This window comes from Photorhabdus noenieputensis (assembly GCF_018448935.1).
Lineage (GTDB): Bacteria > Pseudomonadota > Gammaproteobacteria > Enterobacterales > Enterobacteriaceae > Photorhabdus > Photorhabdus noenieputensis.
In genome coordinates, this window is record NZ_RCWC01000006.1 from 115,343 (window position 1) to 170,776 (window position 55,434).

44 protein-coding genes are annotated in these 55,434 nt (G+C 43.8%); 9 read left to right on the plus strand and 35 right to left on the minus strand.

Annotation, left to right across the window (positions count from 1 at the left end; translation table 11 throughout):
- Positions 1-34: 34 nt before the first annotated feature.
- Complete coding sequence (gene tyrP / locus EAE91_RS06915; protein ID WP_214087834.1) at positions 35-1,240, plus strand: tyrosine transporter TyrP; 1,206 nt, start codon at positions 35-37, stop codon at positions 1,238-1,240.
- 55 nt (positions 1,241-1,295) lie between these two features.
- Here tyrP and EAE91_RS06920 read toward each other — a convergent pair whose 3' ends face one another.
- Complete coding sequence (locus EAE91_RS06920) at positions 1,296-1,838, minus strand: YfaZ family outer membrane protein (RefSeq protein ID WP_214087835.1); 543 nt, start codon at positions 1,836-1,838, stop codon at positions 1,296-1,298.
- A gap of 310 nt (positions 1,839-2,148) precedes the next feature.
- On the opposite strand from EAE91_RS06920, the gene EAE91_RS06925 reads away from it, so the two are divergent.
- Positions 2,149-3,591 (plus strand): catalase, encoded by a 1,443-nt coding sequence (locus EAE91_RS06925; RefSeq protein WP_214087836.1) that lies wholly within the window; start codon positions 2,149-2,151, stop codon positions 3,589-3,591.
- Positions 3,592-3,676: 85 nt separating this feature from the next.
- Here EAE91_RS06925 and EAE91_RS06930 read toward each other — a convergent pair whose 3' ends face one another.
- From EAE91_RS06930 to menF, 8 genes are all read right to left on the minus strand, one after another.
- Entirely contained in the window at positions 3,677-4,120 is a 444-nt protein-coding gene (locus tag EAE91_RS06930; protein ID WP_214087837.1) for a helix-turn-helix domain-containing protein, read from the minus strand.
- Positions 4,121-4,130: 10 nt separating this feature from the next.
- Positions 4,131-4,472 (minus strand): DUF4258 domain-containing protein, encoded by a 342-nt coding sequence (locus tag EAE91_RS06935; RefSeq protein ID WP_036812032.1) that lies wholly within the window; start codon positions 4,470-4,472, stop codon positions 4,131-4,133.
- 53 nt (positions 4,473-4,525) lie between these two features.
- Complete coding sequence (gene menE / locus EAE91_RS06940; RefSeq protein WP_214087838.1) at positions 4,526-5,926, minus strand: o-succinylbenzoate--CoA ligase; 1,401 nt, start codon at positions 5,924-5,926, stop codon at positions 4,526-4,528.
- Positions 5,914-6,885: an o-succinylbenzoate synthase gene (gene menC, locus EAE91_RS06945; protein ID WP_214087839.1), complete on the minus strand. Its 972-nt coding sequence runs from the start codon at positions 6,883-6,885 to the stop codon at positions 5,914-5,916. Before menC ends, menE begins: the two co-directional genes overlap by 13 nt.
- Positions 6,885-7,742 (minus strand): 1,4-dihydroxy-2-naphthoyl-CoA synthase, encoded by an 858-nt coding sequence (menB, locus tag EAE91_RS06950; RefSeq protein ID WP_214087840.1) that lies wholly within the window; start codon positions 7,740-7,742, stop codon positions 6,885-6,887. The genes menC and menB overlap by 1 nt, the downstream gene beginning before the upstream one ends.
- 18 nt (positions 7,743-7,760) lie before the next feature.
- Positions 7,761-8,561, minus strand: a complete 801-nt coding sequence (menH, locus tag EAE91_RS06955; RefSeq protein WP_244868706.1) for a 2-succinyl-6-hydroxy-2,4-cyclohexadiene-1-carboxylate synthase — start codon at positions 8,559-8,561, stop codon at positions 7,761-7,763.
- A complete protein-coding gene (gene menD / locus EAE91_RS06960) occupies positions 8,522-10,216 on the minus strand; it encodes a 2-succinyl-5-enolpyruvyl-6-hydroxy-3-cyclohexene-1-carboxylic-acid synthase (RefSeq protein ID WP_214087841.1) in 1,695 nt (564 codons plus the stop codon). Before menD ends, menH begins: the two co-directional genes overlap by 40 nt.
- A gap of 104 nt (positions 10,217-10,320) precedes the next feature.
- Positions 10,321-11,640 (minus strand): isochorismate synthase MenF, encoded by a 1,320-nt coding sequence (gene menF, locus EAE91_RS06965; protein WP_214087879.1) that lies wholly within the window; start codon positions 11,638-11,640, stop codon positions 10,321-10,323.
- Between the two features lie 995 nt (positions 11,641-12,635).
- On the opposite strand from menF, the gene EAE91_RS06970 reads away from it, so the two are divergent.
- Positions 12,636-13,862: an alpha-xenorhabdolysin family binary toxin subunit A gene (locus tag EAE91_RS06970; protein ID WP_214087842.1), complete on the plus strand. Its 1,227-nt coding sequence runs from the start codon at positions 12,636-12,638 to the stop codon at positions 13,860-13,862.
- 45 nt (positions 13,863-13,907) lie between these two features.
- Positions 13,908-14,969 carry an alpha-xenorhabdolysin family binary toxin subunit B gene (locus EAE91_RS06975; protein ID WP_214087843.1) on the plus strand — a complete coding sequence of 354 codons (1,062 nt, stop codon included), beginning with the start codon at positions 13,908-13,910 and terminating at the stop codon, positions 14,967-14,969.
- A 98-nt stretch (positions 14,970-15,067) separates the two neighbouring features.
- Here the strand turns inward: EAE91_RS06975 and nuoN are convergent, their stop codons facing one another.
- The 14 genes from nuoN to hexA all read right to left on the minus strand — a co-directional run bounded on the left by nuoN (position 15,068) and on the right by hexA (position 31,714).
- Positions 15,068-16,525 (minus strand): NADH-quinone oxidoreductase subunit NuoN, encoded by a 1,458-nt coding sequence (nuoN, locus tag EAE91_RS06980; protein WP_214087844.1) that lies wholly within the window; start codon positions 16,523-16,525, stop codon positions 15,068-15,070.
- A 6-nt stretch (positions 16,526-16,531) separates the two neighbouring features.
- Complete coding sequence (gene nuoM, locus EAE91_RS06985) at positions 16,532-18,052, minus strand: NADH-quinone oxidoreductase subunit M (protein ID WP_214087845.1); 1,521 nt, start codon at positions 18,050-18,052, stop codon at positions 16,532-16,534.
- A gap of 20 nt (positions 18,053-18,072) precedes the next feature.
- Positions 18,073-19,920, minus strand: coding sequence for an NADH-quinone oxidoreductase subunit L (nuoL, locus tag EAE91_RS06990; protein ID WP_214087846.1), 1,848 nt, complete (start codon positions 19,918-19,920; stop codon positions 18,073-18,075).
- Positions 19,917-20,219 (minus strand): NADH-quinone oxidoreductase subunit NuoK, encoded by a 303-nt coding sequence (gene nuoK, locus EAE91_RS06995; RefSeq protein ID WP_011147297.1) that lies wholly within the window; start codon positions 20,217-20,219, stop codon positions 19,917-19,919. The genes nuoL and nuoK overlap by 4 nt, the downstream gene beginning before the upstream one ends.
- Positions 20,216-20,761 carry an NADH-quinone oxidoreductase subunit J gene (nuoJ, locus tag EAE91_RS07000; RefSeq protein WP_214087847.1) on the minus strand — a complete coding sequence of 182 codons (546 nt, stop codon included), beginning with the start codon at positions 20,759-20,761 and terminating at the stop codon, positions 20,216-20,218. The genes nuoK and nuoJ overlap by 4 nt, the downstream gene beginning before the upstream one ends.
- Before the next feature lie 12 nt (positions 20,762-20,773).
- The gene (gene nuoI, locus EAE91_RS07005) at positions 20,774-21,316 is read right to left on the minus strand and encodes an NADH-quinone oxidoreductase subunit NuoI (RefSeq protein ID WP_058588749.1); all 543 of its coding nucleotides are present in this window, start codon (positions 21,314-21,316) and stop codon (positions 20,774-20,776) included.
- Positions 21,317-21,330: 14 nt separating this feature from the next.
- Positions 21,331-22,308 carry an NADH-quinone oxidoreductase subunit NuoH gene (gene nuoH / locus EAE91_RS07010; RefSeq protein ID WP_214053824.1) on the minus strand — a complete coding sequence of 326 codons (978 nt, stop codon included), beginning with the start codon at positions 22,306-22,308 and terminating at the stop codon, positions 21,331-21,333.
- A complete protein-coding gene (gene nuoG / locus EAE91_RS07015; RefSeq protein ID WP_214087848.1) occupies positions 22,308-25,031 on the minus strand; it encodes an NADH-quinone oxidoreductase subunit NuoG in 2,724 nt (907 codons plus the stop codon). The genes nuoH and nuoG overlap by 1 nt, the downstream gene beginning before the upstream one ends.
- Before the next feature lie 75 nt (positions 25,032-25,106).
- A complete protein-coding gene (nuoF, locus tag EAE91_RS07020; RefSeq protein ID WP_036781369.1) occupies positions 25,107-26,471 on the minus strand; it encodes an NADH-quinone oxidoreductase subunit NuoF in 1,365 nt (454 codons plus the stop codon).
- Positions 26,468-27,016 (minus strand): NADH-quinone oxidoreductase subunit NuoE, encoded by a 549-nt coding sequence (gene nuoE, locus EAE91_RS07025; RefSeq protein ID WP_011147303.1) that lies wholly within the window; start codon positions 27,014-27,016, stop codon positions 26,468-26,470. The genes nuoF and nuoE overlap by 4 nt, the downstream gene beginning before the upstream one ends.
- A 2-nt stretch (positions 27,017-27,018) precedes the next feature.
- On the minus strand, positions 27,019-28,818 hold the full coding sequence (gene nuoC / locus EAE91_RS07030) for an NADH-quinone oxidoreductase subunit C/D (RefSeq protein ID WP_214087849.1): 1,800 nt from the start codon (positions 28,816-28,818) through the stop codon (positions 27,019-27,021).
- A gap of 118 nt (positions 28,819-28,936) precedes the next feature.
- Positions 28,937-29,611: a NuoB/complex I 20 kDa subunit family protein gene (locus EAE91_RS07035; RefSeq protein ID WP_214087850.1), complete on the minus strand. Its 675-nt coding sequence runs from the start codon at positions 29,609-29,611 to the stop codon at positions 28,937-28,939.
- Between the two features lie 17 nt (positions 29,612-29,628).
- On the minus strand, positions 29,629-30,078 hold the full coding sequence (locus EAE91_RS07040; protein ID WP_214087851.1) for an NADH-quinone oxidoreductase subunit A: 450 nt from the start codon (positions 30,076-30,078) through the stop codon (positions 29,629-29,631).
- A 706-nt stretch (positions 30,079-30,784) separates the two neighbouring features.
- Positions 30,785-31,714, minus strand: coding sequence for a transcriptional regulator HexA (gene hexA / locus EAE91_RS07045; protein ID WP_214087852.1), 930 nt, complete (start codon positions 31,712-31,714; stop codon positions 30,785-30,787).
- A gap of 812 nt (positions 31,715-32,526) precedes the next feature.
- Between hexA and EAE91_RS07050 the strand changes: the two genes are divergently transcribed.
- Both EAE91_RS07050 and yfbR read left to right on the plus strand, forming a co-directional pair.
- Positions 32,527-33,741: a pyridoxal phosphate-dependent aminotransferase gene (locus EAE91_RS07050; RefSeq protein WP_214087853.1), complete on the plus strand. Its 1,215-nt coding sequence runs from the start codon at positions 32,527-32,529 to the stop codon at positions 33,739-33,741.
- Between the two features lie 702 nt (positions 33,742-34,443).
- The gene (gene yfbR, locus EAE91_RS07055) at positions 34,444-35,037 is read left to right on the plus strand and encodes a 5'-deoxynucleotidase (protein WP_214087854.1); all 594 of its coding nucleotides are present in this window, start codon (positions 34,444-34,446) and stop codon (positions 35,035-35,037) included.
- On the opposite strand, the gene EAE91_RS07060 is transcribed toward yfbR, so the two are convergent.
- The gene (locus tag EAE91_RS07060) at positions 35,034-36,866 is read right to left on the minus strand and encodes an SLC13 family permease (protein WP_214087855.1); all 1,833 of its coding nucleotides are present in this window, start codon (positions 36,864-36,866) and stop codon (positions 35,034-35,036) included. The two genes, yfbR and EAE91_RS07060, sit on opposite strands and share 4 nt — an antisense overlap.
- A 195-nt stretch (positions 36,867-37,061) precedes the next feature.
- Complete coding sequence (gene yfbV, locus EAE91_RS07065) at positions 37,062-37,517, minus strand: terminus macrodomain insulation protein YfbV (protein ID WP_214087856.1); 456 nt, start codon at positions 37,515-37,517, stop codon at positions 37,062-37,064.
- 391 nt (positions 37,518-37,908) lie between these two features.
- Between yfbV and ackA the strand changes: the two genes are divergently transcribed.
- The 3 genes from ackA to EAE91_RS07080 all read left to right on the plus strand — a co-directional run bounded on the left by ackA (position 37,909) and on the right by EAE91_RS07080 (position 42,340).
- The gene (gene ackA, locus EAE91_RS07070) at positions 37,909-39,111 is read left to right on the plus strand and encodes an acetate kinase (protein WP_214087857.1); all 1,203 of its coding nucleotides are present in this window, start codon (positions 37,909-37,911) and stop codon (positions 39,109-39,111) included.
- Positions 39,112-39,183: 72 nt separating this feature from the next.
- Positions 39,184-41,325 carry a phosphate acetyltransferase gene (pta, locus tag EAE91_RS07075; protein WP_214087858.1) on the plus strand — a complete coding sequence of 714 codons (2,142 nt, stop codon included), beginning with the start codon at positions 39,184-39,186 and terminating at the stop codon, positions 41,323-41,325.
- A gap of 346 nt (positions 41,326-41,671) precedes the next feature.
- Positions 41,672-42,340: an RES family NAD+ phosphorylase gene (locus EAE91_RS07080; protein WP_132347255.1), complete on the plus strand. Its 669-nt coding sequence runs from the start codon at positions 41,672-41,674 to the stop codon at positions 42,338-42,340.
- Between the two features lie 35 nt (positions 42,341-42,375).
- Here the strand turns inward: EAE91_RS07080 and EAE91_RS07085 are convergent, their stop codons facing one another.
- The 10 genes from EAE91_RS07085 to EAE91_RS07130 all read right to left on the minus strand — a co-directional run.
- A complete protein-coding gene (locus EAE91_RS07085; protein WP_214087859.1) occupies positions 42,376-43,002 on the minus strand; it encodes a helix-turn-helix domain-containing protein in 627 nt (208 codons plus the stop codon).
- Positions 43,003-43,306: 304 nt separating this feature from the next.
- Positions 43,307-43,975, minus strand: a complete 669-nt coding sequence (locus tag EAE91_RS07090) for a hypothetical protein (protein ID WP_214087860.1) — start codon at positions 43,973-43,975, stop codon at positions 43,307-43,309.
- A 578-nt stretch (positions 43,976-44,553) separates the two neighbouring features.
- Entirely contained in the window at positions 44,554-45,204 is a 651-nt protein-coding gene (locus EAE91_RS07095) for a hypothetical protein (RefSeq protein ID WP_214087861.1), read from the minus strand.
- 749 nt (positions 45,205-45,953) lie between these two features.
- Positions 45,954-47,408: an amino acid permease gene (locus EAE91_RS07100; protein WP_214087862.1), complete on the minus strand. Its 1,455-nt coding sequence runs from the start codon at positions 47,406-47,408 to the stop codon at positions 45,954-45,956.
- 94 nt (positions 47,409-47,502) lie between these two features.
- A complete protein-coding gene (gene astE, locus EAE91_RS07105; RefSeq protein WP_214087863.1) occupies positions 47,503-48,480 on the minus strand; it encodes a succinylglutamate desuccinylase in 978 nt (325 codons plus the stop codon).
- A 12-nt stretch (positions 48,481-48,492) separates the two neighbouring features.
- Positions 48,493-49,836, minus strand: coding sequence for an N-succinylarginine dihydrolase (gene astB, locus EAE91_RS07110; RefSeq protein ID WP_214087864.1), 1,344 nt, complete (start codon positions 49,834-49,836; stop codon positions 48,493-48,495).
- Between the two features lie 44 nt (positions 49,837-49,880).
- Positions 49,881-51,356, minus strand: coding sequence for a succinylglutamate-semialdehyde dehydrogenase (astD, locus tag EAE91_RS07115; protein ID WP_214087865.1), 1,476 nt, complete (start codon positions 51,354-51,356; stop codon positions 49,881-49,883).
- A gap of 2 nt (positions 51,357-51,358) precedes the next feature.
- Positions 51,359-52,387, minus strand: coding sequence for an arginine N-succinyltransferase (astA, locus tag EAE91_RS07120; RefSeq protein ID WP_244868713.1), 1,029 nt, complete (start codon positions 52,385-52,387; stop codon positions 51,359-51,361).
- A gap of 38 nt (positions 52,388-52,425) precedes the next feature.
- Complete coding sequence (gene astC / locus EAE91_RS07125; protein ID WP_214087867.1) at positions 52,426-53,634, minus strand: aspartate aminotransferase family protein; 1,209 nt, start codon at positions 53,632-53,634, stop codon at positions 52,426-52,428.
- Between the two features lie 1,391 nt (positions 53,635-55,025).
- Positions 55,026-55,434, minus strand: a 409-nt coding sequence (locus tag EAE91_RS07130; protein ID WP_214087868.1) for an IS66 family transposase, incomplete at its 5' end; no start/stop codon positions are given.

The following is a 55,434-nucleotide window of genomic DNA, read 5'->3' on the forward strand; positions in this document are numbered from 1 at the left end:
ACGATTTCAATCAGTTCAGAAACTAGGGGAAAGCGTGAAGAATCGTACTCTTGGCAGTATTTTTATCGTAGCGGGCACGACAATTGGCGCAGGAATGCTGGCGATGCCGCTGGCAGCAGCCGGTGTCGGTTTTGGAACAACCTTCGTGATGTTAGTCGCTCTTTGGGTTTTGATGAGCTATACCGCTTTATTGCTGGTGGAAGTTTATCAATACAGCCCGGCCGATACGGGACTGGGAACGCTGGCAAAACGTTATCTTGGTCGAGGAGGACAATGGCTCACCGGTTTCAGTATGCTCTTCCTCATGTATGCCCTGACAACCGCTTATATCAGTGGTGCCGGTGAATTGCTGTCAGGCAGCCTCTCTTTATGGCTGGATAAACCTATTCCTGTCTCATTTGGCGTACTGATTTTCACCCTTGTCGCAGGTTGTGTTGTCACTATCGGCACTCAATCTGTCGATATGATTAATCGCCTGTTATTTACGGCAAAAATCATCTTCCTGGTTATTATGCTGACCGTCATGATGCCCCACATCAAAAGCACTAACCTGATGTCAATGCCTTTGGAACAAGGTTTGGTATTATCCGCTATTCCCGTGGTATTCACCTCTTTTGGTTTTCACGGCAGTGTGCCAAGTATCGTGAATTATATGGGGGGCGATACCCGTAAGTTACGCAAAATATTTGTTATCGGTAGTGCTATCCCATTAACTGCCTATATCTTATGGCAATTAGCCACACTGGGTGCCATCTCTTCTCATACTTTTGTCGGGATCTTAGCGGAACAATCAGGGCTGAATGGGCTGTTAAAAGCGGTGAGAGAGGTTGTCGCGACGCCTCGTGTAGAGCTTGCTGTCCGCCTGTTTGCCGATTTGGCGCTGGCAACCTCATTTCTTGGGGTCTCCTTAGGTTTGTTTGATTACATGGCAGATCTGTTCAAACGCCGTAATAATGCGACAGGCCGCCTGCAAACCGGCATCATTACTTTTGTTCCCCCACTACTTTGCTCTTTGTACTATCCAAACTTTGTTATGGCGTTAACTTTCGCCGCGGTAGCACTGTCCATTCTCGCCCTGTTACTGCCCTCCATGCTGGCATGGCGCAGCCGTCAAATTGAGCAAAGAGACTATCGGGTAAAAGGCGGAAAACCCGCTTTGATTCTGATATTTCTTTGCGGAATTACGGTAATTACTATCCAAATAGGTATTGTCAGTGGTTTACTGCCAGAAGTGGGTTAATTAGCAGTCGAAACTGTCCGCATCAGAAATGGTGCGGACAAAACACAAAAGTAAATTAGAAATTCAAACCGGCACCGATATAAAATCCGTCAGCCAATTTGTTATCTCTATTTCCTTCTTTCCCTCTCATGTTCATAACCCGATAACCGGCATCCACCGTCAACGGTTTAAATACAGTAAAACGTAAACCACCCGCAGCCTCAGCATAAGAATTAATACCCGAAGTTAATCTGGATGGCGCACCGTAAACTTCACCGTACAGAGTTAAAGAGGGCATAACAGCCCAACTCAAACCCACACCTGCCGCTAATGCCTCACCATTTTTCCCATCTTTAGGGGATAAATAGAGAGCCTTACCGCCAATGCTGGCCGTCAATGGACCGACAGGCAGGCTAAATGCGGTTCCCAAACTTCCTAACTGCCCGTTATGATCACTACGTGCCCAGTTACCATTGAAAGATAAGCCAGCACTGTTATCACCAATTGCCGCAGAAGTATTGGTGAAATGGCGACCAGCCTGAACATTCACGGAAATTGCATTCGCAGACTCAGCCATGAACAACAAACTGGTTGCTACCGCAGCAAGGTAAATCTTCATTACATTTCCTCTTTATTTACTTAATGTTACACATCTTACGTAAATACAACTAAACCGATAGACAACAAAAAGAAATGAATCATCTATACTTACTAAATATGTGTGAATTCTTCATTTCATGTATTTAATATTTAACTATGTAAATAAATTTCGCATTAAATAGTAAATAATAAAATAATAAAATAATAAAATAATAAAATAATAAATAAATTATAAAAAAACACAATATTTGCATTTCACCATTTGACCAGAATATTTTTCTTAATCAGCGATTCCGCTGTTTTTTTTCATGTAAAACAGGAGAAGTGTGATGAAAAAGAGAGGACTTACAACGAATGCTGGTGCCCCTGTCGTTGACAACAATAATGTCATGACCGCGGGTCAACGTGGTCCTATGTTGTTACAAGATGTTTGGTTCTTAGAAAAGCTTGCCCATTTTGATCGTGAAGTGATCCCAGAACGCCGTATGCATGCCAAAGGTTCTGGAGCTCATGGAATCTTTGTGGTTACTCACGATATTACTAAATACACCCGAGCTAAGATTTTTTCTGAAATAGGCAAAAAAACCGAGATGTTTGCCCGTTTCTCAACCGTCGCCGGTGAGCGCGGCGCAGCAGATGCTGAACGTGACATTCGTGGTTTTGCGCTTAAGTTCTATACTGAAGAGGGTAACTGGGATTTAGTCGGCAACAACACCCCCATATTCTATCTTCGTGATCCATTGAAGTTCCCAGATCTTAACCATGTTGTTAAACGCGATCCTCACACTAATTTACGTAATCCTGCCTATAAATGGGATTTCTTCTCTCATCAACCTGAAACACTGCACCAATTAACCATTGATTTCAGTGACCGTGGCGTACCTAAATCTTTCCGTCATATGCACGGTTTTGGTAGCCATGCTTTCAGCTTTATCAACGCAGATAATGAACGTTTCTGGGTGAAGTTCCATTTCCGCTGTCAGCAAGGCATTAAAAATCTGATGGACGAAGAGGCAGAAGCGCTGGTAGGTAAAGATCGTGAAAGTTCTCAACGTGACTTGTTTGCAGCAATTGAGCAAGGAGATTATCCACGCTGGAAATTAAAAGTCCAAATCATGCCAGAGAAAGAAGCTAATCTGTTACCGTACAACCCATTTGATTTGACCAAAGTATGGCCTCACGGCGACTACCCAATGATTGATGTCGGTTATTTCGAGCTAAACCGTAACCCTGATAACTATTTCTCAGATGTTGAACAGGCTGCTTTCAACCCCGCTAATGTCGTGCCAGGTATCAGTTTCTCCCCTGATAAGATGTTACAAGGCCGTCTGTTCTCTTATGGTGATGCTCAACGTTATCGTCTTGGTGTTAACCACCATCAAATTCCGGTCAATACACCTCGCTGTCCGTTCCATAATTACCACCGTGATGGGGCAATGCGTGTCGATGGCAACAGCGGAAATACAGTGACTTATGAACCAAACAATGCGGGATTGTTCCAGGAACAGCCTGAATTCAAACATCCATCATTAGCTTTAGAAGGAGATGCCGACCACTGGAACCATCGTCAAGATGAAGATTATTTCAGCCAGCCTCGTAAATTGTTTATGTTAATAAACAGTAAAGAGCATCAACGTATGTTTGATCGTATCGCCAGTGAGCTATCGCAAGCACATGAAGATACTCAACGCCGTCAGGTTGAGTTATTTAGAAAAGTTCACCCAGAATATGGTGCCGGTGTTGAAAACGCGCTGAAAAAAATGAAAGGATAATGTCTAACAACACTGTCTTTTAACCATCTCTGCCCATTATTACACGATAAATAATGGGCAGTACAAAGTGTTCAATTGAATATTTTCACCATGCCAGCTTTTGCCACATATTATCTTTTTCAGCAAAAACCAATTTTTCTGCTTGCTGCTGGATACTGGTTTCTGACAGCTTTCTCAGCATGTCACCAATATAACTTTGCTCATCAATTGATTCTGTGTAAAGAGAACGTAAAGCAACATCAGCAACCCTTGGAATACCCGATTGCCCCTTTTCCCAACGAGCAATTGTCTGAATATCAACGCCCAACAAGTTAGACAAGAGCTTTTGCGACATATTCATTTCAATACGTAAAAAACGAACTTCTTCTGCTGACAGTGGGCGTTTCAATGAAACTAATACCTTAGCAATTAAACGATGCAATTCATCAAGATTATCGATACTGATATAAACTTCATCATCAGTTATTTCCTGTTGAAATCCATTCGCTAACCAAATATTTGATAATCCACTTTCAACATAACGATACATAATATTATCCTTATTTAACTATTACCGTAATCACAAAACAAGACGGGTCATACTCACATCTTTTTAAAACAATAACGACTTCGATCAATTCTCCCGCCGCAATGCCTTGAAGATTGAATTTCCAATCACCACTCGCCGTTTGATGTGGTTGCTCTGTTATATGATTATGTCGGCTCTTTAATACGTTAATGATTTGCCGAGTCGTCACTCCTCGCTCAACCATTCTTTGTTTAACATGATGAGTATATTTAATACGCCCCGTGTGATTCTCAGCTAACTCACTGATAATTCTCTTTGCTGATACAGAATTCAGAGGAAATTCTCTGATTATAGGCAATCCATTTTCTTCCATGAAATCTCCTATCAAAAAGATATCTATCATTATGATAGTTTAATCGATATAGATCAAGAAAAACTGGGTAAATCCATCACCCATTTTTTAATTTGCTGGCGGGAAATTTTAATGCCGCTATTTTTAAACTGCTTAGGTAGCAGATAGTAAGCGATCGGGCGCTGAAAAGAAGCCAGTTTACCCATCAACCATTCAGGTAATGTATCAATAACCTCAGATGAATTACTGTCTATCACCGCGACAGGGCGATAACCAAATTCAGGATCGGGTACGGGAACAATAAAGTTTTGTGCGACCTGCGGGTAGGTGTTAATCACCCGTTCAATATCTTCCGGCTGAATCCCTTCTCCACCGCTGAAAAATTGATTATCCATCCGGCCAAGTATTTGTAACTCACCGTTTTGTATCACTCCTCGATCACGGGTATGAAACCAACCATCACGATCAGCTAACGGTTGTAATTTACCATCCAACCAATATCCATTGGCAAGGCTGCCAGAACGAATCTGAATTTCCTCATTTATCAGCCGAATTTCTTTGCCCGGTAAGGGATTGCCGACACCGGGAAGATCATTTGCCCGTTTAATGCATACTGTTGAAGCCAGTTCGGTCAAACCATAACTACACCAGCAATGAATACCTTGTTGCTCTGCCCTTTGAGTCAATTCAATGGGGATCATTGATCCACCTAACAGCACTTGTTTCAAATTCAATGACTGATTTTGTGACTGCTCCAGTAATCGCCAAAGCTGAGTCGGAACCAATGACGCGTGAGTACAATCAGCTAGAGCGTGATCCAACAGATTGCTATTTCCTAGCACCAAAGAGGCCCCTTTCATTAACCAGCGCCAAGTAATCCCCTGGCCCGATACATGAAACAACGGCAATGAGAGCAGCCAGCTATCTTGCTGCTGAAAATTGATTGCTGAAAGTACATCTTGCGCACTGGCAAGATGAGCATAAATCGAGTGAACAGCCGCTTTAGGCAATCCAGAAGAGCCAGAGGTCAGTATCATACTGGCCGGACGCATAGCATCCCATGCCACTGAATTATCATCAGAATTTAGTGGTTCACTTTGCCAATCGAGGGATCTGGCATCCATCACAGGCAAGTTGTCACCACAAAAATCAGCCACAAAATCGATATTCAAATGTGGCAGTAATTCAGCCAAGAGCATTTCAGGCAATTGAGGATTTAGTGGCAATACCCGCGCACCGCACTGTAAAGCCGCAAGATAACAAAACAACATCTCTTCGCTGTTCTTTCCTCGCAGCATTACGCCACTTCCTTCAACTACCCCCTGTTGGCGAAAATTGGCCGCTATGGTATCCAAAGAGATAGCTAATTGATGCCAGGTTAGGGAACGATCACACAACTTAACAGCAATATTTTCAGGGCTAAACGACGCCCAGTAGCGCCACGGCCACTGGGAAAATGGATTTAACTGCGCCATGCGATTTCTAACTCGTCCAATCTTGTTACTGGCATCGTGCTACCCGGCCAACGGCGCACCAACTGAGACTGAATCAATTCCAGCGTATCCAGTCCAGGAATAGTCGCTGGCGTCAGCCAATGAGCAATACGGGCAAGCTGAGTCAAACCGAAGCTGGTTTCAATACTGGAGCTGATCACTGCCTCTAATCCAGCATTGTGCGCGACTGAAATCAACTGACAGCAACGGGAAAGGCTTCCTATCAAAGTGGGTTTAATCACAATAGCCGTCACCCCTGCTTGCGCCTCTACGTTAAAACCTTCATCACGAACGCTTTCATCCCATGCAATGGCGATCCCTGTATCACGGGCAAAAGAGAGCGATTGTTCCGGGGTTTGACATGGTTCTTCCAAAAAGGCAATTCGGTTGCGGTAATCAGGATTGACATACTTAGCGAAATTGTCCGCTTTAGCACGGCTCCAACTGCGGTTAGCATCCAGCCGCAAAGACAAATCCGGCACCGCTTCCAGCAAAACGTTAACGACCATGCCATCACGTACAGCTTCATACAGCCCGATTTTCACTTTGGCAACTTTTTGCCCACTCATGTTACTGAGACGAACAATCAATTCATCAGGATCGCCATTACACAGTGGCGCTTTCCGGTAGTCAGCCTCTTCCGGTAATTTACCCTGCAATTCAGCTAATGCGCAGCTAATCCCAAATGCGACAGAAGGTAATTTACTTTCATCAGGTTCAGCGCCAAGGCACCTCTGTTTAAGCCATGCCACCGCTGCTTCACCGGCCTGTTCAACGGTTTCTTTGCTGAATTCCGGTAGTGGTGCAATTTCACCCCATCCCTGTTGACCATGTTCCTGTAAGTGAACCAAAAAACCATCACGGGTTTTAAGCCGCTGATATCGCAGGATAACACCGGCCTCCATTGGCAATCTGAACCGGTATAAAGTTGCAGTACGCATTATGGGTTACGTTTAAATTTACTGAAATCAGGATGGCGTTTCTCAACAAATGCATTACGTCCCTCCTGACCTTCTTCTGTCATATAGAAAAGCATGGTGGCGTTACCTGCCAGTTCCTGCAAGCCAGACTGACCATCACAATCCGCATTTAGAGCCGCTTTTAAGCAACGCAAGGCCATTGGGCTATTTTTCAGCATCTCACGACACCAGCGAACGGTCTCTTTTTCCAGATCCGCATAAGGCACAACTGTATTAACCAGCCCCATTTCCAACGCTTGTTTAGCGTCATATTGACGACACAAAAACCAGATTTCACGGGCCTTTTTCTGACCAACAATCCGCGCCATGTAAGATGCCCCCCAGCCACCGTCAAAAGAGCCCACTTTAGGCCCAGTCTGACCGAAAATAGCATTATCAGCCGCAATGGTCAGATCACATACCAAATGCAATACATGACCACCACCAATCGCATATCCAGCAACCATAGCAACAACGGGTTTTGGACAAGTGCGAATTTGGCGCTGGAAATCCAAGACATTCAGATGATGCATGCCGTTGTCATCCTTATAACCACCATGATCACCACGGACTTTTTGATCACCACCAGCACAAAAAGCTTTTTCACCCATCCCCGTCAGGATAATCACACCGATATTGTCATCATAACGGGCATCATCCAACGCCTGCATCATCTCTTTAACCGTCAATGGCCGGAATGCGTTACGTACTTGCGGGCGATTAATAGTGATTTTAGCCATACCATCGGTGGATTTGTGATAAAAAATATCTTCAAACCCTTCGGAGCAGTCCTGCCATGTAATTGGGGCATAAAGTTCTTCTTCGCTCGGGTAAATCATATTCGTATTCCTTATATATTAAAGAGTGATAAAAAAATGGTTTACTGCCGCAGCAAACGCTACTGCGTTCGCTCGGTGAGCATTATGCCCAACACGTGGAATGATTTGCAGCGGCAAAGTGCAACGTTTTGCCAATTGCTGAAATTTCTTATCATTCTCGCCACACAGATAAACAAAAGGTAACTTCAATTGTTGCAGTAAAGGGACCAACCAGGGTTGATATCCAAGTGACGTATTTTCCAGCATATTTGCCACACCATCGCCATTATTATGACGGCGTACTTTGATCAGTTGCTGACGCTGTTCAGGTAATAGATCAGAAAAAACCGGCTGTTGATACCAATCAGATAAAACCTGTTCAATCGGCTGAGAACGAAAACGTCGGGCCCAATTTCTATCGTGTTCGAGACGATTATTCCGCTCCTGTTGGGAAAATAACCCAGGATTTCCTCCTTCAATCAGTAACCCGCATAATCCCCGAATATCACCATAACAAGCATGATACATAGCAATACGGCCCCCTAAAGAGTAACCAATCAGCCAGTATTGACTAATTTGCTGCTCTGCTAGCGTTTCAGATAACAGACAACTCATCTCCATAAGATCTTTTACCCGCACGTCAGTGGAATCACCGTGACCGGGCAGATCGATGACCAATGAGGGATGTTGAGCACACAGATTCACTAACGGCAACCATTCATCACCACAGCCCACTAATCCATGCAACCACACCAGCCAAGGCCGGTCGTTGTGACCGTTGAACTTACGACAAGCCAGACTCACAACATTGCCACCTGTTTTAACAGTTGTTGCAAACATTCAGCACCTTCTCTCTCCGGCACTTTTAGCTCAATCAACGTGGTTTCATTTTGTTGCCATGCCTGTTCAATACCTTGTTGTAACTCCAGCCAACTTTGTGGGCCGACATATTTCAAGCCGAACATCGCCGCAGCATGCTCAAAATTAACCTGCTGAGGCATACAGTAAAAACGTTGCCTTGCTTCTTCCGGGGTTGGTAGTAAAGAGAAAATTTGCCCGCCGTTATTATTTACCACTATTAACACGATTGGTGAGGAAGGATGACGCAACAGAGCCAAACTATTGAGATCATAAAGTGCCGATAAATCACCGATGACAACTAAAGTAGGTTTTGCTGTTGCCCGTTGCACCCCCGCCGCAGTGGAGATTAATCCATCAATGCCGCTAGCGCCGCGGTTACTGTAAACCGGATACCCTGCTGGTAATTGCCCCAGTGCATCTATCAAACGAATAATCAAGCTGTTACCGACAAACAACTGCCCCCGTTCAGGCAGTAATTCACGCAATCGATAGGCCACCGTTGCTTCACCGAATTTCCCTGCCAATTCTGTTCTGACGCAACTAACGGCTTTTTCTGACCAGACAATGAGCTCTTCTGCCCACGGTGTATGCGATTGTGCCCACGGTACACGCGGCTGTGCAGGATGAGCCAGTAACCAGTCAGCAATATGACAGGTCAATTTTTTGCCACGATGATTGGCAGGATCAAGCCGACCAGGTATCGGATCAATAATCCAAAACTCCTGCGGCTGGCATTTCGCCTGCCACTGTAACAAGCGTTTCCCTATCAGGCTAGAACCAAACTGCACTACCAGTTGCGCTGGCGCTAAGATTTCCTGCACATGAGGATTATCCAGCCATAAATCGGCACAAGGCAGTGGCTGCCCAGTTTGTGAAAGCGCATTGCCAATCAGCGGCCAGCCCAATGCTTTTGCCCATTTAGCAACATTAACTCCCTCTTCGGCACTCATTCGACCAGCCAATACAACGCCTTTTTTCTGTTGCCAACAGTGCCAATCCGGTACTTCCGCCACAACATTAGCGACTGGCTGGCTTAACCAAGGTTCGTTACTCCTCCACCAATCGCCCAACTGCTGCTGCCACTCTTCATAAGCAGGCTCTTCATTACCATATAATGGTTCAGCAAATGGGCAATTAATATGCAAGGCCCCATGCCGCAAATTCGCCATGCTATGATCTATAACAGAAACCAGCCAACTTGCCGGAATATCTACGGTCGGTCTTGGTAAAGAGATTGTTTGGCATGGATGAGAAGCAAAAATATCATTCTGACGGATAGCCTGATTTGCACCACAATCCATCAATTCTGGTGGCCGATCAGCCGTAAGGAAAACCACCCGTTCACCGGTTAAACTGGCTTCAATTAATGAAGGATAGAGATTTGCTACTGCGGTTCCAGAAGTCACGATGACGGCAACCGGCTCTCTGCTTGCCTTGGATAATCCCAGAGCCAGATACCCTAATCCACGTTCGTCAAAATGAGTATGACAAATCAGTTTGTTATTTGCCGCGGCAGCAAGTGTCAAAGGCGTGGAACGTGAACCGGGGGCAATGCAAACATGACGTAATCCATGACGAGTAAGTGCTTCCAATAAAAGCTCCGCCCAGCGGCGGTTAAATGCGCTGTTTGACATAGTTTACTCAAAGAATTTCTATAAAAGCTGACTATTAGCCTAACGGCACAAATAATTATTTCTTTATCCTAGTTCAATGAATTGCCATTTAATCGGAGATTTAACTATTCACCTTTCAGTAAAGTGCGCAGCCCGGCAGCTTTATTCTCTATCTCTATCCACTCTTGTTGTGGATCAGAACCCATCACAATCCCGGCACCGGCATACAGTGAAAGTAAATTGTCGTTAATTTCTGCGCAACGTAGGGAAACCGCAAACTCACTCTGTTCACAGGAGAGATATCCTGCGGAACCCGCATACCAATCACGATTGAATGGTTCGCTATCACGAATAAAATCACGTGCCGTTTCACGAGGTAATCCAGCAACAGCAGCCGTTGGTTGTAAACGATGCAAACAATCACTATCACGGGCATTCTTTAATTTTCCCTGAATCCGACGGCGTAAATGCTGGACTTTTCGCAAACGAATCACATCTGGCGGAGCCACATCGACAGAAACCACGGCACCTTGAAGACGCTGACAAATATCATCAACAACGAGCAAATTTTCATGCTGATTTTTTTTATCGCCTAGCAGCCATTGCCCCAATTTTTCGGCTTGCTGAGCATCATCAGAATTAGCAACCGTCCCCGCCAACGCTTCTGTATAAAGCTGAGTCTGCTTACGGTAGTAAAGCCGTTCGGGTGAAGACGCCAAAAATGCCTCGTACCGATTAAAAGCCAGCATAAAATGATAACAACGGTGATTTATCTGGCGACTCACTGCCATAAATTGTCCAGCCGCTAAAGATTCACTCAATATTAGTTGCGTCTTACGCGCCATCACAACCTTCTCCATCTTACGATGGGTGATAGTCTCCAAAGCCTGCTCAATCAAGTCACACCATTGAGTACGCTCTGGTACATTCTCCGCGTTCACGACCACCGCCTGTAACGCAGAGAATTCCCGGTGCGGAACTAACTGTTGCAAAAATTCCTGTGCATTTTTTACATCTTGTCGGCCAGCTATATTTAAATACAACCAGCTTTCGTCACGGCAGCGACGTAATTCGATACGAGGTAAAAACAGATAACCCGCTTCTCCTACTTCGGATTGCGTAATACGAGCGGGTTGAATCCGATCCCAAGCATTCAGCCCCCAGATCCGTATCTGTGGAAACTGACTATTTCTGTACAAAAAATCTTCGGCTAAAGCGATATCACTGAAAAGACGGATTTGCCCACAAGCAGCGACCTCTTCATGGCCCTCTCTGTGATGCCAATAGAACTGTGGATAATGAGACTGAACTGCCAGCCATTCCAGCCAGTAAGTGCTGCAACCTGCTGGCAAAGGAAATGAAATCTGTTGGATACCAACTTCGCTAACTTGTTCATTACTCAGTGTTTTGCATACATTAGCGACAACATTAGCAATTTGATTCACCACTTCTGCCCCAAAAGACGTGATAAAAATTAGGATTATACGGGGCATTAATAATAATTAAAGCCCTGATTATTTATGTAACTATACTTGTTCGATTCCGTTAGCGGAATGCCATTATCTCAATACTGAAACAGGATAAATCAGAAATTTTGTCCTTCAGATAACGAATACTAAGTTCATTAGTATGATCAATTTTCACGATGCAATTTATAAAAAGTGACTCTTTTACTTACTACGAAAAATCTACTAAATAGCGTTATTATAAACAAAGAAATAAACACTTATTCTTCAAAAAAATCATATCTTATTTTCACAATAGCCAAATAAGATTATTCAAAAATCTCATTGCTTGTTAATTTGAATTATCATATAAATAATTAAGACTTTAATTAAAATATAGATCTAAAAATAACAAAAACCTTTGTTAAATGACATTGAAAAAATAGATTACGATTCCATCTATTTTTTAAACATGCCATAAATGACAAATAAAAAAACATCTAACTTATTCTTTACAAAAAGACCATATTATCCACCTTTTAAATTAATAAGGTGAAAATTACATAACCCCCACATCATAAATCAACTTAACTAATTGTTTTAACTGGATTTTCAAAACACAACATTAAAATATTTTATATTTACCATATTAACATCAATTAAAAAATGAAATTTCAAACCATATAAAAAAGAGAAATAAAAGATCATTCTTACATTTAATGATTAAAATAATAAAAATTCATATTATTTAATTCCATATATTAGATATACAAAAACCATAAATAATTTTATTTAAGATTAATTGCAATGCAAAAAATTATTTAATAAAACTCATGAATAAAACTATTTTTTCAACAATTACTCGCGGAAATATATGTATTTTTAATTCGGATTATTCAATAAAAAACACAACGTTAATTTAACAATATGAGTATTATGACGTTCGGTTGTGCCTTGATGTATTTAATAGTTTTTCAATAAAGCAAGAACCACTAATGGAGAAATATATGTTATTAGCTCAACTTCCAGCGGAAAAAACACTAAACGAAACAGATATTCCCTCGGCTACCTTGCAATTACTGACTGGTAAACGAGAAGGTGTTGCACGCCCCGGAGGAATATTTACCAAAGAAGACCTGATTAATATCAAACTGTATGTTAAGAAAGGGCTATCATTCCCTTTTAATCTTGAGGAAGTAAAGAGCTACTTGGGTTACCAAAAGATCGATATCGCCGGATTAGAACCAGAAGATATTCACACTTTGTTTGAAGAGATCCGCACTCACTCGTTTAGCTGGAGCCATGTGGAAAACGATATTCTGCAACAGAGCATAGACCTGGAAGTAGTTGGCAAACAAATCACCGAAACGGGTGAAAATATCATTAGTATCATTAATGAAATGCCAATTATCACACGCATAAAGAGGAGATTAGGAGGGATATCGCATAGACAACTCGCCGAGATCACCTACACCCATGAAGATAGAGAAGTCTCATCTGTTCTGGGAGAAATCCTTGACACCATGAAAAATGATATTAATAAACAGCGGGAGAAAACTGAAAAGGTCAAAACCGAAGTATCTGATTTCAAGCTAAAGCTAATTGGTGGCAGATTGTCAAACGGCAGCATTGCTCTAGGTTTACAACCGCAAGTCGAAAATAAGCGAAAGCTGATGAGAGATAATAAGATGTCGGTCAGCATCGGAGATCTGGACGATAAAATCACTGAGAAAAAAGAGGAAATTACCCAACTCAAGAAAGACTACGATAGATTCGTAGGATTAGCTTTCTCCGGTATCGCAGGGGGACTGATCGGCCTCGCTATTACTGGTGGCATTTTTGGTTCCAAGGCAGAAGAAGTGCGAAAACGTAAAAATATGCTGATCGAAGAAGTACGCAGCCTGGAAGAGAGCATCAAAGGTAAACGCGCACTACAAAAATCTATTACTAGTTTATCACTTGATTTTAGCGACATTGATACCCGTCTGTTGGATGCAGAAGTGGCTCTGAACCATTTGGATTACATGTGGCAATCCATGCTGACCCAGATCAGCGCGTCTAAAGACAAATTCACCCAAATTAACGATGCACTGAATCTGACCTCTTTTATCACTAAATTCCAGCAAGTCATAAACCCTTGGAAAGAGGTAGAAGGTTCCGCTAAACAATTAGTCAAAGTTTTCGATGAAGCATTGAAAGAATACAAACATCGCTATAACTAATCGTTCCCCGTGTTACATAGGACTATAGAAAAAAGGAGTATTAAAATGACTGAAGTCATTACTTTCCCTCAGAAAACTATTACTTATCCAGAAATCAGCGTAAAAACTTTGAGTCAAGCGGTGAAAAACATTTGGCGTTTAACACACCAGCAAAAATCAGGCATTGAAATCATCCAGGAAAAAACTCTGCGCATAAGCTTATATAGCCGTGATATCGACGAAGCCGCTCGCGCCTCTGTGCCTCATCTACAAACTGTTCTGAGGCAACTCCCACCTCAAGACTATTTCCAGACCATCATCGAAATTGATACTGCTCTGGAAAATACCGAATTGGATGACGAGACACGAAAGACCCTGTTGGAAGCACGTTCAGAACAAGTACGCAGTTTAAATAAAGATGTTAAAAACGTCATTTCCAGCTTCCACGAAGAAGCTAATATAATGACCAGCAAAATTGCTGATGTTCAGAATGTTGTTATTTTAGAACGTCTGGAAGAGCGCCTGAAAGAAGAACAGGAAAAAAAAGAAGAGCTGCAAGCCGATATTACGCAGAAAGAGCAGGATAAGGCCAAATTAATCCCAGATCGCGACAAGCTCATCGAAAGCCAAAATATTATCCGTCAATATAATCTGGCCGATATGTTTAAGGACTATATTCCCGATGTCAGTGAACTGGACAAACTGAATCTGTCTAGCCCTAAAAAAGAATTGATCAAACAAGCGATCAAACAAGGAATTGAGATCACTAAAAAGATTCTGACCAATATCTCCACCGGGCTAAAGTATGTTGAGCTAGCTGATGCCAGAATCAAATTGGATAAACAAATCGCTCAATTAACCGAAGATTGCGACGATTTAAAAACTCAGTTAAAAGGCGTAGAACAACGGATTGCCGGTATCGCTGATGTGCATCAAATCGATAAAGAACGCACTACCCTATTACTCCAGGCAACTAAACTGGAACAAGTATGGAGCATCTTTGCCAGCCAATTACAGGAGACCATAGATGATCAAACCCGTCAGCAAAGCCTGACTAAACTCATACACGATCAGCTAGACTACCTTGACAATCTGGAATCACAATACAGCGGGATTCTGCTGAAATAAATATAAGCTTGTCCTCTGAATCAACAAATTGCAATAACCCGGTAAGGATGATCTTACCGGGTTTTTATTCCAAATAATCCGTACAACTGACTGGCTATTTAGAGAATAATTTTCGCTTGCTGTATCACATCAATCAGCGGTTGAGGCCAAATCCCTAGCGCTAACACCAGTAATGCAGAAATCAAAACAACGATCCCGCCGGCAGTCGATGCCCAATTCCTTGGTGTGTCACGATTAAGAGCCTTCGGCGCAGGCAGGTACAAACTCACCATGACCCGTAGGTAGTAATACAAACCGATAGCACTACCCACAACCACAGCACCTGTCAGCCACCACAGTTCCGCTTTCACACCCAACACAATGACGTAGAACTTACCAATAAAGCCAAACGTCATTGGTATCCCTGCCAGTGACAACATCATCACCGTCATCACCGCGGACAGAATCGGTTTATGCCAAAACAGGCCGCGGTATGAGTAGAGGGAATCCGCATCCGGCCCTTTATATGGGCTGGACATGAGGCTAACAACGCCAAATGCGCCGATACTGCTAAACAGATAACCTGCCAGATAGATACCGACTGTTTCTTCCGAAAGCTGGTGATTCTGTACCGCCACCAACGCCACCAGCAGATAACCCAAGTGAGCAATCGAAGAGTAACCAAGCAGACGTTTGATATTTGTCTGGGTCAGCGCCATCAAGTTACCGAACAACATAGAGGCAATCGCAATAACGGTTAATATCGTGCGCAATGCTTCGCTATCCGCCATTGGTGCTTCAACAAACAAACGCACCACTACTGCGAAAATCGCTATCTTACTGGCTGTTGCCAGGAAGGTAGAGACCGGAGCAGGCGCGCCCTGATAAACATCCGGTGTCCAGAGATGGAAAGGCACCAGTGATAATTTGAAGCCAAGGCCAACAACCAGCATACCCAAGCCTGACAGTATCAAAGGTTGATAGATATAGCTGTCAGACAAGCGATGCCCCAATGCAGCAAAAGAGAGATCGCCTGATTCCGCATATAACAACGCTATACCAAACAGCATGAAAGAAGAGGCTGCCGCAGACAGCAACATATACTTAATTGCCGCTTCCAGAGAGCGTTTCTGGCGATATGCATAACCAATCAAACCAAACAGCGGCAAAGTTAATAACTCAATGCCGATAAACAACGATGCCAAGTGGTTTGCACAAGCCAGAAGAATCCCGCCCACTGTCGCAATTAGCACCAGCAAATAGAACTCTTCTTTGTTATCTGGATAATTTTCTAACCAGGAATAGGCGAAAGTCGTCGTTGCCAGGCTCGCAACCAGCACGAGACCGATATAGAGCATTGCATAGCGATCCACATGAACCAGTGGAGTGACATCCATCGCTTCTTGCTGTCCGACAAAATAGAGAGACAGTAGAGCCAGATTCAAACCTACCACGGTCAGAGTGGTGTTAATAAAGTGATCGCGTCGCCACGCAATGGACAGCATCACAACCACTACCGTCAATCCGACGATCAACAGCGGTAACAGCGCGATCAGTTGTTGAGGAGTTATTGTCATGGCGAATTACGGCCTTGTAGTTGAAATTGAAGCTGAATACCAGGTCTGGATGTTATCCATCGCTGCCGCTGAAGTATCAAGGATAGGTTGTGGGTAGAAACCCATCACCACCAGTAATATCAACAGCACCATTACAATGGATACTTCTCGCATATCCATCCGTCTTAGTGGTTCGTCTGATTTTGCCTCACCGTAGTAAGCACGTTGCATCATATACAGGGCATAAACAGAGGCGAAGACCAGACCAAATACAGAAATCGTTATAATTAACGGAAATTCACTAAAACTACCAAACAGGATCATAAATTCACCGATGAAGTTACCGGTCCCCGGCATTCCCAGTGTCGCAACAGCAAAGGAGAGCGATAACGCAGGCAAGAACTGCACACGTTTCCACAAACCACCCATGAGATTCATATCACGGGTATGTAAGCGCTCATAAAGTTGCCCACAGAGAATAAACATACCTGCGGCTGACAGACCATGAGCAATCATCTGAATAATTGCCCCTTGGTAAGCAAGCTGGCTGCCAGAATAGATCGCGATTAACACAAACCCCATATGAGAGATACTGGTATAAGCAATCAAGCGCTTGATATCTGTCTGGCTGAATGCCATCCATGCGCCATAGAAGATCCCGAGCACACCAAACCACATCGCAATCGGTGTGAACTCATGAGAAGCTTCCGGGAACAGTGGCAAAGCGAAACGCAACAGACCATAACCCGCCGTTTTCAGCAAAATACCCGCCAAGTCAACAGAACCCGCTGTCGGTGCCTGACTGTGCGCATCAGGTAACCACCCATGTAACGGCACAACCGGCATTTTTACAGCAAACGCAATGAAGAAACCGAGCATCAGCAAGTATTGAACGGTATGTGACATGGGTGTATTCAGCAGTTTTTGATAGCTGAATGTCCACTCACCTGTTCCGTTATAGTGAACCAATACCAACGCCATAATCGCAATTAACATCACCAAGCCACTCGCCTGGGTGTAAATGAAAAACTTGGTCGCCGCGGTGATACGAGTCTTACCGCCTGAACCTCTGTGCCCCCAAAGCGCAATCAGGAAGTACATCGGCACCAACATCATTTCCCAGAAGAAGAAGAACAGGAACATGTCGATAGCGAGGAACACCCCCATCACACCACCCAAGATCCACAGCAGGTTCAAGTGGAAAAAGCCCTGATATGGCTGATTTTCCGTCCATGAACAGAGAATAGCCATCAGCCCCAGTAGTGCGGTCAACACCACCATCAGCAGCGATAAGCCATCCAGAGCAAGGTGAATACTGATACCAAAACGTGGGATCCACGGCATAAGAAATTCCTCTTGCCATTGAGGTATCCCTTGTGGATTCGCCAAGGTGTAGCCCCCCTGCAACCACAGTTGCAGAGAGAGCACCAGAGTCAACCCCATCGAGATTAACGCGATCCAACGCGGTACACGGGTACCGAAGCGTTCAGCCTGCCAACTCAACAGACCACCGATGAAGGGCATAAGAATTAGCCAAGGTAATAGCATGGCGCAATGTATCCCTTAAATTAAACCAGTAGCAACAGAGCTAAAACCAGCACTGCACCCAACCCCATAGAGGCAACGTACCAACGGACCTGTCCATTTTCACTCAGGCTAAGACCTTTGTTACTCCAGCGTGATAACACCGCAGGAATATTCATCAGTGAATTTAGCGGATCGTTTCGCAATACATGTGTAATGTTCTTGAACGGCTTAACAAATATCCAGTCATAGAGAACATCAAAGCCCCAAGCATTAAACCACCATACGGAGAAGAAACGCCCCGGAGCACTTTTCGCCACACCATTCACTAACTGACGTTTACCCAAATACAGTGCCATTGCCAACAAAATACCCGCCACAGCGATCACGCCAGAAACCACTTCCAAGGTCATTTTGCCTGTGTGATCCGTTGCATGGCTTCCCGGCAACACACCCGCTAATGGCGGCACAATCAGTGCGCCCACAAAGGTGGAAAGCACCAGCAATACCAGTAACGGCAGGTGATGGGTAATACCTTTAACAGGATGGGCTTTGGTTTTCGCCTCACCGTGGAATACGATGAAAATCATGCGGAAGGTATACAAGGAAGTCATAAACGCCCCCGCCAGACCAGCCAGCATTAGGTTGATATGACCATGTGACATCGCTCCCCACAGAATTTCATCTTTACTGTAAAAACCGGCGGTGACAATTGGCAACGCGGATAACGCCGCGCCACCCACCAAGAAACAGACATAAACCAATGGAATGGATTTACGCAATCCTCCCATTTTGAAAATATTCTGCTCGTGGTGACAGGCCAAGATGACGGAACCCGATGCCAGGAACAACAGCGCCTTAAAGAAAGCGTGAGTCATCAGGTGGAAAATTGCTGCATCCCACGCCTGAACCCCCAACGCTAAGAACATGTAGCCAATCTGGCTCATGGTTGAGTAAGCCAATACTCGCTTAATATCAGTTTGCACTAACGCGGCAAAACCAGCCAACACCAGCGTGATAGCGCCGATAGTGCCAACCAGTTGCAGGATTTCCGGTGCCATCAGGAATAGACCGTGACTGCGTGCAACCAAGTAAACCCCAGCGGTTACCATCGTTGCAGCATGAATCAGCGCGGAAACTGGTGTCGGACCGGCCATCGCATCGGCCAACCAAGTTTGTAACGGCAATTGGGCTGATTTACCTACCGCTCCCCCCAACAACATCAGGGTTGCCCAAGTAATCGCCGAAGAACCCGCTTCTAGATGCTGCGGTGCCAAAATCGCCAGCTCGCGGAAGTTCAACGTTCCCAGATTGTCATACAGAATGAACATGCCGATAGCCAAGAAGACGTCACCCACACGGGTAACAACAAAGGCTTTCATTGCCGCGGCACCATTCGCCGGGTTGGTATAGTAGAAGCCAATCAGCAGATAACTGCACAACCCTACCCCTTCCCAACCGAGATACATCAGCATCATGTTATCTGCCAGAACCAGTATCACCATGCTGGCAATAAACAGGTTGGTATAAGCGAAGAAACGGGAATAACCCTCTTCACCACGCATATACCACGAGGCATACATATGGATCAGGAAACCAACACCAGTCACCACACTCAACATGGTAAGCGATAAACCATCAAGAACCAGAGTGAATGGGATACTGAAATTCCCAACTTCCATCCAGTTCCATAGGTTCTGACTGTAAACCAGATCACCTGCACCATTTTGGCTGTTGAAATCGATAGCAACCCATAAGGTCACCAACGCAGCCAAACCAACAGAACTAATCCCAATGGTAGCTGATGTATTTTCAGACCAGCGGCCACGGGAAAATGCCAACAGCAAAAATCCCAGCAGTGGCAGCAGAATTGTTAAATAGAGTAAGTTCATCCGCGCATCTCACTGACTGTATCAATATTCAGATTCTGGCGACGACGATAGAGCTGCAATAACAGCGCCAGGCCAATACTCGCCTCGGCTGCCGCTAAGCTGATAGCCAAAATAAACATCACCTGACCATCTGGCTGGCCCCAATAGCTGCCTACCACAACAAAAGCCAAAGCCGCAGCATTAATCATCACTTCGAGCCCAATTAACATAAACAACAGATTACGGCGGATAATGAGCCCGGTCAGGCCCAACACAAATAGAATTGCCGCCAAAATCAGTCCATGTTGAAGAGGTATCATGGTTGTTCCTCCGCATTTCGGTTGCTGAGCACTTCACCCTGTTTATGCTCACGGCCTATGTGATACGCCACTACCATACCGGCAAGTAATAGCAAAGAAGCCAGTTCAACGGCCAATACATACGGACCAAACAAACTGATACCCACTTCTTTGGCACTGATAACTTCACCTGTGATATTGTCGGCAATATCGCCATGAGAAACATTGATAATGGTATACACCAGCACAACAAGTAGCACGGCTGACAGTATCCCCGGACCGATCCAAGTCTTCGGTTTCAACCAGACACGCTCTTGTTCAACCACAGATTTGCCAAGGTTAAGCATCATCACCACGAAAACGAACAGCACCATAATGGCCCCGGCGTAAACGATGATCTCTAGCGCACCGGCAAAGTAAGCACCAAGCGAAAAAAACACCGCTGAAAGTGCCAGCAGAGAGACAATCAGATACAAAAGCGCGTGTATCGGATTGGTATGGGTAATCACCCTGATAGTTGCCAATATGGCAATCAACCCGGCAGTATAAAACGTAAATTCCATGAATATCGCTCCTTACGGCAACAGGCTTTTAACGTCGATAGGTTTGGCTTCATTGTCGGCTTCACCTTTCGATTTGCCGTCAATCGCCATACCTGTCTTACGGTAAAAGTTATAATCAGGATATTTACCCGGACCTGAAATCGTCAGGTCCTCTTTTTCATACACCAGATCCTGGCGCTTAAATTCCCCCATTTCAAAATCCGGCGTTAATTGGATCGCAGTAGTCGGGCAAGCTTCTTCACATAAGCCACAGAAAATACAGCGTGAGAAGTTAATGCGGAAAAATTCTGGATACCAACGACCATCTTTATGTTCAGCTTTTTGCAGTGAGATACATCCCACCGGACACACCGCCGCACACAGGTTACAGGCAACACAACGCTCTTCACCGTCCGGATCGCGCGTCAGCACAATACGGCCACGGTAACGGGGTGGCAGATAAACCGGTTCCTCTGGATACATTTGGGTTTCGCGCTTATGAAAGGCATGCAAGCCAATCATCCAAATACTGCGTACCTGGGTGGCAAAACCAACCACTAACTCTTTTAATGTCATGGTTCATTCCCCCCTTATTGAGCGTTGTACAAAATCACTGCCGCAGTTGCCAGCAGGTTAAGTAAGGTCAGCGGCAGACAGACTTTCCAGCCAAATGCCATCACCTGGTCATAACGCGGACGTGGTAAAGAGGCACGTATCAGGATAAACATCACCATGAAGAATGCCGTTTTCAACGCAAACCAGACAAACGGCGGCAAGAACGGACCATGCCAACCACCAAAGAACATTGTCACAATCAGGGCAGAAACCGTGACAATACCGATATATTCACCAACGAAGAACAGACCGAATTTCATACCGGAATATTCAATATGATAACCGTCAGCTAGCTCCTGTTCTGCTTCCGGCTGGTCAAATGGATGACGGTGACACACCGCCACACCCGCGATAGCAAAAGTCAAGAAGCCAAAGAACTGAGGAATGACATTCCACATATGCTCTTGTGCATTGACGATATCCACCATATTGAAGGAATCTGCCTGCGCCACAACGCCCATAAAAGAGAGGCCAATAAACACTTCGTAACTCAGTGTCTGCGCGGAAGCACGCATCGCCCCCAGTAATGAGTATTTGTTGTTACTTGACCATCCAGCAAACAGCACCGCATAGACAGCCAGACCCGCCATCATCATGAAGAACAAAATACCGATGTTCAGATCAGCGGCCATCCAAGTCGGCGTGATCGGCACAATGGCAAATGCCAGCAACAGAGAAACGAAACCAATCACCGGTGCTAAGGTAAAGATCATTCTGTCGGCAAACCGGGGTACCCAGTCCTCTTTGAAGAACATTTTGATCATGTCAGCGACGATCTGTAACGACCCGCCCCAACCTACACGGTTTGGTCCATAACGGTTTTGAAACAGCCCTAACAAACGACGTTCACCAAAGCTCATCAAAGCCCCGCAGATAACCACCACTACTAGGATCACCACGGCTTTCAGAACAGCAATCAGCACATCAATAATTTCGGGGGTTAACCAACTCATTATGCAACCTCCCGCAAATTATTCACGGAAACACCTGCCAATACCGGAGGGATACCCGGCATTCCCATTGGCAAACCGATTTGCCCTTGAGCAAGACTTTCACTCAGACGAACTGCCAGACGCAGTTGCTGACCAAAACAATCAAACTCCAGAACAGAACCCGCTTTCACACCCAATTGATCCGCATCTTTGCTATTGAGCATCACATAAGGCTCCGGCATACGTTCCTGAATCACATCGGAACGCTGAGTTAACTCTTCACTACCAAACAAGTGATGGTAAGGAGCCACTGTCCATTGGTTATTTTGTGCAGTAAAGGCTGTCGGGATCTGATCAAAATAGTTCAAACCACCGTCAGTGGTTTCAATCAGACGCACACCAGGATCGCCAAAGCGCAGATGACCACCTACCTCTGCCTGGAATTTGTTCCAAGCCTGTGGTGAGTTCCAGCCCGGTGCCCATGCAAATGGCACCTGCTGACGATAGGCATTAGGGCTATTGTTACCTTCCATTGAGAAAGCAAATGGCGAATCGACATCCTGCGGCTGACGTTGCTCATGTACGCTGAGATTCGCCAGCATAGCAGTACGACCACTGTAACGATGCGGTGAACGTGCCAGTTTCTGACCGCGGATACGGAATGTAGAATCAGGCGCTGCATCAACAATGCCTTTAAGCTGTGGCATTGTTTCAACACAGGCATCAATAACATGGTCAAGCTGCGTCCAATCTAAATGGCGTTCAGTATAAGTTGTATGCAAGGAGTGCAACCAACGCCAACTCTCCAGCATTACCACCGATTTGTCGTAGAAAGAAGGTTCGAAAACTTGGAAATAGCGCTGCGCCCGGCCTTCCTGATTTACCAGCGTACCGTCACTTTCTGCAAAGCTAGAAGCTGGAAGAATCAAATGAGCTTTATCCATGATGGCCGTGCGTTGATGATCAACTACAACCAAGTTTTTCAGCTTGTTCAGTGCATCATCTACCTTATCTGCTGCGGCATGCCGATAGAGATCATTTTCCATCACGATAGCCGTATCAGATTCACCACTGCTTATCCGTTGCAGCGCAATATCCAGTGGCTGAGCCTCCATCATTGCCAATCCAATACTATTTGCATAGATTGCAACAAACGACAAACCGACATCTGAACCTCGGTCTTTCAGTGCCCAAGCAACATTAGCCGCAGCTTGAATAATCGCATCACTGCCGACGTTACTGCCGCTAATAATCAGCGGTTTCTTCGCGCCAATCAGTGCTTGCGCAACCATTTCCACTTTAGCTTTCAGTTCGTCAGGCAAATTCTCGACTGCCGGCGCAGTGTTATCCAATGCATGAGCGATGGCAAAACCAAAACGCGCCTGATCATCAACCGGTGCACGATAATTCCATGCGGCGATATCATCCAGACGAGTATCATCCACATTGGTCACAAACAGGGGATATTTCGCACGCTGACCAATATTCATCACCGCGGCAATTTGCCAATCAGCAACTTTCTGGGCAGCCGCCATTTCGCGGGCTTTGCCTTTCACAGCTTGACGAACTGCCAATGCCATCCGAGCGCCGGTTTGCGTTAGATCTTCACCTAAAATCAGTACCGCATCATAGCTTTCAATTTCACGCAGCGACGGGGTATAAACACCACCCTGTTGCAGAATTTCCAACATCATATCAAGACGTTGTTGTTCAGCCGCAGCAATCCCACTATAGAAGTTTTCCGCGCCCACCAGTTCACGCAGGGCAAAATTACTTTCCAGACTAGCGCGAGGGGAACCAATACCGATGGCATTTTTCGCCTGACGTAAAATATCCGCCCCACCCTGCATGGCCTGTTCAGCGTTAAGCGCGATCCAGTGATCGCCACGCAGTTGTTGTGGCTGACGAGGGCGATCTTTACGGTTGACATAACCGTAACCGAAACGACCGCGGTCACACATAAAATAGTGGTTTACCGTCCCGTTATAACGGTTCTCGATACGGCGTAATTCACCATAACGCTCTCCTGGGCTGGTGTTGCAACCAATGCTGCACTGTTGGCAAATACTTGGCGCAAACTGCATATCCCATTTGCGGTTATAACGTTCAGAGTGGGTTTTATCAGTAAATACCCCGGTTGGACAGATTTCTACCAAGTTACCGGAGAACTCACTTTCCAGCGTTCCGCTTTCAGGGCGACCAAAATAGATATTATCGTGAGCGCCATAGACACCAAAATCAGTGCCGTCGGCGTAATCTTTGTAGTAACGCACACAACGATAACAGGCAATACAGCGGTTCATTTCATGAGAAATAAACGGCCCCAATTCCTGATTGTTATGAGTACGCTTAGTGAAACGGTATTTACGGAATGTATGACCGGTCATCACGGTCATATCCTGTAAGTGGCAGTTGCCCCCTTCTTCACACACCGGGCAATCGTGCGGATGGTTAGTCATCAACCACTCAACCACACTCTCACGGAACTTTTTAGCCTCTTCATCATCAATCGAGATGAAAGTGCCATCCGCTGCCGGAGTCATACAGGACATTATCAGACGACCGCGCGTATCATCCGCGTTTTGATATTGCTTCACCGCACACTGGCGGCAAGCGCCAACGCTTCCAAGCGCTGGATGCCAGCAAAAATAAGGAATATCCAACCCCAAAGAGAGGCAGGCTTGTAACAGGTTATCAGCCCCGTCTACATCATATTTTTTGCCGTCTACATGTATCGTAGCCATAGTCAGCATGCTTCCAAATGACCTGCTGTTCAGCAAGTGTTAATCAAAAATTCTGCTAATCTCGTGAAGAACCCATTACCAACGCTGTTTCAACAGGTTTGACTGGATGCCCGTAATGAAATGGGTATTCCCATAGTCCTTAGTCACAATTCCAGCTTCGAATTCATCACGGAAATATTTGATGGCACTCTGTAGTGGTTCCACGGCCCCTGGTGCGTGAGCACAGAATGTATTACCTGGCCCAAGGAAGCGACAGAGCTGTTCCAACGTTTCAATATCCCCCGGTTGCCCTTCCCCACGCTCTATTGCACGCAGGATTTTCACGCTCCACGGCAACCCGTCACGACATGGCGTACACCAGCCGCAAGATTCACGGGAAAAGAACTCTTCAAGATTACGGGTTAAAGAAACCATGTTAATTTCATGGTCAACCGCCATTGCCAAGGCAGTGCCCAAGCGGCTGCCCGCTTTAGCGATATTTTCGAAATCCATTGGCAGATCCAAATGTTCAGCGGTCAGAAAGTCAGTCCCTGCCCCACCTGGCTGCCATGCTTTGAATTTCAAGCCGTCACGCATACCGCCGGCATAATCTTCAAGAATTTCACGGGCAGTCGTACCAAATGGCAACTCCCACAAGCCCGGATTTTTCACCCGGCCGGAGAACCCCATCAGTTTGGTACCGGCATCTTTACTCTTGCCCGCACTTAGACCGATATACCACTCTTTACCGTATTCGAGAATTGAAGGAACGTTGCACAAGGTTTCAACGTTGTTGACGCAAGTAGGCTTACCCCATGCGCCGGAAGTGGCTGGAAATGGCGGTTTTGAACGAGGATTAGCTCGGCGACCTTCCAGTGAGTTAATCAGCGCGGTTTCTTCACCGCAGATATAACGCCCTGCGCCGGTATGAACAAACAACTCAAAATCAAAGCCGCTGCCCATAATGTTTTTACCCAACAAACCCGCGGCCTTAGCTTCTTCGATGGCTTTACGCAGATGCACGGCCGCTTCCACATATTCACCACGCAGGAAGATATAGCCACGATAAGCTTTCAAGGCAAAGGCACTGATCAACATCCCTTCCACCAGCAAGTGAGGAAGTTGCTCCATCAGCAAGCGATCTTTGTAAGTACCCGGCTCCATTTCATCTGCATTACATAGCAGATAACGGATATTCATGCTTTCATCTTTTGGCATCAGGCTCCACTTCAAACCAGTAGAGAAACCTGCACCGCCACGGCCTTTCAGCCCAGCGTCTTTTACCAGAGAAACCACTTCATCTGGGGACATGCTTTTCAGTGCTTTTTCAGCACCACGATAACCACTTTTGCTACGGTACTCATCCAACCATACCGGTTGTTTATCATCCCGTAAACGCCAGGTAAGAGGATGGTTTTCCTCAGTACGAATAATTTCTTTTATTCCTGAATATGCTGTCATGGATACTGCTCCAGTAACTTTTCAATCTCTTCAGGTCTGACAGAACTGTGCGTATCGTCATCGATCATCATGGTCGGGCCTTTGTCACAGTTACCCAGACAACAGGTTGGCAACAGCGTAAAACGCCCATCTTTCGTTGTCTGCCCCGGACAGATATTCAGATGTTTTTCAATCGCAGCCTGGACATCCTGATAACCGGTAATATGACAAACCACACTGTCACAATAACGAATAATATGGCGGCCCACAGGTTGACGATAAATCTGGCTGTAAAATGTTGCCACACCTTCCACATCACTAGCGGGAATACCAAGCACATCAGCAATCGCGTAAATAGCACCATCCGGTACCCAACCACGATGTTTCTGTACAATTTTCAATGCTTCTATCGAAGCGGCGCGCGGATCTTCGTAGTGGTGTTTTTCGTGCTCAATAGCATCGTGCTCTTCAGTGCTCAGCACAAAATCTGCTTTTGCCTGAGACTCTGTTACGTTAACCACATCAAGGCGCGCTTGTTGAGCACTCGCGTTAATTTCACTTTGCATAGTTAGCGATCCACATCAGACATAACAAAATCGATACTGCCCAGATACACGATCAGGTCAGAAACTAAGCTACCGCGGATTACCGATGGGATCTGCTGCAAATGCGGATAACTCGGTGTACGGACACGGGTACGGTAACTCACAGTACTGCCGTCACTGGTGAGGTAATAGCTGTTGATGCCTTTGGTGGCCTCAATCATTTGGAAAGATTCATTTGCCGGCATTACTGGTCCCCATGACACTTGCAAAAAGTGGTTAATCATAGTCTCAATATGCTGCAAAGTACGCTCTTTGGGTGGTGGCGTCGTCAGTGGATGATCGGCTTTGAAGGGGCCTTCTGGCATATTATCCAGACACTGTTTCAAGATTCGCAAGCTCTGACGCACTTCCTCCACTTTCAACATCACACGGTCATAACAGTCGCCGTTATTACCAATCGGCACGTCGAAATCGAAATTTTCATAGCCGGAGTATGGACGCCATTTACGCACATCAAACGCGATACCCGTCGCCCGCAACCCAGCGCCAGTGGTGCCCCATTCAAGGGCTTGTTTGGAATTATACGCGGCAACCCCAATAGAACGGCCTTTCAGGATGCTGTTTTTCAGCGCTGCTTTCACATAGGAATCAAGGCGTTTAGGCATCCAGTTCAGGAAATCGCGCAATAATCTATCCCAACCACGCGGCAAGTCATGAGCAACACCGCCAATGCGGAACCACGCCGGGTGCATACGGAAACCGGTAATCGCCTCCACCAGATCATACACTTTCTGGCGGTCAGTAAAGGCGAAGAATACCGGTGTCATCCCGCCAACGTCCTGAATGAAGGTCGAGATGTAGAGTAGGTGGCTGTTAATGCGGAACAATTCCGACAACATGACGCGAATGGTTTTTACCCGGTCAGGCACTTCAATTCCCGCCAGTTTCTCCACCGCCAGCACATAAGGCATCTCGTTAACACAACCGCCTAAGTATTCAATACGGTCTGTATAGGGAATATAACTGTGCCAAGATTGTCGCTCTCCCATCTTCTCCGCGCCACGATGGTGATAACCAATATCCGGGACACAATCGACAATCTCTTCACCATCCAGTTGCAGGATGATACGGAACGCACCATGAGAAGAGGGATGGTTAGGACCAAGGTTAAGGAACATAAAGTCCTCATTCTCGGTACCCCGTTTCATTCCCCACTCTTCTGGTTTGAAAGTCAGCGCTTCCATTTCCAGATCTTCTTTCTGTCTGGTCAGTTCAAAAGGATCAAATTCCGTCGCACGAGCGGGATAATCCTTACGCAGCGGATGCCCTTCCCAAGTCGGCGGCAACATAATACGACGCAGGTTTGGATGGCCGTTAAAGACAACGCCAAACATTTCCCATGTTTCACGTTCATACCAGTTGGCATTTGGAAACAGAGGAGTTGCAGTCGGGAGATTCAGGTCTTTTTCACTAAGTGCAACCTTCAACATAACATCGCGGTTACGCTCAATAGAAAGCAGGTGATAAAACACAGAAAAATCTGCCTCTGGCAGACCCTGGCGGTGAGTACGCTGGCGCTCATCCATGCCATGCAAATCGAACAGCATGACATAAGGTTTAGGCAGTTTCTTCAGGAAAGTCATTACTTCCAGTAATTGTTCACGCTTCACCCAAACAACGGGTATACCAGTACGGGTTGGCTGAACAGTAAAGGCATCCGGGCCAAAGTGGTTACGCAGCTCACTCACAACCGGATCATCAAGATGGTCGTGAGTTTGCCACGCAGGCCGGGCGCTTTCTTGCGCTATCTGATCTATCATCATTTTTCACCACAACGCTTTGATCAGTGTTCGTTTTGATCAGGATTAGTATCGCAACACATTGCTCTGGTTACATTCATTAGGCTACTTTAGTCACGCCTACTGTCTAACAGACAGATTCTTAAACTTCGTCTGGCGTACGCAGGTTTTTCACTGCGATACGTTCCCCGTGCTTACGTTCTCTTTCTGACTGCATATTGGCACGGTAAACCCCTTGATCTCCCACCACCCAAGACAGTGGACGACGCTCTTTGCCGATCGACTCCTGCAACAACATCAGAGCTTGCATATAAGCTTCAGGACGGGGAGGACAGCCAGGAATATAAACATCAACAGGGATAAATTTATCGACGCCTTGCACTACGGAGTAAATATCATACATGCCACCAGAGTTGGCGCAGGCTCCCATAGAGATAACCCACTTCGGCTCCAGCATCTGGTCATACAGGCGCTGAATAACCGGTGCCATTTTGGTAAAACACGTTCCAGCGACCACCATAAAATCCGCCTGGCGGGGTGATGCACGTAAAACTTCAGCGCCAAAACGAGCGACATCATGAACAGCGGTAAATGATGTGGCCATTTCCACATAACAGCAGGAAAGACCAAAGTTGTAGGGCCAAAGGGAGTTTTTACGTCCCCAGTTCACCATATCATGCAGAGCATGCTCCAATTTGCCCATGTAAACACTACGGTGGACATGCTGCTCCAGTGGGTCTGCGACAATTTCCTGTTTTTGCAGGGGATAACGGTCATTCTCACCGTTCGGATCTATGCGGGTGAGCGTATAATCCATCTTTAAATGCCTCGCTATTACTGCGGATGACTATTGTTAATGTTAATCACAACACTTGGTTTACTGACCTGGCGGCTTGAACGAGATGGCGTCCAATTTAGCCCCCCAATACGCACCAGATACAACAAGCCTGCGAGTAACACCAAAATGAAAATGCTTGCTTCGATAAAGCCTAACCAGCCACTCTCTTTGATAGAAACTGACCATGCATATAAAAACAGCGCTTCAACATCGAAGATGACAAAGAACATGGCGACCAGATAGAACTTGGCCGACATACGGAGACGAGCACTACCGACAGAATCAATACCGGATTCATAAGGGACATGTTTTGCCCGGGCTTTTGCTCTCCCGCCCAAGAAAAACGCCCCTAACAGCATCAAAGCACACAGACCGAAAGCACCTAAAAGAAATACCGCGAATGCCCAGTGATGGGCAAAGAGTTCAGTGGATGTTGACATACTCATTGCTTACTCATCAAAAGTGGTGTCAAAAGTGTCTGCTCTTTTGTCTGGCAGTGTTGCACCACATCGATTCAAGGGAAGGGGTAACAACCAAATCTGAAACACTGTTAATCAATGATTGATGGAGTGAATCTTCTTGGTTTTTACTCCTCTCAACAATATTTTGTCTGTTATGACAAAATTAATCTAACATTTATTTACAAACAACAAACTTAGTCTTAACGGATTGTGCTGCCGCACTGCTAAAACGTGTCAGTCAACTGGCATGCGAACAGCGGCGGAAACTAGTCTAACCGATAACTCGCTTTTACTACATCATTATCTCAGGAAAAACCTGCCTTTCCACTGCTACATAGGGAGTATTTCTTTGATCAAGTACACAATTTGGCAGAAAAAAATTTTACTACTGATGATAATTCATTCAAATCTCAAGAAATTATATTTTTTATCCATTAGCGACAAGAAAAGTTCCCGTTCACTACAGAAATTCTTATTTCATCAATTCAGCGAATTATTACTTTGTTAACAATATAACAATTTGTTAACCAAATCAGGGGGGTGTTAAGAAAAATGCCACCGTATATTTAATGATTACGATAACAACAAAATAAGATGAATTTAGTTGATGATTACTTATAAATATATCTGGGGAGCTAATACCTCCTTCCGTCCATAATGGAGGTATTAGCAAAGACAAGTGTTTCAGATATTATTCACCAATAATATCGTCATCATCAGGAAGTTCTTCAGAAACACCCGATATCGTGTATGGCGTTTTCTTATTCTCTATTGCACTAAAAACCGTCAGAACAGATTCATTTTGTTCATTACTATGTCTATAAAGAGAGAATTGGGTTTCAGGCAAACGAGGAAGCCCTTCGCTCTCCCCTAAAATACGCAGATCAGCATTTTGCATTTCCAGAGGACGGGCAGTAATACCGACTTCTGCATTCACTGCCGTGCGAACTGCCGACAGAGAAGCGGCTTCATAAGCAATCCGCCACGATACTCCCACCTCATCCAACGTATCCAACGCCAACTGACGAAACGGGTTGGTTTCATCCATCACAACCAATGGCACAGGTTCATTTGGTTGTAGCTGGAAATCAGGGGCACAATGCCATAATACCGGTGTTGAGCGCAGAACAGTCCTTGGATGATGACTGATCTTCGCAGTTGTGAGCGCCAAATCGATCTCATGGTTATCCAGCATACTTTCAATAAATTGAGTACGCTTTATACGGACATCTATTGCCATCCGCGGATAAACAGAAGCGATGCGATTCAACAAAAAAGGGAGCAGTGTATCCACCGTATCGTCGGATGCACCGATTCTTAGTTCGCCTTCTGCATCGCTATAGGTTAATGATGCGCTGGCATCATCGTTAGCGCGCAGAATTTGTCTTGCATAACCAAGAAGTTGAAGACCATGCTCTGTAAGAAGCTTATTACGGCCGTGGCGGGCAAACAGCTCTCTGCCTACCAACTGCTCCAAACGTTGCATTTGCTGACTTACAGCCGATTGCGTTCTGCATACTGCTGCTGCCGCTGCTGCAAAAGTATTTAAATCAGCAACAGCAACAAAAGTTCTTAGCAGATCGAGATCGAGATTCATTATCGGACGATTTGCATTTATCATTGTTTATTCATCACTTTTTTTTGATTTTAATTACTAACTAACCTGGTGTTTTTACGTAAGCACTATCAAATTAAATTAACATCGCTTAGACAGTACTCTACTCTATTAAATAGGGCAAAGATTTACTGCTGTTTTTTTACCTATTCAACCCATTGCGGGTTTTATTTTCTCCTCTTCGTTAGCAAAAGTTACTCGGATTCCTAAATAAATTGAGGACAATCCCTATTTACAACACCCTATATGTGATTTCTAGTTTGGTTATTTTGTTTTCTGACTCACGTCAAAGAATAACATAAGTTATATCAGAAAAACTAAATATAAAGTAAAAATCTACAATATCACTAATGTTTAATAATCCTATTCAGATAAATTTACAACTAGTTTCCAGAAATGATCAAAAATATTGTTCGATCTTTCTAAAATATATAGTTCTGAATTGCCAATTCAAGGCAAATCTTATACATAAGAATAAATTATACAAACACAACAATTTTTATTGGCAAATTGAGCCATGCTCATTTTCTCCTCATAATGGCGCAACCAAGCCGTTATCACGTTAAAAATACCCCATTTCCACACTAGAAAACACCCGCAATTCAGATTATAAATTTGATCCTGCAAATAAATTCAGAATTTAACGCTAACATAATTTACATAAAAAGATACTCAAATAACAACTTCCCTACTAAAACAACCATTTTAACCAAATATATCAATGCATCTTCAAAACATTCAGCGGGAAGAGTACATTAAATGTTACACACTATGCGCCAGGCGACCCCTTTTTTTGCCAAGATAAGGTAAGACTCTCTATGCTAGCAGTTAAAAAATCCAGCAAATTGGATAATGTTTGTTATGACATCCGCGGCCCCGTACTCAAGGAAGCTAAGCGCCTCGAAGAAGAAGGTAATAAAGTCCTCAAATTAAATATTGGTAATCCAGCCCCCTTTGGTTTTGAAGCGCCAGATGAAATCTTGGTAGATGTTATCCGTAACTTACCAACCGCGCAGGGTTATTCAGATTCGAAAGGTCTGTATTCCGCACGTAAAGCTATCATGCAACATTATCAAGCCCGGAATATGATGGATGTGACCGTTGAAGATATTTATATCGGCAATGGCGTTTCCGAATTAATCGTTCAAGCAATGCAAGCATTACTGAACACCGGTGATGAAATGCTGGTTCCTGCCCCTGATTATCCTCTCTGGACCGCGGCAGTTTCACTTTCTAGCGGTAAAGCCGTACATTATATGTGTGATGAAGCGTCAGATTGGTTTCCTGACTTAAACGATATCCGCAACAAAATTACGCCTCGTACACGTGGGATCGTGATTATTAACCCTAATAATCCAACGGGTGCTGTATATAGCAAAGAATTGCTATTAGAAGTTGTTGAAATAGCCCGTCAGCACAATTTGATTATTTTTGCTGATGAGATTTACGACAAAATCTTATATGACGATGCAGAGCATCATTCAATTGCCGCGCTCGCCCCTGATCTGTTAACAGTAACATTTAACGGGCTATCGAAAACATATCGGGTAGCAGGTTTTCGTCAAGGCTGGATGGTATTAAACGGTCCGAAGAAACACGCTAAGAGCTATATTGAAGGTTTGGAGATGCTGGCATCAATGCGTTTATGCGCCAATGTGCCAATGCAACACGCTATTCAAACTGCCTTAGGTGGTTACCAAAGTATCAGTGAATTCATTTTACCTGGTGGTCGTTTGTATGAGCAGCGTAACCGAGCATGGGAATTAATTAATCAAATCCCCGGTGTTTCCTGCGTAAAACCCAAAGGCGCTTTATATATGTTTCCCAAAATTGATACGAAGCGCTTTAATGTTCACGATGACCAAAAGATGGTGCTTGACCTTTTATTACAAGAGAAGGTTTTGTTAGTGCAAGGAACCGCATTTAACTGGCCGGAGCCTGACCATTTTCGCATTGTGACGCTACCAAGACTCGACGAACTGGAGATGGCAATTCAGAAATTCGCTCGATTTATTGGCAAATATCATCAGTAAAAATAATTTCCGTTCACAGAAAGAGATTACTGATAACGGGGATTATTCATACCATGCGTTCTATCGGTGTAGAAGAAAACCTATTTCTTCTATTCCGATAAATCTCTAACCCGTCCGATAAATCTAGCCTGTTCGATAAACCTAATCTGCCCGTTTTTTCCTCACTGATGAAAACCTCACCTGTCAGAGAGAAATCCTTGATAACCATTTCCATAACTTTCTTTATTGATACCAAATGATGATTCTCGGCAAAATACGACCAATAAATTTTCATTTTTTACCGGTAACACAGATTAATTTTTTTATTTTATGGGCAACTTTGGCAATGATTATATAAGGCATTAGCAAGATACAAAAGAATTAAACATTGCATTTATTAAACTTGATAAAAGAGAATGCCTGAATAAATAATAACCTATTGTAAATTATATGAAATTTTTGTATATAAATTGTATATAAAATGGAGTGAGGAAATAAATTTCTTTTAAAAAATATATCCATTACGATTATAACATTGCCGGTAAAGGTAAATTAGCCATATCGCCCCCCTGCTATACGGTCTGGATACCCATTTTAATGTGTGCCAGGTAAGTAGAATATTTCCCTATAAAATGAAGGGATAAAAATAAGAAACGATTTTAAGGTTTACTTCACCCCACCCTCCGCTCACAATAAAAACAATGTTTACTGTAAGAGATAATTATGAGCCACTTTTTTGCCCACCTATCCCGTTTGAAACTGATCAACCGTTGGCCTCTGATGCGCAATGTACGTACAGAAAATGTGTCTGAACACAGCCTACAAGTCGCTTTTGTCGCACACGCCTTAGCCATTATCAAAAACCGCAAATTTGGCGGCAATGTGAATGCTGAACGCATTGCGTTGCTGGCTATGTATCATGACGCCAGCGAAGTTATCACCGGAGATTTACCTACCCCGGTCAAATATCACAATCCACATATCGCACGGGAATACAAAAAGATAGAAAAAATCGCACAGAAGAAATTATTGGAAATGCTGCCCGCAGAGCTGCAAGAGGATTTCCGCCCAATTCTAGATGACAGTCAGCATACAGCAGAAGAAACTTTTATCATTAAGCAGGCCGATTCCCTGTGCGCTTATCTGAAATGTCTGGAAGAGTTATCGGCAGGCAACCATGAATTCAATCTGGCGAAAACCCGGCTTGAAAAAACCCTGGCTGATCGTCACAGCCAGGAGATGGATTACTTTATGAACGTTTTTGTACCGGGGTTCAGCTTGTCATTGGATGAAATTAGCCTTGATATTCCCCATTAAAATGGAAACAACCAAGGTATGACCAGCACACTTATCACCATCACCAGCAGCGTGAATGGTACGCCCAAACGGACAAAATCGGAAAACTTATAACCACCGGGGCCAAGAACCAGCGTATTCACTGGGGATGAAACCGGGGTCATAAATGCGGCAGAAGCTGCCACGCCAATAATCATGGCAAATGGCATCGGAGATACTGCCATTTCACGGGCGGCAGCAATGGCTATCGGTGCCATTAATACCGCCGTTGCCGTATTAGAAATAAACAAACCGATTACCGCACAAAGTACAAACAGACATACCAGCATCACCCTCGGCCCCATATCACCCGCAATATCCATCAGGCCACGGACAATCAGATCAATCCCGCCGGTTTTCTGTAATGCCAGAGCAAACGGCATCATTCCGACAATCAGAATAATACTGGGCCAATGAATAGAGCGATACGCACTTTCCATATCAATACAACGGAATTTCCCCATCAACAGGCAGGCTATCAACGCTGCAATCACATTGGGTACTTCATCGGTAAGCATCATGGCTACCATCAGCGCCAAACTCAAAAGCGCATGTGGCGCTTGGGACGTTGCCGGAGCCACCTCTTCGATCTCAACCGGCAGATTAAGGACAATAAAATCACGCATTTTGGTTTTCAGGACACGAATCAATTTCCAGTCACCAATAACCAGCAAAATATCGCCTAGTTGCAACGGCTCATCGACCAATTTACCCGACAATGATTCACCATCACGCCGAATACCAACAACATTCAAGCCATAACAGGTACGAAAACACATTTCCCGCAGTGATTTACCCAATAAATCTGACTCCGGGATCAGAGAAACTTCCGCCATCCCCACATTACGAGATTGTTCAGAGAAATACTCTCCGCGCAGCACCATCGGCTCCAATAGTTGCTCACTGCAAAACTCACGCAGATCCACTTCACTGTCTGACATATCAACCAGCAACACATCCCGCGCTCTCAATTCGGTATTGCCCATTGCACTGACCATAACACGTCGGAAACGTCGCCAACGCTCAATACCAACGACATTAGCCCCATAGCGGGCACGCAAATTTGACTCATCAAGAGAAAGACCGATCAGCGGGGAACCTGAGCGGATCGCCAAACGACGTGCGCGACCAGATAATTTATAGTCGCGGATAAGGTCACGGAAGGTGCTGCGATTCCATTTGTCATGACCTTTATCCGACTGATTATTTCCCAACCAATGGCGGGCGATCAACATATAACCAATACCGGCAAACAGAATCAAAATACCAATAGGTGTAATAGAGAAAAATTTGAAACCGGGAAGCCCTTCCCGTATCAACTCACTGTTAACCACCATATTGGGTGGCGTTGCTACCAAGGTCATCATACCACTGATAAGCCCAGCGAAACTCAAAGGCATCATCAACCGCCCCGGCGAAATTTTCATTCTTGCCGCCACACTGAGCACCACAGGAATGAAAATCGCGACCACGCCCGTAGAGCTCATAAAAGCACCAAGCCCCGCCACCGTCATCATCAGTAACGCCAACATCTTAGTTTCACTGTTTCCGGCAACCCTTACCAGCCAGTCCCCCATTTGATAAGCAACGCCAGTCCTTACCAATCCTTCACCAATAACAAACAGGGCAGCTATCAACAACACATTGGGATCACTGAAACCGCTGGTCGCTTCACCAAGCGTCAACGTTCCACTCATGACAAATGCGATAATCACCAATAATGCAACAATATCCATGCGCAGTTTATTAGTGGTAAAAAGAACAATAGCTATCAACAGCAGGGTCAATACCCACAAGAGTTCGCTATTCAAAATGGCCTCTATCCACAAAGAAGAAGATGTTAATATCGAAAACTTGGCTAGTAGACCATTTTATTGAGGGAAAATCTCCAGTTGCGATCAACAATGCGCCTACTTTTCGTCATGAATTATCATTTCTGATTTTCCAGTACATTGACTGCAATAAGTACATTGACTGCAATAATCTAGCAACGGGTCTCTCCTGGCTTAAATATCATCGAGAAACGAACGATCGAGTTGTTTAAACGCGCGTTTCAGCAATTCTGCGAGAGATTGATAAGTTGGCGTTTGCTGCACCGGTGCCATTGCGATACCGGCGGCGGCAAATTTATCGCGGATTTCATGGAACCATTTCAGCAATGCCGCCGGTAGCGGTGTTGATGACCGTTTCCCCAACCACCATAACCCTTGCATCGGTAAACTACAGGCAAACAGTGCCGTCGCCACCGCCGGACCAAGCTGACCACCCAGTGCGATTTGCCACGTCAAAGTAAAAATAGCCAACGGTGGCATAAACCGGATACCAAAACGGGTCGCCTTAATAATCCGGTTTTCGGGAAACATGGGTGCCAATTGTTTCTCAATCGGCCAAGTCTTCATGTATTGCTGTCCCAGTTGCATCTTTCTCAGCCATCCATTACTGGTGGGAGGTATTGCGCTCATCATGACCTCAATCAATTAAAAACACATTTTTTAAAAAAACATTGTAAATGACAAAATATTTTTTGTAGGATTAAGTATATTTTGTCTTTACTGCTGGCTATCGGTATCCTACATCTACTTTTGTGTTATACACAGCAGTAAAATGACACATTTTACCTTTTTTACTGCATTTAGGTTCATTTTGTTAACAAATCACGCTATCTCTTAACATCATGGCTGGCAAAAAAGGGTTTTTGAAAATCGAAACCTTATCATCATGCTCTTTGCATTTAGCATGATGTTAATCATTTAATGTCATCACCTTACGCGCTACGCTAATAAGTAATTGACGTTTTATTAATCACATGTCTTATCTGTAAGACTCAATGACAAACACGATATAGGTATTTCCATGTCAAGTAAGCTGGTACTGGTCCTCAATTGCGGTAGCTCTTCTCTGAAATTTGCTATCATCGATCCTGCTAACGGTGAAGAATATCTTTCTGGTCTAGCTGAATGTTTTAACCTGCCTGAAGCCCGCATTAAGTGGAAAATGGATGGCGCAAAACATGAAGCCGCTTTAGGTGCTGGTGCAGCCCACAGTGAAGCATTGAACTTCATTGTTAATACTATTCTGGCGGAAAAACCAGAACTTTCTGATCAAATCACCGCAATCGGCCACCGTATTGTTCACGGCGGTGAAAAATTCACAGCATCCGTCACCATCAATGATGAAGTGATTCAAGGGATCAAAGATGCGGTTCCATTCGCACCATTGCACAACCCGGCTCACCTGATTGGTATCGAAGAAGCGAAAAAAGGGTTCCCACACCTGTCTGATAAAAACGTTGCCGTATTCGACACCGCGTTCCATCAGACCATGCCGGAAGAGGCTTACCTGTATGCCCTGCCATACAACCTGTATAAAGAGCATGGTATTCGTCGCTATGGCGCACATGGAACCAGCCACTTCTTCGTTTCTCGTGAAGCGGCGAGAACGCTGAACAAACCGGTTGAAGAGCTGAACGTTATCGTTTGTCATCTGGGTAATGGTGGCTCTATCTCTGCTATCGTTAATGGTCAGTGTGTTGACACCTCTATGGGATTGACACCACTGGAAGGTCTGGTAATGGGTACTCGTAGCGGTGACATCGATCCGGCTATCATTTTCCACCTGCATGATTCACTGGGCATGAGCGTTGAACAAATCAACAAACTGTTGACCAAAGAATCTGGCCTGCTAGGTCTGACCGAAGTCACCAGTGATTGCCGTTATATAGAAGATAACTATGAAACCAAAGCCGATGCTAAACGCGCTATGGATGTTTACTGTCACCGTCTGGCTAAATACGTTGGTGCCTACTCTGCACTGATGGAAGGTCACTTGGATGCTATTATCTTTACCGGTGGTATTGGTGAAAACTCCGCACTGGTTCGTGAGCTGGTACTGAAAAAACTGGCTCTGTTAGGTTTCGAATACGATCACGACCGTAACCTGGCAGCTCGCTTCGGTAAATCCGGTGCTATCACTACTGACAACAGCCGTCTTGCTTTGGTAATCCCAACCAATGAAGAATTAGTGATCGCTCAAGATGCAGCACGCCTGACCGCGTAATAATTTAACCAACCGCCAGCCACTGCTGGCGGTGCTATTTTTTGACCAACGAGCAACCGTAAAGAGGTTTCCGTGTCCCGTACAATTATGTTGATCCCTACTAGCACCAGCGTCGGCCTGACCAGTGTTAGCTTAGGTGTAATCCGCTCAATGGAGCAAAAAGGCGTTAGCCTGAGTGTTTTCAAACCTATCGCCCAATCCCGTTGCTGTGGCACCCAAGATCAAACCACGACAATCATCCGTTCTCATTCCAGCATAAAGACCGCTGAACCGCTGGACATGGCGCATGTGGAATCTTTGCTGACAACCAATCAGAAAGATGTACTGATGGAAAAGATCGTGGCCCTGTACCACGAAAACACCAAAGACGCCGAAGTCATTCTGATTGAAGGTCTGGTTCCAACCCGCAAGCATTCATTCGCCCAATCTCTCAACTATGAAATTGCCAAAACTCTGAACGCTGAAATCGTATTCGTATTGGCGTTAGGCAACGATTCCCCGGAACAGTTGAAAGAACGAGTTGAACTGGCGCGTGCTGAATTTGGCGGTAGCAAAAACCAGAATATCACCGGTGTTATTATTAACAAACTGAATGCGCCGGTTGACGATCAAGGCCGTACTCGTCCGGATCTGTCAGAGATCTTTGATGAATCCTCAAAAGCCACCATATCCAACATCGATCCGAACACACTGTTTAAAAATAGCCCATTGCCAATCTTGGGTTGCATTCCGTGGAGTTTTGACCTGATTGCAACTCGTGCAATTGATATGGCAAAACACCTAAACGCCCGTATTATCAACGAAGGCGCGATCAAAACTCGTCGTGTGAAATCCGTGACTTTCTGTGCACGCAGCATTCCACACATGTTAGAGCACTTCCGTCCCGGTTCTCTGCTGGTCACTTCGGCTGATCGTCCTGACGTTCTGGTTTCAGCCTGTCTGGCGGCGATGAATGGCGTTGAAATCGGTGCAATTCTGCTGACTGGTGGCTACGCCATCGATGAGCCGATTAAACAATTGTGTGAACGTGCTTTCAACACTGGCCTGCCAGTCTTTATGGTTGATACCAACACCTGGCAGACTTCCCTGAGCCTGCAAAGTTTCAGCCTGGAAGTGCCGACAGATGACCATGAACGTATTGAAAAACTGCAAAACTACGTCGCACACCATATCAACAAAGAGTGGATCGACTCCCTGACAGCGAACTCTGAACGCCCACACCGTCTCTCTCCACCAGCATTCCGTTATCAATTAACAGAACTGGCGCGTAAAGCAGGCAAACGCATTGTTCTGCCGGAAGGTGACGAACCTCGTACCGTGAAAGCGGCATCTATCTGTGCTGATCGTGGTATCGCGCAATGCGTTTTACTTGGTGATCCAGAAGAGATCCGTCGTGTCGCCGCTGCTCAGGGGGTAGAACTGGGCGCGGGTATTGAAATTGTTGATCCGGTTGCTGTACGTGAGCGTTATGTTCCACGTCTGGTTGAACTGCGTAAAAACAAAGGCATGACCGAAGTCGTTGCACGTGAACAACTGGAAGACAACGTTGTTCTGGGTACGTTGATGCTGGAACAAGGCGAAGTTGATGGTTTGGTATCCGGTGCGGTACACACCACGGCAAATACTATCCGCCCACCATTGCAGTTAATCAAAACTGCGCCGGGTAGCTCATTGGTCTCATCCGTGTTCTTTATGCTGTTGCCGGAACAAGTTCTGGTTTATGGTGACTGTGCAATCAATCCAGATCCGACTGCGGAACAACTGTCTGAAATCGCTATTCAATCGGCGGATTCAGCTAAAGCATTTGGTATCGAACCGCGCGTTGCCATGATCTCCTACTCTACCGGCAACTCCGGTGCCGGTAGCGATGTTGAGAAAGTTCGCGAAGCAACTCGTTTGGCACAGGAAAAACGTCCAGATCTGATCATTGATGGCCCATTGCAATATGACGCCGCAATCATGGCAGACGTAGCGAAATCCAAAGCACCAAACTCACCGGTTGCCGGTCAAGCTACCGTGTTCATCTTCCCTGATCTGAACACCGGTAACACCACCTATAAAGCGGTACAACGTTCTGCGGATCTGGTTTCAATCGGACCAATGCTGCAAGGTATGCGTAAACCGGTTAACGACCTGTCCCGTGGCGCTTTGGTGGACGATATTGTTTACACTGTCGCACTGACTGCGATTCAATCAGCGCAGGGAGAAGCGTAACCGTTTCTTGCACGCGCCAGTTAAATTAATAAGGTCTGACCTCATTAATAAGGTTCAGACCTTTAAATTTATTCTTCTGCGTTATAAACCTTACGCCAATCTTAATTGATGAAATTGGGCATAATTCAATCCGTTTGGTGATTTGCTTTAATTCAGTACGATTTAGAGAAGATTAAAGATCATAATTCGTAGCGGGTGATTTTCAGCACTAATAAGTTTAATCGCTAACACACAGCATACCAATATCAGCATCGGCCTGACTAAACGAGAGCCTATTTTAAAAGTTGTATAATTGTTTTATCATCAATGACATTTATAGCACCAACTGTTTCGATGTAGGTATAAAATGCTGCACAAGGAGATTCTGTATCCCAATTTAGAAAAACAAATTCGGGAAATCTATAAAACCCACACCATTCCAACTTATACTCCTGGCGACTGGAATTTAAAACGTTGGCAAAGGAAAGAATGGCCGTCTGCTCTGCACTTCAATTTTGGCGATGGGCGATATAACTCCCCAGATAATTCTTTTCGAGTATGTTACATGGCCGACCGGGCAGTTACAGCCCTGGCAGAAAGCTATGGGAGGCTATGGCATAAGGAAGGGTTACGATTTATTGATGAATCCGAGATCCGTACTGCGAGGATGTGCAACATTCGTTCATTGAGAAAATTAGTTTTTATCGATATTGCTAAACTTATTGGGATGTTACATATCCCGTTAAGTGTCATGGTTGATGAAGATTACTCAGTGACAAAAAGAGCTATGGCTTGCCTCTATGAACTCTTAAATAATGAAATGGATGGTATTTGCTACATATCTCGCCACTGGCCTACAGACTTCTGTTATGCAGTGTGGGAGAAGCAAGAAGATCGGTTTGTAGACGCAGAAATGCAAAGCTTGGTTGATTACAGGGATTCAGAATATATGCCGAGTACATGGAATGAACCCGACATATCAGCAGATGAATTACTGGAAGAAGTGCTTAACTTCAAAATTATCCGACTTGAATAATACAAAGTTGCCCCCCAAACAGGGCTTTTTTTATTTCAGCTTGCGATCTGATGACCCACTTGTGACGCAGCTCGCAACATCAAAGCCAGTTCATTTTCGGAAGCATCGCTTTTCATCATAATATCAAGAGGTGTTCTATTGCAGGATAATGGTGTCGTTAAAAAAGACATTTTCGACACTGGGTTAATGCCCACGCCCATCACTTTCATGACATCTTCAAAGTAAGGCAAGACTCCGCCGGTAGTGAACTGGAATGTAGGAAAAACGTAATCACTGTTTTTTCTGAAAGCAAGCAACTTTCCGCTTTTCACTCTTATGTTAACAGCCTGACGACTTATGCCGAGTATCTCTGCAACGTCTCCGGTTTTGATAGTTCCGCCCATTTTATCAAGTTCCTGATAGAACAGAGCTAAGTTTTCAGCGCGGCGTTTAAGCTTACGAAGCTCTCGTGCTGGAGTTCGGACTTTGTGTTCAAGTTGAGTCGTATATAATAGCTCAAGTAGTTCGCTATCACTTAGCACCAGAGCATTTGTGGCCTGCGTTTTCTCTTTAAACTCAGGCAGTAATGACATGAGCAATTTGTCAAATCGCCGTTGCAAAAGGGACTGGTACTCATTAAGAGCCTCAGCACTTTTGCTGCGGTTTGTCAGTATCGTGTTCATAGCACCTCCTTACTTGCTTGACGAATATTGTATTCCCACATTATGGAATCGTCAAACATATACCTATAAGCAGATAGGTAAAAAAAGTGTTCCATTGCTAAATATAACGTTCTCTAATGAAGTAACTCGAAACATTCAAATTAAGGAGAAAAAATATGCTATATCCCGCTTTTATCGAAGTTGACACAGACGGCAATGCAAAATAAATCAGAAATTTAATCATGCCGCATATCTGCGGCACTTTATATTTATTTGAAAAAATTTAAGATTGATAATTACAGGGTAACAGAATAGATGTCAAATCCTATTTTTTGGGTTTTTTCGGTAACAATACATAAGAAACTTGAGCTTGTATTTTATGTCCTGATAACCATCTGTTAAATTCAACCCCTACCCTATATTCAGCAGGCTTACAGCTACTCACTCTATCACCCGATGTTCCTGTTCTGCCAAGCCCATATGAACCTCCCCCTTCCGCTTTAATTTGACACTGATGTTGAGTTGTAAATTCGTTATATAACCAACCAGATCCTTCTGTACTGAACTCTATAGTAATTTTAGGCTTTTCACTTGTCGGATATGTTTTTGCATAAGTATATTGAGGTGTAATTCCACAATAGCTCGCCTCTGTAACACAAGGGATTGCATTATATCCATTGCGGTCTAATAATATATATTCATCTTTTCCCATCCCTCTATACCAATACTTTGCTGTCGCAGCCTCATCATCCTGATTATGAGTAGAAGTATTATTTAACTCAATGTCATTTCTTTTATCAAAATTTTTCACATTCGCTCTAAGTTTGCAATTTCCATACATAGACATCACTTTAGTCTTACTCAATCCATTATAATCTATTGCGTCTTTTACCTGATTTCTAATATTTTCTGGATCTTGCATACATGCCATACTGAAACTACTCATCGCTAATAAAAATGGCGAAATAAAGAAAATCTTTTTATTCAAACTCATGTTTATCTCCTTATTTTATTTATTATTTTGTAATAAATGGAACAAAATAAATTTAGTTATTATTAAGTTAACATATAATTTACGGCATAAACAATAAATTAATAACAATAAAGCATTACAATATAAATCATTTAATTCAATCGATTATTATTTCCTTCCTTAAGTAAGGATAGGTTATTAAATCAAAAAACACAAATTACAGAATCATTAAACTAAAAAATATCTTACTTAAACATATAAGAGCAAATATAGAAAAATTTCAACAATATATAAAATAAGCAATTTATCAACATTCACTGTTCTATATATAACAGAATAACCACCGATTTTTTATATCATAACAATCTAAATAACTTTCACAAGATTGCAATTATGCTCGATTATAAAATACATAAAAATCAAATAATTATTTATCACTATTATAAAATATTTTTCAATGAAAGTTTTTCTGCTATCTAACTGAACACAATTAAATACAAAAAACAATTTAATCGTGCCGCATATACGCGGCACCTCACCTTTATAGTTATCTGCTTATATTCAAGATTGATAATTGCATAGTTTCAGCACAGAGAAGCCTATTTTTTCTTTTTCTGTAATAATACATACGCGACCTGGGCTTGTACTTTATTCTTTGATAACCACCCATTAAATATATTTCCTATTCCGCGTTGCTTATATGCAGAATTACAACTTGCCGATGTTCCTGTTACACCAAGCCCGTATGTTCCTCCACCTTCAACTTTAGTCTTACATCCATTTTTAATTGTAAAGTCATTATATAACCAACCAGCCTTTTCCGTCTTAAATTCAATAACAACACCTGGTTTTTTATTCGTTAGATAACTTTGTGAGTAAGTGAATTGAGGCGCAATTCCACAGAAACTATTTTCTTGAACGCAAGAAATTTTTTCGTTCCTATTCTTATCAAATGTTTGATATTCCTTTATCTCTATTCCTCGATACCAGTACATCGCTTTTTCTGCCTCATTATCACTATTTGAAGTTTTACTACTCTTTAGCGTAAGTTTATTTGGTGTGTTGTCTTTAACTCTAAGAACACAATTTGTGTATAAAGACATTACTTTGGTTTTTGCCAATCCATTTGCAGTTATTGCATCTTTTACCTGATTTCTAATGTTCTCCGGATCTTTCATACATGCCATACTGAAACTACTCATCGCTAATAAAAACGGTGTAATAAGGAAAACTTTTTTATTCAAACTCATATTTCTCTCCTTGCTTTATTTATGGTTTTGGTACCTGATTAGATTAAAATAGATTTCATAATTATATATTAATTAAAGAATGCCATTGCAGATAATATAATAAATTAGCCGTTGCATTAATCTTCATTGTTATTACCTGCCTTTAATAAGGTAGATTATTTAACTATAAAAAACAAAAACAAATTACAATATGATTAAAATAAAAAATATTTAATTTATATATCAAGGCGACATGGCAATAATAAAATTATTATATAACCATTTATACTGCAATGGTCAAAAACGTATTATAATCGTAATAAAAACACCATACTGATAATAAAACAAAATAATTACTTAAATTAATTCCAAAAATCCAAAATATAATTAAACAAAATACACATCCCCATAACATTAAAAATACATTTTTGAACAATCGCTACATTTACTTTAAATTAATTTAAATTCAGTTTCGCATATACCCTATGGATTTCAAGATGCATCGCGACGGCAAGGGAGCGAATCCCCGGGAGCATAGACAACTATGTGACCGGGGTGAGTGAGTGCAGCCAACAAAGAAGCAACTTGAAAGATGACGGATATAGTCAGTACAACATCATTATTCAAGTAGGATACCTCCTTGCCCAATGGGCAAAGAGGTAAGAGATATTACGGGCGATAACCAATAAAGGCCACGCGCGACAACCTGCGTTCGATTGAGACTAACCATTTTTCTATCTGCTTCAATTTATTATTTCTCAATTAGCTGACTACGAACGAAAACTCTCGTTTGATATCTGATAGCGTTGTTCTTCCTGTGCCTCATTTCTCTTTTTTACGCGCCATAAAATACTTAACAAAATAAACCATAAAGGCGTACCACAAAGTGCGACCAGTGTATCCGGGTCAAAAACCATTACCACTATGGTAAAAATGAAAAAAATTAGGGTTATCCAAGTCATTAACACCCCCAGAGGCATTTTAAAGATTGAACGTTTATGCACATCAGGGTAATTCTTACGATAAACCAAATAGGCAACCAAAATCACACACCAGCTATAAATCACCATAATCGAAGCAACGGTGGATACAATAGTAAATAACTGCATGACATTCGGTATGATAAATAAAAGTGACGTACCGACCACCATACAGAAACAAGAAAATATCAGGCTATGTACAGGAATTGCAGTATTGCGGGAAAGAATTTTAAATTTCCGGTGGGCATTCTTTTCCGTTGATAAACCATACAGCATCCGTGTACAAGCATATAATCCACTATTAGCAGAGGACATTGCCGACGTTAACGCAACAAAATTAACTACTGCGGCGGCAGCAGGCAGACCAGCCAGGGCAAATAGTGTCACAAAAGGGCTGGTTTCAGATGAAATCCGCCCCCAAGAAGTGACAGCAATAATGCTCAACATGGAGAAGATATAGAAAATAATAATCCTTATCGGAATATTATTAATTGCTTTCGGTAATATCTTTTCCGGATCTTTGGTTTCTGCCGTCATCGTGCCAACCAACTCAACACCGGTAAAAGAAAAAATCGCTATTTGAAAACCGGCAAAAAAACCAAAAATACCATTTGGCAGAAATACAGATGGATCAGTTAAATTATTCACCGAGGCGACCATACCATCCGGTGATTGCCAACCTACCATCACCATACCAACACCAATAATAATCAACGCTAAAATCGCAATAACCTTAATCATGGCGAACCAAAATTCAGCTTCGCCAAATAAGCGGACAGAAAGAAGATTACAAGTACCCAGTAAACCTAACGTTATAAATGCCGGCACCCAAAGAGAGACGCCGGGAAACCAATATTGAATGTAGCCGCCACATACAACAACATCAGCAATACAAGAGACAATCCAACTCATCCAGTAAGTCCAGCCGAGAAAAAAACTGGCTTTGGTGCCTAAATAATCCGATACAAAATCAGCAAAAGAGCGATAATTCAGTTTAGTCAGGAGTAATTCTCCCATTGCCCGCATCACCATATAGACAAAAAAACCAACAATGGCATAGGTAATAATGATCGATGTACCCGACACGGCAATGGTTTTTCCTGACCCCATAAATAAACCTGTGCCAATAGCACCACCAATGGAAATCAATTGAATATGACGCGCACTTAGCCCTCTATGAAGCGTTTGTGTATCAGCAAATTTCTCTGCCGAAAGGTTTTGTTGAGTTTTATTATTTTTTATCATGATAATACCCGTCCGTCATTAAAGAAGCAGTTGACTGCTAAATCTTTCTGCCACGGCTTCAGGAAGAAAATGGAATAATGCCTTATTTATTTAATTATTTTTTATTTAAAGCAAGTAACAATCCTGCTCGTAATCCATTAGCAACCTCAGCATTAGGAAATAAAATAAACTTCGCCGGAAATTTAATTTTCCAATGGCGATCATGTTGGCTGGCAATTTCAAATCCTTCTGGCAATTCAGTAAAATTCAAGGTATCTGCGGGTATATGAAGTTGAAAACTGTCGTGACTCTTAATAATGGAATTAATTACCTGGTAATGTTTCAGTTCAGATTTAGTACGTGCTGTTATTCGCGATAAAGAGATTAAACCATAAAGAGTATCCGTAATTTTTTGAAATCTTGTTAAATCATTTTTTCCAAAAGGCAGTGCTTTACCCATCTCCATCGTGCAACTATCCGCCCCAAACTTTTCACTCAGAAAATGGCTGAAAGTCCCAGCTTTTTCTCGATGGTAAACGAGCGCATCAATATCACTGTCATGCAACCATTGTATAAATTCAGCAGAAAAGGGGCGATTCTGAGCAGGCAACAACGCAAATTGCTCATGGTGAGAAGCGCGTATAGCGGTATGCAGATCAATATGCCAACGAATATTTGTCGATGACACCGACGGTTCAGCAAAAAAACGACTCACAACATCTTCAAGTTCAGCCGCACGTGAGCGCTCATTTCCCAACGGAAAATCCAGGTAACGGCCACCAAACATTCGATTCAAATCATGATGTAAATAACGTCGATTCGCACGCATTGCAGGCAAATTACCGAAGATGATCAACAAGTTATTTTTTAGTGTTAATGTGCCATCCGCCAACTGCGCGAGTAACTGGAGCAATATTTCAATGGGCGCAGTTTCATTACCGTGAATACCGGCAGAAATCACCAGCGCCCGATTTTCCCCTTCATAGGGAATCAATTGCAGTACCCCTTCTGCCAACCAATGCGCATTCATTGTTTCTGGAAATGTCAGGAGGTCGGCAAGTTTTTTTTCAAGCAATAACGTTAACAGATCCATATTTGCTCCAATTTAGCGCTGAAATTCATAGATTGATCCTAAATTCAGAATCTGCGTGAGCTCATCCAAAGCGGTATAAACTTCACGAAGTAATTGGGGGTCAGCCAGATCACTGGCACATAATTCGTCACGATAATGGCACTCTATCCATTTGATCAGGCGCTCGTAGAGCGGCGTATTCAGCAGTGTTGCGGGATTGACAGCACGAAATTCAGCATCGTTTAGTACCACCCTCAGACGCAAACAGGCTGGGCCGCCGCCATTGCGCATACTTTCCCGCAGATCAAAAACACGGACTTCATTAACAGGTGAAGAGGTTTGCGCAATCAGCGACTGTAAATAGGTCCAAACAGCAGCGTGTTGACGGCACTCCTCAGGAACAACAATCACCATTTTTCCATCGATTTTACTCAGTAACTGACTATTAAAGAGATAAGAATCAACCGCATCTTTAATGCTGATCTGTTCAGACGGCACCTCAATTGAGACAAAATCTTGTCCCAATACCGCCAGTTTCTGCTTAATTTCGGCCAGTGCCTGAGATTGATTAAAATAAGCATGTTGATGATGAAAAAGGACATTTCGGTTGCTGACCGCAATCACATCGTTATGAAAAACACCACTGTCAATGGCCGCCGGGTTTTGCTGGACAAAAACGGTTTGCGCCGGATTAAGCTGATGCAACCGCGCAATCGCTTCGCTGGCTTCCAATGTTTGTCGCGCAGGATAACGTTTAGGCACCGGGCCACCGCGAAACGCGCTACGACCATAGACAAACACCTGCACGCCAGGCGCATCATAATCACCGCCAAGGCGATTATGGTTTGCCGCCCCTTCATCACCAAAATCTTCATGTTGTGGAAGCGCCTGATGATGGACAAAATAATTTTGATCAGCAAACGTGGCTTTTAACGCGGCGGCTGTCGTCTCTACTTCCAGCGAACGGTGCAATTTGTTATTTAAATTTGCTACCGTGAAATGAACTCGCTGATCAGCGCTATCCGCCGAAGGCGACACGGTTGCCGCATTTGCTGTCCACATTGATGAAGCAGAACTCAGTTTTGATAATAACACTGGAGAATACTTGGCTGCTTTATGCAGTATCTGCTCATCACTGCCGACAAAACCTAAATTACGTAAGGCAGGGATATTAGGGCGTTGTTGCGGAGGAAGCACTCCCTGAATAAAGCCTGCATCAGCCAGCGCTTTCATTTTCATCACACCTTGCAACGCGGCTTTACGCGGGTTAGATGCACTGTCCTTATTATTAATCGAAGCCTTATTACCCACTGAAAGCCCCGCATAATGATGGGTCGGACCGACCAACCCATCAAAATTTGCTTCAAAACCAGCCATAAATCCCCCTGAAAAATAAGTTGAAAACCTTTCCCGTTAAACGGTTAATCAGGGAAGCTGATCCCCGGCGCAAGCGTTTCAGGTAAAGTAAGTTCGTCGGCAACCAAAGATGCCATCGGCCAAGCACAGTAATCGGCAGCATAATAAGCACTGGGCCGGTAGTTTCCTGATGCGCCAATGCCACCGAAAGGCGCTTTACTGGAAGCCCCGGTTAACGGCTTATTCCAGTTCACAATGCCCGCTCTGGCATCTTCTAACAGACGTTGGAACAGAGCAGCATCCGGCGAAATTAAACCGGTAGCCAATCCGAATCGGGTGTTATTGGCGATTGCCAGCGCTTCATCAAATGTGTCATAACGCATAAGCATGAGCAGCGGCCCGAAATACTCTTCATCAGGAACATCAGCGATTTGGCTAACATCAATAATTCCTGGGGTCAGAAACGTTGATTGCGGCTCGCATTGCTCCACCGAAACTAAAGAGATGCCACCCAATTTTTGTAGCCGCTCTTGAGCTTCCAAGAGATTTTGCACCGCCTGTAGAGAAATGACGCCGCCGATGAACGGTTGAGGTTGGGCATCCCAATGGGATGGTACGATCCGCTCTGTCACCTCCACCAAACGTTTAATCACCGCATCTCCATGCACGCCATTTTTGACCAACAATCTGCGAGCACAAGTGCAACGTTGACCGGCGGAGATAAATGCTGATTGCACAATGGTGTAAACAGCGGCATCGATATCGTCGTAAGCATCGACGATCAATGCATTGTTTCCCCCCATTTCAAGTGCCAACATCTTCTCTGGCTGACCGCCAAGCACGCGGTGAAAGTGAAAGCCAGTATTGGCACTCCCCGTAAACAGTACGCCATCAATCTGCTTATCCTCCAGCAATGCGGTTCCGGTACTGCGCGCTCCCTGAACCAGATTAAGCACACCTGCGGGCAAACCGGCTTTTTCCCATAGCTTCACCGTCTCTTCTGCCGTCATCGGCGTCAATTCACTCGGTTTAAACACCAGCGTATTACCTGCAATAAGCGCAGGAATAATATGACCATTAGGCAAATGTCCGGGAAAGTTATATGGACCAAAAACCGCCATCACACCGTGAGGACGGTGACGCAGTAAGGCGCGGCCGTCAGGCATAATCATTTCTGATTCACCGGTACGCTGTTCCCACGCTTCGATAGAAATGGCCGCTTTACCTATCATGGATTGTATTTCAGTCCGAGTCTCCCATAACGGTTTACTCGTTTCCTGACTGATAACACGAGCAAGCGTCTCTTTCTCCTCATTCAGTAAAGCCGCAAACGTCTGAACGACTTTAATCCGCTCACTAGCGGGCAAATGTGACCAGGCATAAAATGCCTCACGGGCAGCATGACAAGCGGCTCTGACTTGCGAAGCATCGGCACTGTTAGCCTGCCACAGAATCTGTTGATCTATTGGGGAAAATTTAGTTATTGACTCACCCTGCCCCTCAATCCATCTTCCCCCAATGTAATGTGCTTTATAATTCATGTTTAATTTTCCTTTGGAAAGAGACTAACCAGTCGCACCTGCTCTCCATCGCTTACTTGAAGTGCAGCCATCTCTGCGGTTGTTAAAAAAAGTTCATTACTGTCACAAGCCACATTCAATAAAAGCGCTCGAAATTCACTAAACTGCTGATTGGCAACGATGCAAGGAATACCATCGTCTCTGGTCACTGATTCGGCTTTACTGACAGGAACGAGACGACTCTCTTTTACTGCACGTATTCGGTCAATCTCAGCCTGTAATAAAGCGCCGCCATCAAAAATATCGATATGACCTTGATAGACGAGACCTTCTTTTTCAAGAATGGCCCGCGCGGGTACTGTTTTCTCATGAACCTGCCCAATCACCTTCTGCGCCTCAGCCGATAATAAGGATATATAAATAGGGTGAAGGGGCATAAGCTCCGCAATAAAGGTTTTCGATCCAATACCGGTTAAATAATCTGCCTGAGAAAAAGGAATGCCAAAAAAATGTTGTCCCAATGAATTCCAGAAAGGGGAGCTTCCTTGCTCATCTGCAACTCCCCTCATTTCAGCGAATATAATTTTAGAAAAAATATCCCTAAATGCGGCAATAAAAAGAAAACGAGCTTTGGAGAGAAATGTTCCATTCTTTCCCTTCTGATATTCTGGATCGAGGAACAAGGTACACAATTCACTGTTACCGGTTTGATCTTGTTCCAAAGTTAACGCTTCAATAGATTTATAAATCCCCAATTCACGTGATGAGCGAATGGTTTTTTGTACCCGAAAATTATAAAACGGCTCCTCCAGCCCAACCGCCACTTCGATGGCACTGACACCCGCCACCCGATTTACACTGGTATCTTCCAGCACAAAAAGGAATCCCTGTTGAGATCTGGTCAGTTTTCCATCAAAAGTATCAACGCTACGCGCAATACGTGAGCGTAATTGCTCCAGGTTATTAGGAAAAGATGTCAAACCTATACCCGCGCGTTGAGATAAAGACTGAACCCCATTTAAGTCACTATGCCGGACAGCTCGGAAAAGCATCATAACGTCACCTTCACTTACTATTAACCTACTTACTATTAACCTACAAACCGCATGATGGCGCTTTCAAGACGAACCAGACCTTCATCGATATCAGCAAAATCGATATTTAATGCCGGCGCAAAGCGCAATACATCTGGACCCGCGATCAAGGCAATTAATCCCTCTTCGGCTGCCAAGTTAGTTAATTGTTTCGCCTTACCCTGCCAAGCCTTATCCAATTCAGCGCCTAAAAGCAGCCCCTTACCGCGCAAACAACTGAATATTTGGTAACGCTGATTCAGTTTCGATAATTTATCCATGAAGTAATCATGACGTTGCAAAACGCCAGTGAGCAGTTCCGGCTGATTAACAATGGAAAGCACTTTATTGGCAACTGCCGCCGCCAGAGGATTACCGCCAAACGTGGTACCGTGCGTTCCAGGTTGGAAAGCCGCTGCAATATGTTGTTTTGTTAACATAGCGCCGATAGGAAAACCACCGCCGAGACCTTTAGCACTGGTAAGAATATCAGGCTCAACACCATATTCCTGATAAGCATAAAGGTACCCTGTACGACCTACCCCAGTTTGAATTTCATCAAAAATAAGCAGTGCCTGAAAACGATCACATAAAGTGCGTAATTCCTGCAAGAACGCAGGATCTGCTGGAATAACACCGCCCTCACCGATAATAGGTTCGACAATAACCGCACAGGTATTTTCAGAAATATGGTCTCTGATCGCAGACAAATTATTATAAGGAAGATGGGTAATTTCTTGCGGAAGGGGGGCATAATCTTGTGAATATTTTGGCTGCCCTCCTACTGTAACGGTAAATAATGTTCTACCATGAAAAGAATCTTTAAATGAAATAATCTCACTCTTATTTTTCCCATATTTATCAACAGCATATTTTCTGGCTAACTTTAATGCTGCTTCGTTAGCCTCCGCCCCTGAATTACAGAAAAACGCTTTATCAGCAAAAGTATTTTCCACGAGTCGTTTTGCTAACTTTAGGACAGGTTCATTAGTGTAACCATTACCTATATGCCATATTTTCTCAATCTGAGAAATTAATTCATCCTTTAACTCAGGATGTGCATGCCCTAATGAATTAACGGCAATTCCACCTGCAAAATCGATATATTCCTTACCATCTTGATCCCAAACTTTCGAACCTTTGGCCCGAACAGGTATGAACTTAGCAGGAGAGAAACAGGGTACCATATAGTGATCAAACCAATTTCTATGAATATTTTCTAACATAGATCATTTCCCCTTAAAATAGAGAGTACACGGACGAGAGAAAGTAATATACCCCGCATCATTTTTTGTCTCACACTTACACAACTTATTAATGTATGCCGAGTAAAAGGTTTACCAAACTGAAACCTAAAAAACCTTAAAAATAATAGAATTACAGGATCTATTTAATATTGTTCTTATTAATCCCATGACTATTTCCTAAAAATAGTTGCACAGCCTCTAGACAGATACTGTTGTCCACTCTTAACAAAGTCAACACAAGTTATACACAAAAAAAATACTTTTTGATCTCGTTCAAAATTCCAAAAAGTATTTTTATGCACATTTTATGCACCATGAGTGCATAAAAAGCGAATAAAAAGTGCATAAATTAAATCTACTACATAATAGATGAAACGAATAAATAAATAATTATTCATTAATAACGCTAGAAATTTATCTACTTAAATGTAAAATAAAATTTGACGAAATCTAATTTTCAAAAATCAGAGTAAACCGATAACCAAAACATCAAAAGAGGTGAACAATCTGATAATAATTTAATATAAAATTAACTATATCTAAATGCTTTTAAATTTCAAACAACAACACTCCTGCCTATTGAGATTATTTGTAACAAATTGACTTTATTGTACCCTACCTCAATGATTTACTTAGATTAGAGAAGCAGGTAAAGTCTTTTCAAATGAAAACTATTCAATAGCGATTATCACTTTCCTCAACCTTGCTTTTACATAGGAAAAATCCGATGACCCATTCATACCGAATGATCACACCATCGCTAAATAATTGATTATTTCTTAATATTACAAAACATTCCTTATCATAACCGATTACCAACTCCCTATTCAGAAGCTTAAATTCACTACTTTATGGCTGAAATAATAGATATCATTTTTGCCATTAATTTATCATTCCAAGTAATAAATTTCATCTTCCCTATTTTTTAAATAATTTCATTTAATTTACTAAACTTTATTATTAATAAGCAGAACCATTATCTGAATTTATTCTGTATGAATGCCAAGTAACATTACATTCTATTCTCTTTCTATTAGTATCAAATAAAATCATTAGAAAACATACAATACTTTGAAACATAAACCGTAATGTTCCGGTGAACTCACCTTGCGTGGTCAGATAACAACAAAATGGGATGTTAACGGAAGGGATTCTCAGGCCAGGGCAGCAGCTCATTCAACCGATTGTTCGGCCAGACAGGCAGCCGGCTGGTAATGTTCCGGTGAACTCACCTTGCGTTGTCAGATAGCAACAAGATGGATGTTAACTGAAGGTATTATCAGGCCAGGGAAGCAGCTCATTCAGCCGGCTGTTCGGCGTAATGTTCCGGTGAACTCACCTTGCGTTGTCAGATAGCAACAAGATGGATGTTAACTGAAGGGATTCTCAGGCCAGGGAAGCAGCTCATTCAGCCGGCTGTTCGGCCAGGAAGGCAGCCGACTGAGGACATCACGTAACCAGACCCAGGGCTCATGTCCGTTGGCTTTGGCTGTTTCCAGCAGGCTCATTATCATGGCCGCCCGTTGCCCCGCGGCCAGTGAACCCGCAAAAAGCCAGTTCTTTCGGCCGAGCGCCACACCCCGGACCGCATTCTCCGCCCGGTTGTTGTCTATCGGCACCCGGCCGTCATCCAGATAACACACCAGCGCCGACCAGCGCTTCAGCGTGTAATCTATCGCTTTGCGTAACCCGGAGTTGGGTGCCGTTTGGGTCTGCATCGTCTGCAACCAGGACCGGAACTCATTCAGCCACGGCCGGGCATAACGCTGTCGCCACTGA

Bases quoted from the DNA above. Each gene is read 5' to 3' on its own strand.
- menH (WP_244868706.1), bottom strand. From the start codon at position 8,561: ATGTTTGCAACAACTGTTAAAACAGGTGGCAATGTTGTGAGTCTGGCT.
- ackA (WP_214087857.1), top strand. From the start codon at position 37,909: ATGTCAAGTAAGCTGGTACTGGTCCTCAATTGCGGTAGCTCTTCTCTG.
- astB (WP_214087864.1), bottom strand. From the start codon at position 49,836: ATGGCTGGTTTTGAAGCAAATTTTGATGGGTTGGTCGGTCCGACCCAT.
- astA (WP_244868713.1), bottom strand. From the start codon at position 52,387: ATGCTTTTCCGAGCTGTCCGGCATAGTGACTTAAATGGGGTTCAGTCT.
- nuoI (WP_058588749.1), bottom strand. From the start codon at position 21,316: ATGACATTAAAAGAGTTAGTGGTTGGTTTTGCCACCCAGGTACGCAGT.
- EAE91_RS07040 (WP_214087851.1), bottom strand. From the start codon at position 30,078: ATGAGTATGTCAACATCCACTGAACTCTTTGCCCATCACTGGGCATTC.
- menB (WP_214087840.1), bottom strand. From the start codon at position 7,742: ATGATTTACCCGAGCGAAGAAGAACTTTATGCCCCAATTACATGGCAG.
- yfbR (WP_214087854.1), top strand. From the start codon at position 34,444: ATGAGCCACTTTTTTGCCCACCTATCCCGTTTGAAACTGATCAACCGT.
- EAE91_RS07090 (WP_214087860.1), bottom strand. From the start codon at position 43,975: ATGAGTTTGAATAAAAAGATTTTCTTTATTTCGCCATTTTTATTAGCG.
- nuoL (WP_214087846.1), bottom strand. From the start codon at position 19,920: ATGAACTTACTCTATTTAACAATTCTGCTGCCACTGCTGGGATTTTTG.
- EAE91_RS07100 (WP_214087862.1), bottom strand. From the start codon at position 47,408: ATGATAAAAAATAATAAAACTCAACAAAACCTTTCGGCAGAGAAATTT.
- menD (WP_214087841.1), bottom strand. From the start codon at position 10,216: ATGTCAAACAGCGCATTTAACCGCCGCTGGGCGGAGCTTTTATTGGAA.
- nuoN (WP_214087844.1), bottom strand. From the start codon at position 16,525: ATGACAATAACTCCTCAACAACTGATCGCGCTGTTACCGCTGTTGATC.
- menE (WP_214087838.1), bottom strand. From the start codon at position 5,926: ATGGCGCAGTTAAATCCATTTTCCCAGTGGCCGTGGCGCTACTGGGCG.
- EAE91_RS06970 (WP_214087842.1), top strand. From the start codon at position 12,636: ATGGAGAAATATATGTTATTAGCTCAACTTCCAGCGGAAAAAACACTA.
- EAE91_RS07050 (WP_214087853.1), top strand. From the start codon at position 32,527: ATGCTAGCAGTTAAAAAATCCAGCAAATTGGATAATGTTTGTTATGAC.
- nuoM (WP_214087845.1), bottom strand. From the start codon at position 18,052: ATGCTATTACCTTGGCTAATTCTTATGCCCTTCATCGGTGGTCTGTTG.
- nuoF (WP_036781369.1), bottom strand. From the start codon at position 26,471: ATGACAGCATATTCAGGAATAAAAGAAATTATTCGTACTGAGGAAAAC.
- EAE91_RS07080 (WP_132347255.1), top strand. From the start codon at position 41,672: ATGCTGCACAAGGAGATTCTGTATCCCAATTTAGAAAAACAAATTCGG.
- EAE91_RS06925 (WP_214087836.1), top strand. From the start codon at position 2,149: ATGAAAAAGAGAGGACTTACAACGAATGCTGGTGCCCCTGTCGTTGAC.
- nuoG (WP_214087848.1), bottom strand. From the start codon at position 25,031: ATGGCTACGATACATGTAGACGGCAAAAAATATGATGTAGACGGGGCT.
- menC (WP_214087839.1), bottom strand. From the start codon at position 6,885: ATGCGTACTGCAACTTTATACCGGTTCAGATTGCCAATGGAGGCCGGT.
- EAE91_RS06975 (WP_214087843.1), top strand. From the start codon at position 13,908: ATGACTGAAGTCATTACTTTCCCTCAGAAAACTATTACTTATCCAGAA.
- nuoE (WP_011147303.1), bottom strand. From the start codon at position 27,016: ATGCAAAGTGAAATTAACGCGAGTGCTCAACAAGCGCGCCTTGATGTG.
- EAE91_RS06935 (WP_036812032.1), bottom strand. From the start codon at position 4,472: ATGGAAGAAAATGGATTGCCTATAATCAGAGAATTTCCTCTGAATTCT.
- EAE91_RS07035 (WP_214087850.1), bottom strand. From the start codon at position 29,611: ATGGATTATACGCTCACCCGCATAGATCCGAACGGTGAGAATGACCGT.
- EAE91_RS07085 (WP_214087859.1), bottom strand. From the start codon at position 43,002: ATGAACACGATACTGACAAACCGCAGCAAAAGTGCTGAGGCTCTTAAT.
- yfbV (WP_214087856.1), bottom strand. From the start codon at position 37,517: ATGAGCGCAATACCTCCCACCAGTAATGGATGGCTGAGAAAGATGCAA.
- EAE91_RS06930 (WP_214087837.1), bottom strand. From the start codon at position 4,120: ATGTATCGTTATGTTGAAAGTGGATTATCAAATATTTGGTTAGCGAAT.
- astC (WP_214087867.1), bottom strand. From the start codon at position 53,634: ATGTTAGAAAATATTCATAGAAATTGGTTTGATCACTATATGGTACCC.
- nuoJ (WP_214087847.1), bottom strand. From the start codon at position 20,761: ATGGAATTTACGTTTTATACTGCCGGGTTGATTGCCATATTGGCAACT.
- astD (WP_214087865.1), bottom strand. From the start codon at position 51,356: ATGAATTATAAAGCACATTACATTGGGGGAAGATGGATTGAGGGGCAG.
- nuoK (WP_011147297.1), bottom strand. From the start codon at position 20,219: ATGATACCTCTTCAACATGGACTGATTTTGGCGGCAATTCTATTTGTG.
- EAE91_RS07095 (WP_214087861.1), bottom strand. From the start codon at position 45,204: ATGAGTTTGAATAAAAAAGTTTTCCTTATTACACCGTTTTTATTAGCG.
- hexA (WP_214087852.1), bottom strand. From the start codon at position 31,714: ATGATAAATGCAAATCGTCCGATAATGAATCTCGATCTCGATCTGCTA.
- astE (WP_214087863.1), bottom strand. From the start codon at position 48,480: ATGGATCTGTTAACGTTATTGCTTGAAAAAAAACTTGCCGACCTCCTG.
- nuoH (WP_214053824.1), bottom strand. From the start codon at position 22,308: ATGAGTTGGTTAACCCCCGAAATTATTGATGTGCTGATTGCTGTTCTG.
- nuoC (WP_214087849.1), bottom strand. From the start codon at position 28,818: ATGATGATAGATCAGATAGCGCAAGAAAGCGCCCGGCCTGCGTGGCAA.
- EAE91_RS06920 (WP_214087835.1), bottom strand. From the start codon at position 1,838: ATGAAGATTTACCTTGCTGCGGTAGCAACCAGTTTGTTGTTCATGGCT.